The organism is Kitasatospora sp. NPDC101447 (genome assembly GCF_044767225.1).
Lineage (GTDB): Bacteria > Actinomycetota > Actinomycetes > Streptomycetales > Streptomycetaceae > Kitasatospora.
On record NZ_JBIWNL010000006.1, the window covers coordinates 291980 to 349259 of the forward strand.

Here is a 57280-nt window from a genome sequence, read left to right on the forward strand (position 1 = left end):
GGTCGGGTATCCGCTCCACGACGAGGAAGCGGTCGTCCTCCGCGCCGATGCGCCGGACCAGCCCCGCCAACTCGTCCGCACCCGGCCGGGAGCGTCGCTTCCCGTCGTTCGTCTGCACCGTGATCGCCAGCATGGGGTCACCCTGCCACACCCCACTGACAACCACGCCGCCCGATCCCGCAGCTCAGCCCCGGTACGGGCGCAGCCGGCCGGCCGGGTACGGCGGGCGGGCGCAGCCGGGGCCCCGGTCCACGGGCGGCACCGGTTCGCCCACGGTCGCCTCGACCAGCCACAGCCCGGACCGGCCGCCACCTCGAAGGGCCGCTGCCCGTCCGGGCTCCCCCTCATCGGCCGGCTCACGGGAGGGCACCGGTACAGGAGCACCTCCCGAGCCGACTGCGCCCCCGGCGGGCGGACGTCGAACCGTCCGCCGCTAGGAGCCCCGAACGGTGCCGACGCTGCCGGTGAGCGTGGGCTCGCCGGTGTCGGGGGCGACGGTGAAGACCCGTGAGCCGGTGTCCGTGGTGACGGTGATCTGGTCGGGCGCTGTCCAGGCGGCCGACTCGAACGCCCCCTCACCCGGGAACTGCTCGCGCATGGCGAGGAGGTGCCAGCTGCGGGCCGACCAACCGGTGCCGGTCTCCAAGCGGATCTGCCAGCTCAGGGACTCCGTCTCCGCTCCCCGAAGGCCGTGGTGGATCACGACCAGCACGCGGTCCGCCCGCCCCGGCGAACCCAGCCGGGTCTGCTCGGCGGGCTCCTGACCCATCGTCCGGAGAACGAGCACGCCCAGCGCGCAGAGCAGCCCGAGGCTCCCGACCACCGCCGTCGCCCGTCCGACGAAGTCCCACCGCCGACGCACGCAGACCGCCGCCACGAGCAGCGCCGCGGCCGCGCCCAGCAGCAGGACCGGCCGGTTCAGGGCGTCGGCCACGGCCATCCGCCCGCCGCTGCGGGACTCCCAGCGCCCCACCGCACACGCGAGCAGCGGCAGCAGGGCACTGCCGGCCAGGACGCCGCCGATCCTCGTTCGGTACCTCATCGATCCCCCCGCTTCCGGCGGCCCCCACCGCCCGTTCCCGTCACCCTAGGCGGAGCGGTCCTCCCGGCGCAGTCGGAAGACGACGTTGCGGCGCAGCGGCCCGTCCGGAGCGGCGGGGTCGTCGAAGTCCTCGGCCGGGTCGTGGGTCATGCCGAGGCGGCGCATCACCGACTGGGAGCGGTGGTTGGCGGCCGTGGTGATGGCCAGGACCTCGGGGAGGCCGAGGGTGTCGAAGGCGTGGCCGAGGACGGCGCGGGCCGCCTCCGTGGCGTAGCCGTGTCCCCAGGCGGAGCGGGCCAGCCGCCAGCCGATCTCGACGCCGTCGACCGGGTCCGTCTCCTCGATGTCGTCCAGGCCCGCGAAGCCGACGAACTCGCCGCTCTCCCGCACCTCGACGGCCAGCCAGCCGTACCCCCGCCGCTCGATCGCGGCCTCGAAGCGTGCCACCGAGGCGTCGCTCTGCTCACGGGTGAGCAGGCCGCCCAGGTGCTCGCGGACCTCCGGGTCGGCGTTCATCGCGGCCCACGGGGCGAGGTCGGACTCCCGCCAGCGACGGATCAGCAGACGTTCGGTGCGCAGACCGTCCGGCGGCCCGTCCAGCGGTTGGACCGGCGGCGTGGTCTGTGGCTCGTCCGACGGTTGGGCGGGCGGTTGGTTCAGCGGTTGGTTCAGCGGTTGGTTCAGCGGCTCGTTCATGCGGCCAACCCAACGGCAACCCCGGCCGCTCGGGCAAGCGGATAAGGCCCCCGTGGCGGGCCCGCCGTTTCCCGGCACGGCCTCCCGGGCGCCCGCTCCCCGGCGGCCATTCCCGGGCGGGAATTGTCCGGTGGCGGGGCCGCTCCGAGGATGGGTCCACCGACACCGAGCGACCCCACCGAGGAGTCCGTCATGACCACCGGCACGCCCACCACCGGCACGCCCACCACCAACTCCCAGCAACTCGCCGACCGCTACGCCGCGTTGTGGACCGAGTCCGACGCGGCCGCCCGGCGTGGGGCGATCGAGCGGCTGTGGGCCGAGGACGGCACGCACCTGCTGCACCCGCCGGCCGAGGCCCGTGAGGCGGCCGCGCGGGTCGGTTTCGCCGAGCCCGTGCTCGAAGCGCGCGGCTACGAGGAGTTGGAGTTCCGCGTCGCCCGCGCCCACGAGGAGTTCGTGGCGCCCGGCGAGTTCACCTTCCGTGCCCGGCCGGACGCCGTGCGGCTGCGGGACGTCGTCCGCTTCACCTGGGAGATGGTGCCCGTGGGCGGCGGCGAACCGGTCGGCGGCGGAACGGGGTTCGTCGTCCTGGACGCCGACGGCCGGATTCTCGCCGACTACCAGTTCCCGGGGTTCTGAGCCGCGGCCGCCCGCAACGCCTCGGCGGTCGCCGCGTCGGCCGGCAGGAAGGCCTCCAGTTTCAGTTCGGCGAGGGTGACGTCCACGGCGGTGGCGAAGGTGGTGACCGTCGTCATCAGGTGCAGCTCGCCGAGGGAGGTGCGCAGCTCCAGCGGGACGGCGAAGCCCAGGTGCTGTTCCCCCACCTCCACGTCGGACACGTACGAGCTCAACTCCTCGTGCAGGTCGGAGAGGTGCCGGGTGCGCTCGACGATGTGGCGGGCCCAGGCGGCGAAGTTGAGGATGCGCGGGGCGAGGCCGTCCGGGTGCAGGGCGAGCCGGTAGGCGTTGGTGCCGGGGCCGACGAGCCGCGGGTCGGCGCCCTCGGTGATCACGTCCAGGGCGACGTTGGCGGCGACCACGTCGCCCCGGTGGTTCACCACCACCGCCGGGTACGGGAGGTGGCCGGCCAGGATGTGGCCGATCGCCTCCCGCACCGGTGCCAGGGCCGGCCCGTCCAGTGGCGTCTCGGGGTAGGCGGGCGCGTAACCGGCCGCCAGCAGCAGCTCGTTGCGTTCCCGTAGGGGCAGGTCCAGTGACTCGGCGAGCCGCACGACCATGCCCCGGCCCGGCGCGGAGCGGCCGGACTCGATGAAGCTGAGGTGCCGCTGGGTCGTGCCCGCTCGGGTGGCGAGGTCGAGTTGGCTCAGGCGGCGGCTGGTACGGCGCTCACGCAGCGCTCGGGAGAAGTCCACGCCACCAGCCAACCCCGGGCGGGCGCGGTCCGCCATTCCCCCGGGGGAATTGAGCCCGGCCGCCCGCGCCGCCACCATCGACGTCATGGACAACATCGGCGTCTTCCTCCCCACCGGCCAGGACCAGTGGGCCGCGCACGACCCCCGCGACCTGATCGGATTCGCCCGCCGCAGCGAGCAGTTGGGTTTCTCCTCGCTGTTCGTCAACGACTCCCTGCTGAGCCCGCGGATCGAGCCGCTCACCATGCTGGCGGCGATCGCCCCGGTGACGGAGCGGATCCGGCTCGGCACCGGTGCCCTGCTGCCGGTGCTGCGCCGCCCGGTGCTGGCCGCGCAGACCCTGGCCTCGGTGGACCAGCTCTCCGGCGGCCGGCTGACGGTCACGGTCGGGGCCGGTTTCCCGGGGCGCTTCGGCCGTCCGCTGCACGAGCTCTCCCAGGTGCCGTGGGAGCGCCGTTTCGCCCGGCTGGACGAGACGGTCGCCCTCTGGCGGGCGCTCTGGTCCGGGGCGAAGGAGTTCCACGGCGAGTTCCACTCCTTCGCCGAACTCCCGCCCGCGACACGGCCGTTCCACGAGCAGGGCCCGCCGGTCTGGCTCGGCGGCGGGACCCCGGCGGCGCTGGCCCGCATCGGGCGCCACTACGACGGCTGGCTGCCCTACCCGCCGGACCCGGCCGACTACGCCACCGGGCTCGACGCCGTCCGGTCGGCGGCCCGCGAGGCCGGACGCCCACCGGAGGCCGTCACCCCCGCCCTGTTCGTCAACGTCCGGATCGACCGCAGCGCGGAGGACGCCCGCCGGGTCATGGACGCCTACACGCGCGCCAACTACGGCCTGCCGCTGGCCGGGACGGAGCAGATCCAGGCCTTCGCCGTCGGCACCCCGGACGAGGTCGCCGCCAAGCTCGCCCGGTACGCCTCCGCCGGCGCCCGGCACCTGGTGGCCCGCCTCGGGGCACTCGAACTGTCGGACCAGCGGGAGCAGTTGGAGCGGCTGGCCGCTCTCACACTCCCGTCGTCGCCTTGATCCGCCCGTCCTCGATCGCGGTGGTCAGCTCCCGGTGATCCTCCTGCGTCCGGTCCGCGTACCGCACCGCGAACTCGGCCACCGCGTCCGCGAAGGTGTCCGCGCGGCCGAGGTAGCCGGCGATGGCGAGGCGGTCGCCGGTGCGGGCGTGGGCGCGGGCGAGGGTGCGGCCGCAGAGGTCGGCGTAGGCGCGCAGGCCGGAGGGCCGCATCTCGGCCACCTCCACCGAGCCCTTCATGTCGCGCAGTTGGCGGCCGTAGAAGTGCCGCCCGGCGGGGCCGGTGGTCCAGCCGAGGAAGATGTCGCTGGACGCCTGCATCAGGTGCTGGCCGGTGACCACCCGGCGGCCGCCGTGGTGGGCGGCGACCTCGGCGTCCACCCGGGCGGGCGGCAGGTGGTCCTCCAGGACCGACCGGCCGGCCTCCTTGATCTGCAGGAACAGCGGGTCGCGGCCGTCCCGGCCCTCCAGCAGGAGGATGAAGCAGCGGGTGCCGACGCTGCCGACGCCGACCACCTTGGTGGCCGCGTCCACGAAACGGTAGCGGTCCAGCAGCACCCGGCGGTCCTCGGCGAGGGTGGCCCGGTAGTCGCTGTACACCTTCCCGACGCCCTGCAGTTCGTTCTCCTTCAGCGGCTCGATCAGGGGCGGCGCACTGATGATCCGCCGCTGCCCGTCCCGTTCCTCGGTGAGCTTTCCGAAGGCCTGCAGGCTGGTGCGGCGCCGGGCGTGGGCGAGACCGGCCTCGAAGCGCTTGCGCTGTCCGTGCTTGCGGAGCAGCGGCAGCAGGTCGGCGGTGTCCACCCGGGCGTACCAGACGTCGAGTTCGCCCATTCCCGCCAGCCGGTGCATCGCGGTCGCGTAGCCCGTGACGGCGATGCGGGCGCCGAGGCGCACGCGCTCCTCGTCCAGCCCGATGGAGCGGGCGGCGACGGCGATGCTGGCCGCGAGGCGTTTGAGGTCCCACTCGAAGGGGCCCGGGTAGGTCTCGTCGAAGTCGTTCACGTCGAAGAGCAGGGCGCGTTCCGGCGAGGCGTACACGCCGAAGTTCAGCAGGTGGGCGTCGCCGCACAGCTGGACGGTGAGGCCGGTGTCGGGCACGGCGGCGAGGTCGGCGGCCATCACGGCGGCGGCGCCGCGCAGGAAGGCGAACGCGCTGTCGGCCATCCGCCCGTAGCGGATCGGCAGCAGCCGGGTGACCCGGTCGGAGGCCTGCCGTTCCAGCACGCCGAGCGGGTCGGGCCGGTCGGCGGCGGCGATCCACCGGCCGTGCTCGGAGCGGGAGACGCGTTCGCGGGCGGCCCGGCCGCGGCGGCGACGTTCGTCGGGGGTGGTCATGCGGCGGCTCCGTCCGTCGGCGGGTCCTCCCCGCGGTGCCGGAAGGACGCGGGTGCCCTCTTCGCGACGCTAGGACACGACTGCCGGAGGGCGCAGCGCACGCCCTCCGGCAGTCGGCCGTCCGGGTGAGACCGCTGGTTCGCCCGGGGGGCGGCTCACTGCACCGTGAAGTCCGCCATCATCGCCATGTCCTCGTGCTCCAGGTTGTGGCAGTGCAGCATGTACGCCCCCGCGTAGTCGGTGAAGCGCACCAGCACCTCCACCGCCTCGGCCGGACGCAGGTCCACGGTGTCCTTCCAGCCCGCGTCGTACGGGCCGGGGTCCGCGCCGTTGCGGCCGATCACCTGGAAGTGGTCGAGGTGGACGTGCACCGGGTGGTGCAGGTCGGTCGAGAAGCGCCAGCGCTCGACGGCCCCGAGGGCGGGCGTGGCGATGGTCTGGCCGGGCTGGTAGGGCTCGCCGTTGATGGTCCATCCGTCGCCGCGGCTGCGGCGGAAGGTGAAGTCGCGGGTGGTGACGGCGGCGGAGGGGTCCAGGGCCTCGACGTCGGCGAGCCTGTCAGGCACCGTCGCGTCGTCGTTCACCTGCTTGGCGGACACGTCGAACCGCATCACCTCGGCCGTCCGGCCGCTGCCGAACCGGTTGACCAGGCGCACCCGGGTGCCGGGCGCGTAGCGGGAGAAGTCGACCACGACGTCGAAGCGTTCGGCGGGGGCGATCTCGATGCCGTCGTGGGCCACCGGGGCGGCGAGCAGGCCGCCGTCGGAGCCGATCTGGACCAGGGCGTCGCCACCGGAGGGCTGCGGGTCGAGTTCGAGCCGGTAGGGGCGGGCGTTGGAGGCGTTGAGCAGGCGCAGCCGGTAGCGGACGCGGTCGACGTCCAGCCGCGGCCAGGGCGCGCCGTTCACCAGGATGACGTCGCCGAGCACGCCGTTGGCGTAGGCGGCGGTGACGCCCGGCTCGCCGAGCGAGGGGTCGACGGAGGGGTACCGGAAGGACCCGTCGGCGGCGAAGGACCGGTCGGCGATCATCAGCGGCAGGTCGCGCTCGCCGCGGGGCAGCGGCAGGGCGCCCTCCTCGTCGTCCTGGACGAGGTGGAAGCCGGCCAGGCCGCGCCAGACGCCGGGGCCGGTGAAGCCCATCCGGTGGTCGTGGTACCAGAGGGTGGCGGCGCGCTGCTTGCCCGGATAGGTGTAGGTGCGCTCGCCGACGATGCTGCGGCCCGCCGCGTGGCGCATCCCCGGCATGCCCTGCATCCCGGGCATCCCGCCGCCCTGGGCGGTGTCGGCGGGCGACCCGACGGGCAGCAGCAGGTCCACCGGGTAGCCGTCGCTGTCCGCCGGGGTGTGGCCGCCGTGCAGGTGGGTGACGGACGGGGCAGGCAGCTCGTTGCGGTGCTTGACCGCCGCGGCCCGTCCGGAGCGGGTGACCAGGGTCGGCCCGGGGAAGCTGCCCCCGTACGTCCAGGCCTCGGTCCGCACACCGGGGACGATCTCCAGCTTGGCGACCTGCTGGGTGATCTCGAAGTAGTCGGTGGTCCCGTCGGTGCGCACCGGCTTCAGCACGGGCGGCACCGGCAGCGGGACCCGGAACGCCTCGGGCAGGTCGAGTTCGCTGGCCAGCAGCCGCCCGGGGCGGCCCGCGGTGAAGAGCAGGGCGGCCGAGGGGACGGCGACGGCGGCCAGGGCGCCGGCGCCGAGGACGGAGGCGCCGATGCCGAGGAACCGGCGACGGTTCACTTGGACACCTCCACCGGCCCGCCGGGGCGCGGCAGTCGTCCGCTGCCGTCCAGGCCCGGCGCGGGCAGTCCGACCCGGGCGGGCAGCGGCAGCCGCCAGGCGCCGACGAGGCCGAACAGGATGCCGCTGACCAGCAGCACGCCGAGCGTGATGTGCACCCCGAGGGCCCGGGCGTAGCCGGCGGTGATCTGGCCGATGACCGCGACGGTGAGCAGGAGCGTGGTCCACAGCGGCCAGAGCGGGCCCCGGCCGGGCCACCGCACCGCGACGGCGACCGCCAGCTGGAGCACCACCACGGTGGCCAGCGTCATCGCGTTGCCCTCGTGGTCCTTCAGGGAGTCGTACGTGCCGTTGAGGAAGCTGCCGGCCAGCATGACCTGGAGCAGGGCCAGCAGGGCCAGCGTGGTGGCGGTGGTACGCAACAGGATCAGCGGCCAGCGGGACGCGGGCGTGGCAGGGGGACTGCTCATGTCGGGCTACTCTCTGCTTCGGCGGTCGGGCGGGGCGGGCGAGAGCGTAGCTGATCCGACATCACGATCAGCTCCAATAAAGCCATTTGGGCCACCCTGTTACCCCATTGCGCCTGCTCGGCGTGTGTTTGTCACCCGGACGAGCGATGCCCTTGAGCGGTCCTCAAGGGCACCCGTCATGAGCTCCGTTCCAGTACGTCTCATGGGGCTGCCGCCGGGGCGGATCATGAGGCGGCTTCATGTGGCGGATCATGCGGCGGCCTCATGGGGGGGTGAGCCATGAGGCCGCCTCATGGGGGTAGGCCATGAGCCGGCTTCATGGGGGTAGGTCATGAGGCCGTCTCATGGGCCGCGGCATCCGCTAGACCACCTCGGGGGCGATCCCGAGGTAGGCCGCGCGCAGCTCGGCGAGCACCGGGTGGAAGGGGTCGAGGACGGTGCCGTCGACGGCGGCCAGCGGCCGGACGCCGACGCCAGCGTTCACCGCGAACGCGGCGCCGAAGCGGCCCAGCTCGGCGGCGGACAGCGGCTCGCGGGACTGCGGGCCCCGGTACGCCCCGGACAGCAGGGCCTCGGTGGTGCCGGGCAGGCTCGGGCCCTGCGGCCAGACCAGCTTGTCCTCGTCCAGGAAGCCGACGTTCCAGGTAGCCCCCTCGGCCACCCGGCCCTCCGGGTCGACCAGCAGCGCGTCGTCGTAGCCCGCGAGTTGGGCCTGACGTCGCTGGTGGACCAGGCCGAACAGGCCGACGTGCTTCACCTCCGGCAGCTCCCGCCGGTGCACCACGGTGCGCACCCGCAGCGGGGCGGGCTCGGCCGCGGCGGCCGGGCGGGTGGTGACCAGCAGGGCGGGCGCGGCCGGGGCGGCGGGGCGTTCCAGGCCGAGCGCCGGGTCGTACACGGTGACCCGGACGATCACCGGTGCGCCGTCGGCGGGCAGCACCGCACGGACCCGCTGCCGTACCGCCGCCCGGTCCAGCGCCACGGCGAACAGCGTCCGGCAGTCCCGGACCAGGCGGTCCAGGTGCAGCGTCAGGCCGCGGACCCGGCCCGACTCGGCCCGCATCGTGGTGAAGTGCCCGTAGTTGAGCAGCCCCAGCGCGGCCAGCCGCGCCGGGTCCGCGGGGGCGCCGTCGATCTCGATCTCAGCCATCCCCCGAGTCTGCCAGCTGCGGTGACGGCACCGCGGCCTGCTCGGCGGCCTGCTGCGGGGCCCCGGCCGCGCCCGGCGGCGGGGCCTGCGCCGGTTCCCGAACCGCGCCTGAGGCCGCACCCCGAGGCGGGTCCTGGTTCCGCGCCTGCGGAGCGGGCACCGGCGCGGACACCGGGCGGTACGGGGAGGACAGCGGACGACGCGCGGCCCGCTCGAACTCCTCGATCCGGTACGCCAACCCCTCCGGCTCCCCCACGTCGCACCACCGCCACGCCTCCGCCCACCACTGCGGGCCGCGCACCATCGGGAAGCCCGCCAGCGCCAGGTGCAGGGCCAGCGTCGAGCGCGCGTAGTCGTGCACCCAGCCGTCGGCGCCCCGGTAGTCGGCCGTCTCGTCCAGCCGCAGCCAGCGGCCCTCGCGGCCGGCGGTCAGTATCGGCACCCAGCCGCGCAGCCGGTCGGCGACCAGCAGGAGCAGCCGCCCGTCCTGCTCACGCACCCGGTAGGCGGGGAGTTGGGGCATCCGCGCGAGGGAGAGCGAACGCTTCCAGCCGACCACCCACAGCCCCCGGCGCAGGTAGTAGCGGACGGCCGGCTGCCAGCTCCAGTGCGCCTCCAGCCGGAAGCCGGGCAGGCCCTCGGCGGTGGCCGCCGCGTACACCTCGTCCAGCGCGGCGGCGGCCAGCCCGCTCCCGCGCGCGGCCGGGCTCACGTAGAGGGAGGAGACGGCGAGTTGGCCCGGGCCCTTGGTCCAGTTGTCCACGGCGACGGTGCCCACGACGGCGCCGCCGTCGCCCCGGATCCAGTACCGGCGGCGGTACAGCTCCCCGCCGGGCCACTCCCGGCCGCTCTCGCCCAGCCGCTCGCGCCACCCGCGCTCCGCGGGCGGCGCCAGCCCGTCCGGGTCCACCAGCTCGCCCAGCTCGCCCTCCACCAGGGACGCCAAGTCCCACAGCGCGAACCGCCGTTCGTCCCCCTCGGCGACCGCCCGCAGCCGCGGCCCCGCCGCCAGCCTGTCCTGCGCCCGCTCCACCGCCGCATCCCACGACCTCACCACGCCGCCACCCTAGCGGGGCCCGCGGACATTCCGTAATTCAGTGGACACCGAACGTCAGATCGGGTACGAATGCGCCTGTCCGATCAGCCCGGTTCCCCCCGGCTTGTCCCGGGAGGGGCCGTTCGGGAAGGAGATCCCCATGCGTGGCATCTTCGTACGCACCGTCATCGGGGCCGCACGCGCCCTAACCGACGGACTGGCGCGCCTTCGGAGCCTGGTCCGCCGAGCCGGTCGCGGCGCCGGAACGGGGCCGGGTCAGCACCACGGCCGCGATCACCAGGGCACCGCCGGCCAGGGCGTTCCAACCGACCGGCTCCGCGAGGAACAGCGCGCCGATCGCGGTGGACCACAGCGGCATCACGTAGGTGACGGCCGAGGCCACCGTGGTGCCCGCGGTCCGGACGACGCCGAGGTTGAGCAGGTACGCGAAGCCGGTGCCGACCATGCCGAACACCAGCAGGGCGACGGCCGGGCCCGCCCCGGGCCAGTGCGGGGCGCCCGCGGCGAGCGGTGCGATGACGGCCAACTCGGCCGCGGCGCAGCCGATCTGGAGCACGGACAGGGTGGTGACGGACTCCGGCCGACCGGACAGGAAGCGCCGCAGGTAGACGAAGCCCGCGCCGTAGCAGCAGGCGGCGGCCAGGCAGGCGAGGCCCCCCACGGCCTCGCCGGAGCCGATGCCGTGCCAGACGCCGAGCACGGTGAGCACGCCGAGGAATCCCAGGCCGAGGCCGGTCAGCCGCCGCGCACCCGGACGGCGCTCCTCGGGCACGGTGAGGACCGCGAAGAGCAGGGTGAACAGCGGAGTGGTTGCGTTCATCACCCCGGCGAGCACCGAGCTGACCCTGGTCTCCCCGAACGGGAACAGGATGAACGGCACGGTGTTGAGCAGCACCGCGACCACCGCCGAGTGCCCCCACAACGCACGGTCGCGCGGGATCCGCTCACCGCGCAGCACCAGGACGGCGCCCAGCGTGGCCGCACCCAGCAGGCACCGCCACAGCGCCACCCAGACCGGGGGCACCCCCGCGTCGACCGCCACCTTGATCAGGGCGAAGCTCGCACCCCAGATCGCCGACAGTGCCACAAAGCCCGGCAACCAGCGTCGCACCGCAACCACCCCCGCATTCCTCCGGTGTTCCCTTCCTCTGGACAGAGGGTGGCCGGGCGACCGACCATGAGTCCAACAAGTGGCAGTCCTACATGGATGAGGAAGTCTCATGGCCCCAGGTCACACGCCCCGGGACGACCGATGACGACCGAGATCAACCTGGCCCAGCTCAGGGCCCTGGTCGCGGTCGCCGACACCGGCGGCTTCGGCGCCGCCGCCGACGAACTCGGCATCAGCCAGTCCGCCGTCTCCCACGCGGTCGGCGCCCTGGAACGGACCCTCGGCGCACCCGTCGTGATGCGCGGCACCCCGTGCCGGCCGACGCCGCTGGGCGAGCAGGTCCTGCCGCACGCCCGAACGGCCGTCGCCGCCGTCGCCGCCGTACGCACGGTCGCCACCCAACTCACCGGCGGCCTGGCCGGCACCGTCCGACTCGCCGCGCCGACCACCGTGTGCCAGGCACTGCTGCCCGGACTGCTGCGGGACTGGAAGGCCGCGTACCCGGAGGTCACCGTCCGGGTCTTCGAGGGCGAGGACGCCGAGCTGCCCGCCTGGCTGGAGGCCGGCACGGTGGACGCCGCCGTCCTGGTGGACGCCGGGCCGCTGCTGCCCGGGGCGGTCGCGCTCGGCGCGGACTCGATGCACGCGCTGCTGCGCCGCGACCACCCGCTCGCCGGTCAGGAGACGGTCCACGTCGCCGAGTTGGAGGACGACGACTTCCTGCTCTCCGAGGGCGGCTGCGAGCGCCACATCCGCGAGGCCTACCGGCGGGCCGGCGCCCGCTTCGCGCCCCACCACCGGATCCGTGACCTCAACACGCTGATCGGCATGGTGCACGCGGGCGTAGGGATCTCGGTGATGCCCGCGCTGGCGCTGACCATGCTCCCGGCCGACTGCGTCCTGGTGCCGATCCGGCCCGCCGTCCACCGGACGCTGACGCTCACCGGACCGGCGGGCCGACCGTGGTCCCCGGTGGTCAGCGGGCTGCTCGCCGGAGTGGGGGCGATGACCAAGGGCCGGGCCCTGGCCGGGGCACCGGCCTGAGTGGAGTTTTTCGGCTCCGAGGACGGGGCCGGTGGAACTTCCCGTCGATCCGGGCGGCAGTGGCTGGTCGGCGCGGGCATGCGGCCGGAGTGTGGACGGCATTCCGGCCGCATCCCCGAGGGAGGACCCGTTGTCCGCACACCCGCTGCCCCCGCCGTCCGCGCCGTCCGTGCCGTCCGTGCCGTCCGCCAGCCGTCGCCCGGTGGCCGGGCAGTCCGCAGCCGAGCAGTCCCCGGCCGTGCGCCCGCACCGCTGGTGGGCGCTCTGCGCGCTGCTCACCGCCGAGGCGATGAACCTGCTGGACGCGACGATCGTGCAGGTCGCCGCGCCGCGCATGCGTGCCGACCTCGGCGGGCCGGCCGCCGCCGTGCCCTGGCTCACCACCGCGTACACGCTCCCGTTCGCCGTCCTGCTGCTCACCGGCGGACGGCTCGGCGACCGGGCCGGGCGCCGGCGGGTGTTCCGGATCGGCGTCGCGGGCTTCCTGCTCGCCTCGCTGGCCTGCGCGTGCGCGCCCACGCTCGGCGCGCTGCTCGCCTTCCGAGCCGTCCAGGGCGCAGCCGCGGCCGTGATCGTGCCGCAGACCATCGGCCTGATCAAGGCCATGTTCCGCGGCCCGGAGACGGCCCGGGCACTCGGCACGATCGGGCCGGTCATGGGGCTCTCTGCGGTCGCCGGCCCGGTGCTCGGCGGTGTGCTCACCCACGCCGACCTCCTCGGCTCCTCCTGGCGTGCGGTCTTCCTGGTCAACCTCCCGCTCGCGGTCGCCGTCCTCGCCCTCGCCCCGCTGCTCACCGAGGACCGCGCCCCTCGCCGTCCCGGCCTCGACCCGGCCGGCAGCGCGCTGGCGGCACTCGCCACCGGGCTGGTCGTGCTGCCGCTGCTGGCCACCGGCACCACACCGCTGCCCTGGACGGCCGTCGGGGCGCTCGCCGCCGTGGCCTTCGCCGTCCACCAGCGGCGAGGGGCGCGGCGCGGCGCCGACACCCTGGTCGAGCCGAGCCTGTTCGCCTCCGTCCGGTTCCCGGCCGCGCTGGCCGCCCTCTCGCTCGCCTTCGCCGCCACCACCGGGCTCAGCCTCGTCGTCGTCCTCCAGCTCCAACTCGCCAGCGGCGCCGATCCCTTGGCCGCCGGCCTGACCCTGCTGCCGATGTCGGCCGGGCTGGCGGCCGGCTCCCTGTGGGCGGGCGCCTCACTGGTCCGGCGGTACGGCGCACGGGTGATGCCCGCCGGCCTGGCCGTCATGGCGCTCGGGGTGCTGGCCGCCGTCGGCACCTACCGCACCGGCGAACGGCCGGAGGCGCTGCCGTACGCGCTCGCCGTGGTCGGGTTCGGGCAGGGACTGTTCACGCCCGCCTTCTTCACCACCGCGCTGAAGCCGCTGCGGCCGCAGGAGACTGGCTCGGCGGCCGGACTGCTCAACGCCGTGCAGCAGCTCGGGTCCACGCTCGGCGTCGCCGTGCTCGGGCGGATCTACCTCGCGGCCCCGGACGCGACCGGGGCGCAGCGCGCCTGCTGGGTGACGGTGGGTGTGCTGGCGGCCGTCGGCGTCGCGGGACGGCTGATGAGCGGCTCCCGTGGCGCCCGCACCGCCACCCGCGCGGCAGAATCGGACGGTGTGTCCGACCACCGGGAACCCACGCATGCTCGATGACCTCGACCGCGCGCTCGTCCACGCCCTGCGCGTCGACGGGCGCGCCCCGTTCAACCGGATCGCCGCCGTCCTCGACGTCTCCCCGCAGACCGTCGCCCGCCGCTACCGGCGGCTGCGGGCCGAGGCCGGGCTGCGGGTGGTCGGGCTCGCCGACCCGCACCGGGCCGGACGGGCCCAGTGGCTGCTGCGCCTCACCGCCGGCCCGCACACCGCCCGGAACCTCGCCGGGGCACTGGTCCGCCGCCCCGACACGGCCTGGGTGAAGCTCACCTCCGGCGGCACCGAGATCACCGCCATCGTGGACACCGGCCCCGGCTCCGACGGACACGGCCTGCTGCTGCGCGACATCCCCCGCACCGCCGCCGTCACCGACGTCTCCGCCCACTGCCTGCTGCACACCTACCGGGGCGGCCCGTCCGCGTGGCCGGTCAGCACCGAGGCGCTCGACGAGGAGCAGCAGGCCCGTCTCCGCCCGACCGCGGTTCCGCTGCCGTCCGGTGGCCTGGACGAGGCCGACCACGCCCTGCTCGGCGCACTCCACCGGGACGGCCGCACACCCCTCGGCGACCTCGCGGCGGCCACCGGCCGTACACCGACCACCGTCGCCCGCCGGCTCGCCGAACTGCGGGCGGACGGCACGGTCTTCCTCGACGTGGAACTCGATCCCCGGCTGCTGGGCGCGAACATGCAGGCGCTGCTCTGGCTGAGCATCGCCCCCGCCCACCTCGACCGGGTCGGCCGCGCCCTCGCCGCCCACCGCGAGCTCGCCTTCGTCGCCGCCACCACCGGCCCCAGCAACCTCGTCGCCCTCGCCCTGTGCACCGACCCGGCCGACCTCCACCGGTACGTGACAGAGCAGTTGGGCGCCGTCAAGGAGATCACCGCGCTGGAGTCGTCCCCCGTCCTGCGCACCCTCAAGGCCGCGGGGCCGATCCCGGCACCACCGGGCTCCGGGCGGTCCTGACCCAGCCGCCCGGAAGGTCCAGGACACCCAGGAGATCCAGGAGGTCGCGGGGCCGGCGGAGACGGCGGAGGCCCGGGGGGGGGGGGGGGGGGGGGGCCGGCCCCCCCCCCCCCCCCCCCCCCCCCCCCCCCCCCCCCCCCCCCCGGCCCGACACCACCGCGTCCTGGTGGCCGAAGGCGCGCAGGGCGCACGGAGCCGACCGACCGTTCGAGAGCCCGTCCAGACCGGGCTCGAAGGCCGTCGACGCACCGACATCCGGAATGACCTGCTCCTCCTCGGCGGCACCCGGACTCCCCCGCCACGGGTCTTGACCAACCTCCGAGACAGGTCTATACCAGTGGGAGCCCGCGGCAACCACCCAGCGCCCCAGGGCCGTTCGGCCTGCCGCCGCGCCACCCCCACCTCCGGCGCGACCGGGCACTTCCCCCACCGCCGTTTCCTGGAAGGCTTCCGATGGAACGCGCTCTTCCCCCACGCCCCACCGATCCGCACCACCTCGCCAGCCCGCACCACCCCACCGACCCACACCACCCGACCCGCCCCGAACACCCGGTCGGCCCGGCCGCTCCCGGACACCGGCGCCGCTCCGGCCGGGCCGCACTCGCCGCGGCCGCCGTGCTCGGCCTGGTCGCCGGGGGCCTCGCCGCCCTGGCCGGCACCGGCTCCGCCTCCGCGGACACCACCGCCACCACCGCGGCCGGACTGGGCAGCAACTGGTACGCCTCGGCCCCGTACCTGATGCCCGAGGACAACAGCCCGCCGGACGCCGCCGCCGTCATGGACGCCACCGGCCAGAAGGCCTTCCAGCTGGCGTTCATCCTGGCCCAGGGCAACAGTTGCTCCCCCGCCTGGGGCGGCACCTCCTCGATCGACACCGACACCACCATGCCGAACGTCATCCAGACCGTCCGGGGCAAGGGCGGGGACGTGTCGGTGTCCGTCGGCGGGTACGGCGGTACAAAGCTGGGCCAGGTCTGCGGCACGCCGGAGGCGACCGCCGCCGGGTACCAGAAGGTGATCACCAAGTACCAGCTCAAGGCGATCGACTTCGACCTGGAGGAGCCGGAGTACGAGAACACCGCGGCCATCCACAACGAGATCGGCGCGGCGAGGATCCTCCAGCAGAACAACCCGGGCCTGTACGTCTCGATCACCACCGCCGGCACCAACGCGGGCACCGGCTGGTTCGGCACCCAGATGCTCAACGAGGCCAAGTCCCAGGGCTTCACGCCGAACAACTACTCCATCATGCCGTTCGACGGCGGCTTCAACGGCGCGGCGGCGCAGACCGACGCGCTGGTGAAGTTCAACCAGATCCTGCAGACCACCTTCGGCTGGAGCGAGGCCACCGCGTACGCCCACGAGGGCGTGTCGATGATGAACGGCCGCACCGACGCCGCCGAGTACTTCCGCCAGGCCGACTTCCAGACCGTGCTGGACTTCGCCACCGCGCACGGCCTGGCCCGGTACACCTACTGGTCGGTCAACCGGGACCGGCAGTGCCAGGGCCCGGTGGACCCCGGGCTGTCCGGCTCCTGCTCCAGCGTGGCGCAGAACGACTGGGACTTCACCAAGTACACGGTGAAGTTCGCCGGCGCGACCCCGCCCACCACGCCACCCACCACACCGCCGACCACACCGCCGACCGGCCCGGGCACCTGCACCGCCCCGGCCTGGAGCGCGAGCACCACCTACACCGGCGGCGCCAAGGTCTCCTACAACGGGCACAACTACCACGCCAAGTGGTGGACGCTGAACGAGGTGCCGACCGCCAGCGGCCAGTGGGGCGTCTGGGCCGACGACGGCCCCTGCTGACCCAAGCAGCGGAACCCCACACGCAAGGGAGCCCCGGGGTGGTGCACAACCCCGGGGCTCCTCACATCACTCCGACGCCCGAGCCGGTCCGACGCCCGAGCCGGTCCGACGCCCGCGCCACCTCGCCGCCGACGCCGCCGCGACGCCCGCGTCAGTCCGACGACGCGAACCGCTCCCGCAGCTCCGCCAGCACCTCCGCCGCCTCCGGCAGCCCGGCCGCCTCGCAGCGCGCGATGCCGGCGGTCAACCGGGCCACCGCCGCCGCGGTGCGGCCGAGGTCGCTGCCCTCGATCAGCGCGGCCAACCGGACGGATTCCGCCCGCGGCGCCTCGGCCCGCTCGCCGCCCTGCTCGTACACCGCGACGGCCCGCTCGGCCTCCGCCAGCGCCTCCTCGTACCGCTCGGCGACGGCCAGGCAGCGCGCCCGCTCGTAGTGCGAACCACCGCGCAGGTACCAGGCGTTGTACTCCTGGCCGCGCTCCTCGGCGGTGGCGCCGACCGCGTCCGCCTCGGTCAGCAGGGCCAGCGCGCGGTCCAGCCCGTCGGCGCCCTGCGTCCGCATCGTGATGCGGGCCAACTCACGCAGCGTCGCGGCCAGTTGGTCGACCTGCGGAGCCTTGTCGTGGGCCTCGCGGGCCCGCGCGAGAGCTGCTTCGGCGGCGTCCCGGCGGTCCGCCTGGGCCAGCGCCAGGGTGGCCTCGCAGGCGACCATGGTGTGGGTCTCCTGGTCCTCCCAGTCGGCCACCAGGTCGGCCAGCCGGAGGTACTCCTCGGCGGCGTCCCGGTACTCCTCCAGCTCGGCCAGGCCCCTGGCGAGGTCCAGCCGGGTCTGGGCGAGCATCCTGACGTCCAGCCGGGCCGCCGACGCGTCCAGCAGCACCGACTCCAGGACGGCGACCGCGTCCGTCGCCCGACCGGTGTCGCGCAGCACGTCGGCCAGCTGCAGCCGTACCTGGGCGGCCTCCTCGGCAGCCTCCGGGCCCTTGCGGTCGTAGCGCGCGGCGGCCTCCGACAGCGCACGGACCGCGCCACCGAGGTCCCCCACCTGCATGCAGGAGTGGCCGAGCATCATGTACGTCGGCGCGTACGGGTAGGAGTCGTCACCCCAGCGGGCGGCCTCGGCCAGCGCCCGGTGGAACACCTCCACGGCCTGGGCCGGCTCGCGGCTCTGCAGCAGCACCTGACCCAGCAGGCCGAGCACCCGCGGGGTGTGCCACGGCAGGTCGGACCGGTCCAACTGGGCCAGGACCTCGCGCAGTTCGGTGGCCGCCTCGGCGAGCCGGCCCTGCCGGGCGGCGGCATCGGCGGTGTACTGCCGGGAGGTGGCGGCCCGCCGGGCCGAGCCCAGCTCGACGGCGGTCCGGTGGTAGCCGCCGACCGCCGCCTCGAAGCGCGCGACGGTCTCGGCGGAGGATTCGGGCAGCGACTCGACCAGGTCGTGGTGGGCGGCGTAGGCGCGGGTCTGCAGCACGATCAGGTAGTCGTCGTCGGTCAGCTCGCCCGTCGCCCGCAGCTCCTCGGCCCGGACCAGCGCCGCGTCGAGCGCCGCCCAGTCGGCCGTCCTGCCCGTGCCTCCGCCGGATTCTGCGCCGTCACCCTCACCAACGCCATCACCCTCACCGACGCCATCACCCGTGTCCCCGCCCGCGCCGCCCGCACGGCCCGCACCGGCCCCACCGACCCCGCCACCCCCGCCACCCCCGCCGCCGGACGGCTCGTCGAGCTCGATGATCAGCGAACGGGTGCGGACCATCAGCGCCGCGCCGAGCATCCCCGCCTGCTCGAACAGCTCGGCTGCGGCCAGCAGTCCGACCCTGCCCTCGGCGTGCTCGTCGCGCTCCAGCGCCTCGTGGGCGCGCTGCTCGGCGAGCTCGGCGCGCAGCCGCTCGGGGCTGCCCACCTCCGTGCCCTCGGGGTGGACGAAGTCCGCGGCGGCGGCGCGCTCGGCGATCCGCTTCCAGAGCCGGTCGGAGTCGGGGTGCCCGAGCACCTCCAGCTCCCGGGCCCGGACCACCAGGGCGGTGAAGTCCTCCGGTTCCGCCTCGACGGTCCGGCGCGGCGCGGGCGCGACGGCCGGGGCGGCGGCGGACAGCTCGGGCGCGGCGGCGGCGCGCACGCCCAGCGCCAGCGGCTCGGCCAGCAGCGGCTCGACGGCCAGCCGGGCCCGGCGCGCGGCGCCGACCGCACCGGTGCCGTTGCGCGCGTCGAAGCGGGCGGCCAGCGCGTCCGCCTCGGTGCGCAGGTGGCCGAGCAGGGTGTCCACCGTCCACGCGGTGCCGGCCGGGCCGCTGACCGCGAGGTCGCCGTGGCCGGCCCGGGCGAGGGCGGCGATCAGGACCTCCACACCGGTCAGGAAGTCCAGCCGGGAGGCGGCCTCGCCGGTGACCGCGAACAGGTCGCGGTTCTCGGCGAGCAGTTCCAGGCCGCGCGGCTCGTTGCCGGACAGCGCGCAGAACTCGATGTGCCGGGCCACGGAGCCCAGCATCGAGGACTTGCCGCGCGCGAAGCGGTACCCGGTGAGGTGCGCGGAGCGGGCCTCGTCCGGTCGGCCCCGGCGCAGCAGCGGCAGCAGGGCGACGGACTGGCTGAGGTAGGGCTCCAGCTCGCAGGTGCTGCGGCCGCTCAGCACCGGCTCCAGCACCTCCAGTGCCCGCGCGTCGTCGCCGAGGTCGAGGAAGTGCCGGGCGCGGGCGCGGGTCTCGCAGGCCGGGCAGTCGCTCATCTCGGAGCGCGGGCGGGCCGCCCACAGCTCGTAGGCCTCCTGGACGCCGACGCCGATGACGTCGGCCAGGTGGTAGCGCTCGGCGTAGTAGGGCTGGAGGCCGAAGCCGGCCGCGCGGTAGCGGTCGCGCAGTTCGGTGAGCCAGCGCTCGACGGCCGCCAGCGGCACGTCCGGGTTGTCCCGCAGCGCGCCGGCCACCCACTTGAAGCGCCAGAACACCTGGTGGCGGGCCCACTCGCCGAAGCCGTCCGGATCCGTGTCCCACAGCTTGAGGACGCGGGCGAAGACGACCGGGGTCTTGTTGCGCTCGCCGTCGTACTCGTAGGCCTCCATCAGTTCCAGCAGGGCCATCGAGCGGACCTTGGTGTCGTCGAACTGCTCGGCGGCGTCGACGAGTTCCTCGGCGGTGACGGTCCGGGTGCGACCGTACGGGCGGGCGTCGTTCTCGTGCAGCGCGGCCATCACCGCATCGGGGGTGTCCAGCATCACGCGTCCTTCTCGTCGTCGCGGCCCCGGCCACCGGCCGCGCCCGGCCCACCGGCCTCGTGGCCGAGCATGGCGTGGTCGAGCAGGCTGATGAACGAACGGTTGAGCAGGGCGGACTCGCTGGCCTTGAGCGGGCGGCGGGTCATCAGCACGGCCTGCCCGTACAGCGCCTCGACGGCGGTGACGGCCAGCTCGCGGTTGGTCACCGTCGCGGCGCGGCGCACCAGCGGGTTGAGGTGATTGAGCACCAGTTGGGCGCGGGGCACCTCGGCGCGCAGCGAGCCGAGGATGTCCGCCCACAATCCGTCGGCCTCGTCGGCCAGTTGGGCGCGGGTGCGCTCGTGCCGGGCCTCCCGGTTGTCGAGCAGCAGGGCGGGCGCGTTGGTCGGGTGGAAGCTGCGCAGGGCGACGTCGCAGTCGAACCGGCCGACCACCTCGCGGGCGATCGCCAGGAAGGCGTTGGCGGCGAGTTCGGCGGCCGGGTCGACGGTGTCCAGGTGCGCGGTGACGGTGCCGGGGTCGAGGTCGGAGACCGAGACGCCGGGGCGGATCTCCGGCAGCCGGTGCACCAGGTCGCGGTCGTAGGTGTAGCCGCCGTTGACCACGCCGAGGCCGGCCGCGCCGGCGATCGGGGCGACCTGGCGGAACTCCTCGACCGTACGGGTCACCAGCACCACCGGGTGGCTGCGGGCGAACTCGTCCAGGGTGACGTTGCCGTCGGTGGTCTCGAACGGCAGCCAGGGCAGCATCATCCGCAGCAACTCGTCGTCGTAGCGCGCGAGTTCCTTGACCGCCAGGTGGTGCACGGAGAGGAAGCGGTGCAGCAGCGCGGGGTCGCTCGCGGACAGGCCGGTCAGCCAGTCGCGGATCCGGGCGCCGAGCGCGTCGCGGACGGCGGCCAGCGTCTCGTCGGCGTACAGGCCCTCGCGGGAGGCGGTCGGGCGCAGGCCGTCGGTGTCGACGACGCAGCGGACGAAGAAGGCCCAGTCCGGCAGCAGTTCGTCGGCCTGGTCGGAGAGCAGCATGCCCTTGAGGTGCACCCGGTGTCCGTTGCGGCGCGAGGGCGGAGCGGCGTCCGGCAGCACGTACGCGACGCCGCGCAGGCCGACCAGCGGCAGGTCCAGCTCGATGGTGTCGAGCGGGGTGAAGTCGAAGGTGGCGCGGCAGTACTCGCCGAGCGCGTCGCGCTTGGCCAGCGGGGAGGGGTACCGCTCGGCCCACGGCGGGGTGCGGTTCACCCGGTGCTCGGTGCCGCCCGCGTCGATCACGGTGACGTCGTGGCGCAGCAGGCTGCCGAAGTCCCGGGCGAGGGTGAGCACCCGGGCGGGTCGGGTCCACTCGGCGGCGTCGGCGCGCGGCGCCAGGGTGACGGTGGTGCCCGGCTCGGGCTTGGCCTCGGCGGGCAGGGTGCGGATGGTGTAGCTGCCGTCGGAGCTGCCGCGCCACTCGATCACCGGGGCGTCCGGGGCGGCGGCGGAGCGGGTGACCACGGTGATCTCGTCGGCGACCACGAAGCAGGCGAGCAGGCCGATGCCGAACTGGCCGATGAAGTCACCCCGGGCCTTGGCCAGTCCGGCGCCGTCGAGGCGGCCGTCGGCGTCGCGCTTGGAGCTGCGGCCGATGGTGGCGAGGAAGGTGTGGACGTCCTTCTCGGTCAGGCCGACGCCGGTGTCGGTGACGGACAGCTCGTCGTCGGCGCGGACGGTGATCCGGGCCGGCGCCTCGGGGTCGAGGGCGCGGCGGGCGGAGATCGCGTCCACCGCGTTCTGCAGCAGCTCGCGCAGGTAGACCCGCGGGCTGGAGTAGAGGTGGTGGGAGAGCAGGTCCACCAGGCCGCGCAGGTCCACCTGGAAGGTGTGCTGCGCACTCGTCGGGTTGTCGGTTGGGGACACCGGAGGCTCTTTCGATCGCGGGGTGGGTGACGTTTCAGGGGGCGCAGCCGGGAGCAGGGGCGCGGCTGGGAGCAGGGGCACGGTCGGCGGCGTCGGGCGGCCGGCATCGGCAGGCGGTCGGTGACGGCGTATCGGCGTCGGCAGGCGGTCGGCGCCGGCAGGCACTACGGCGTCGTGATGCGGCTCGGCATCAGGACACCGGCGGTGTCGGACACGGTCGGCCCTGGTGCATTGCGCGGCCGTCCTCAGTACGCGGCGCAGCGGTCGCGGTGGGCGCTGAAGGCCTTGACCGGGTTCCCCGAGAGGTAGTGCCAGGGCGACTCGGTGACGGCCCCGTCCAGCGCGTCGAACAGCATCCGGGCGGTCTTGCGCTGGTCGGCGAGCGAGAAGGCCATCGCGAAGCTGTTGAAGGCGCCCTGCCAGCCGCGCACCGGCTGGAAGTCCGGGTGGAGGACGGAGCGGAAGGCGGCCTCCTGCATCTCGGCCAGCACCGTCGGGCTGGTCAGGTAGGCGTGGTCCTCGCCGTCCGGGAGGTCCAGCCAGTGCTCCAGGTGCGCGAGCACCACCAGTTCGCCGAGGTGGCTGCCCTCGGGCGCGGCCAGCATCGCGGAGCGGGCGAACGCGTGCATCTCCTCGTGCGAGCCGCCCCACTTGGCGCACAGCTGCTGCAGCCGCTGCCGGTGCGAGCCGGCGTGTCCGGGGGCGCGGCGCACGGCGGCCTCGAAGCGGCAGGTGGCGATCTCCGGGCCGAGCGAGGCGCCGCGGGCGCTGATCTGCAGGAAGTACCAGGGGGCGAGCCAGGCGGGCTCGCGCTCGGCGACCTCCAGCAGCTGCTCCTCGGCGGTGTCCAGCCGCTGGTGGAACAGCTTCCACTGCTCCTCGGTGACGTTCTTGGCCCGGGCGCCGGTCCTCGCCTCCCAGGCCCAGGTGACCTGCCGGGCGCCGGAGAGCAGCAGCGCCACCGTGTCGTCCGGGGTGTCGGCGAGGACGCGGCCCGTCCACTCCTCGACCCCGGGCACGTCGGCTATCGCCCCGGCGAGGTGGGTCAGCTCGGCGCCGTCCTCGACGGCCGCCAGCGCGGGGCGCAGCGCTGCCCAGTCGCCTGCCGCGGCCTGCGCGAGCACCAGGCGCACGGACTCGTCTCCGAAGGTCGGGTCGAGCCGCGGCTCGGTGGCGCGGGCGGCCGCCTTCGCCCCGGCGGAGCGCCAGCCGAACCCGAACCCGCGCCGCCCGGTCCGGTCCTGCGCGCCCTCCTCGCCGGAGCGGCGTCGGAACAGCGGCATGTGGTGGCCCCCTCGAACGTCATCGGCATCTTTCGCACGGCCGGCCGCACGGCGGCCACCCGAGATGAGTACATATCACGCGCGACTGACATCCGTTTCCCCAGCCCAGCGCGCTGCGGGCTCCGTGACGGGTCGGGAGGTGAAACGGGGGCGGAGCGGGAGCGGCACGGGGGGCTTCCCGGAGGCGACGACGAAGGTGACGACCGAGGCGGCACCGAGGCGGCACCGAGGCGGCACCGAGGCGGGACGAAGGCAGCACCGAGGCGGGACGCACGGGCCTCGGGGGTGACATGTTGCCGCCTGACAGTGATCTGCCACGGCCCGCCGCCGCCGCACGAGCCGACGATCCGTCAGTCTTGGACCGTGCACGCCATCCGCTTCCACCTGCGCGCTCCCGGCGGCCCCCAGGGCGCGGACCGGCCGACCCCCGAGGCCGTACGGGACGGGCTGGAGCACGGGCTGCTCGGTCCCGTCCGGATCGAGCACGCCCGGATCCTGGCCGGGCCTGGCACCGTGGACGCGGTGGTCTTCACCCTCGCCGACCACCCGCTCACCGCCGAGGCCGCCCTGGCCGTCGCCTGCGCGGAGCTGACCGGCGCGGCAGGCCCGCTGCGCGGCTGGCGGGTGGCGCACTGCGCGCTGGACAGCTGGGTCGCGCTCGGCCTGCACGAACCCAGCCACCACTGACGGACGGGCACCGCCCCCGGCCGACCGACGGGACGACCGACGAGGCGACCGACCGGCGGAACGACCGACCAGCCGGCCGACCAGGTCCGCGCGTCCGGTTCAGCGCACCCGGCCCCGTGCCCGCCCCGCCGCACCGCCCGGCCCCGCCGCCCGTCAGGCGCCGTCGCCCGTCAGGCCGCCGCCCTCGTCAGGCCAGACCGGGCCCGGCGTCCGGCGTCCGCCCCGACTGCGCCTGCTCGATCCGCTTGACCAGCATCACCGCGAACCGCCGCGTCGCGGCCACGTCCACCGGACCGCCCTCGGTGGTCACACTGGCCACCACGGTGCCCGAGCGCACCACGATGCCGACGCCCTCGCCCTGGGCCAGCGGCCCCTGGAAGGCCTGACTCTCGCTGCCCAGCGCCGGGGTGTCGATCTTCTTGAACGGCCCGGCGGCGTACGAGGCGTACGTCTCCTTCAGCCGGTTCCTGGCAGCGTCCCGGCCGGGCAGGGTCTCCACGATGAAGCGGGTGACCACGTCGCCCGAGGAGAAGCGGACCGAGGCGCTCAGCGGCTTGCCCGTGCAGGGCTTGGCGGCGGTGCAGGTGACGGTGTGGTCGGCGGTGTCGACCTGGCGCTTCTCCTCCTCCCACCCGGCCATCACGCCGGCGTCCGGCAGCACCTGACCGACCAGCTTGTCGTCCAGCAGCGCCGCCTCCAGGTCCGCGGAGGGCGCGGCCGCGGCGGCCGGCACGGACGGGGCCGCCGGTGCGGTCGCCGGTGCCGGGGCCGCCCCGGATGCGGCCGCGGTCGGTGCCGCAGAAGGTGCGCCCGGGTCCGCGGGCGCGGATGCCGCTGCCGTGCCGGCGGCCGTGCTCGCCGCCGCGCCCGGCGCTCCCGACGCCGTCCCGGCGGCGCCCTTCGACCCCCCGGACGAGCATCCGGCCAGCACCGCTGCCAGCACCCCGGCCGCCACCGCGGCGGCCATCCGCCGACCACCCATCCCCATTGCCCGCTCCCTCCGGCTGTCCGTGACCCCTCAACATAGCCGCAGCGCCGCCCCCGCCCGTCGCCGCCCCCGCACCGGGCGCCACCCGCCCGCCGCTCGGCCGCGCCGCCCCGTCCAGTACCGTCCACCCGGGGCGACGACCATCGACGGGGGGCGGCATGACGGACGCGGACGGCCGACGACCGGACCTCGCCCCGCTGGTCCGGGCCGCCCAGCAGGGCGACGCGTTCGCCCTGGACGAGGTGGTGGGCCTGCTCATGCCGTACGTCGGCCGGGTCTGCGCGCCGATCGCCCTGCAGGACGCTCCCGACGCCGCCCAGGAAGCGATGATCGCGATCGTCCGGAACCTGCACCGGCTCACGTCCCCCGAGGCGCTGTTCGGCTGGGCCCGGGTCATCGCCGCCCGCGAGGCGGTCCGGTTCGCGAGCCGCGCCCCGTCCGCTCCGGGGCGCCGTGCGCCGACGGCGCCCGGCACCACGGCGGACGAGCAACCCGACGCGCGGGACGGCGAGTTGGCCGCCGACATCCGCGACATCCTGGAACGCCTGCCGCCCGACCACCGGGCCGTACTGACGCTCCGTCATGTCGAGGGCCTGGACGAACAGTCGGTGGCCGGGATCCTCGACCTCCCGCTCGGCACCGTCCGTTCACGACTCTTCCGCGCCCGCCGGGGCTTCCGCACCGCCTGGACCACCGAGGACGGCTAGCCCCACGAGAATTCCGCCGGCCGCGGGGATTGTCCGGCCGATTTCTGCCCTCTCCATTCCCGAGGGGGACCATCCGTCCCCTCCCGGGAACACCACCCGGCACCCGGAACGAGGGACCGAGATGGCCGAGACGACCAAGAAGACAGAGCCGACCGACCGTACCGCCCGCACCGACCAGACCACCCGCACCACCCGCACCACCGGCACCGAACCCCGCCCGCTCCCCGCACTCCCCGGCGTGCGCCACCACTTCGTCGAGGGCGCGGACGGCGTCCGACTGCACCTCGCCGAGGCCGGGCCCGGGGACGGCACGCCCCTCCTGCTCCTCCACGGCTTTCCGCAGCACTGGTACGCCTGGCGGCACCTCCTGCCGCTGCTCGACGGGGAGTTCCGCCTCCTCTGTGCCGACCTCCCCGGCTTCGGCTGGTCGTCGGCCCCGCGCCGGACGGGTTACACCACCGACGACCGCGCCCGTCTCGTCCTCTCCCTGCTCGACCGGCTCGGCCTGGAGCGCGTCGGCCTGGTCGGCCACGACTGGGGCGCCTGGACCGGCTTCGAGCTGGCACTGCTCGCACCCGAGCGGTTCACCGGCCTCCTCGCACTCAACATGACCCACCCGTGGCCGCGGCAGCGCGCCCTGCTCGGGACGGCCTGGCGGTTCTGGTACACCGCGCTGCTGGAGTACCCGGGCATCGGCCGCCGGGTCGTCCGCCGCCACCCGGGCCTGCTCGGCCACCTCCTCCGGCGCGGCGTGACCCCCGGAACCCCGTGGAGCGAGGCGGAGTCGGCCGAGTACGTGGCCGCCGGCAGCACGCCCGACGCTGCCTACGCCGCCGAACGGCTGCACTGGGGCTTCGTCGTCCGGGACATCCCGCGCCTGGCCCTCGGCCGGTACCGGCACCGCCGGCTGACCGTTCCCACCCGGCTCCTCGGCGGCGCGCTGGACCCGGTGATCCGCCCCGCGCTGCTCTCCGCCGCCGGCGCTCCCGCGGACGACCTGACGGCCGAAGTCCTCCCCGGCTGCGGGCACTTCCTGCCGCACGAGCGACCCGAGGAGGTGGCCGGCGCCGTCCGCCGGCTATTCGCCGCCGGAGTCCGCCCGTGACCCTACCCGCCGCTCCAGCCGGTCCAGCAGGACCTCGCCGCGCCGGTCCACCAGCGAACCGAAGAACCGCTGCACCGGCCCCGCACCGGGCACTCGCAGGGCTGCGAGCAGGGCGAAGCGCGTCCCGTCGCCGTCCGGCACGGCGGCCATCCCGCCGAGCAGCACCTTGCTCTGCATCAGGCACCAGCCGCTGCGCAGCACGATGTCGAAACGCTCCCGGTGCCCGAGCACGCTCACGGCGAGCCCGACCAGCCGGTCCCCGCCGCCGGTCCCGGTCCCGGTCCCGGGGCCGGGACCGACCTCGAAGGAGCGCAACCCGCTGATCAGTCCGGGCAGTTCACCGGACAGGTCACCGGCGACCGACCACACCTCGTCGAACCCGGCGGAAAGCCGCCGCTCGGCGAACAGCGGACGCGCGGTCCCGGCCGCCGCCAGCACCCGTAGCCGCCGCACCGGATCCAACTCGACCGTCGGCCATCCGTCCGTCATCCCCGTCCCTCCCGCCGTCCGGAGCCCACCGGGCCCGGCGCCGACCGCCCGCAGCGCCCCGAGCACCGAGCACCGTACCGCCCCGGAAACGCCGGCGGGGCGGTGACCAGCCGGTCACCGCCCCGCCGCACGTACCGTCCGGAGGATCAGACCGCCGGAGCCGGGTAGGTCGGGTACTCGACGCCCGAGATGTACTGCACGACCCGGACGACCTGGCACGAGTAGCCGAACTCGTTGTCGTACCACAGGTACAGGATCGCGTTGTCGCCCTCGACCTTGGTCGCGCCGGCGTCCACGATCGAGGCGTGGCGCGAGCCGATGAAGTCGCTGGAGACCGCGTCGGGCGAGTCGATGAAGTCGATCTGGCGCTTCAGCGGCGAGGTCAGCGAGACGTTGCGCAGGTACTCCAGGACGTCCTCGCGGTTGGTCTCCCGCTTCAGCTGGAGGTTGAGGATCGCGATGGAGACGTCCGGCACCGGCACGCGGATCGAGCTGCCGGTGATCTTCGCCTTGAGGTCCGGCAGGGCCTTGGCGACGGCCGAGGCGGCACCGGTCTCGGTGATCACCATGTTCAGCGGCGCCGAGCGGCCGCGACGGTCGGCCTTGTGGTAGTTGTCCAGCAGGTTCTGGTCGTTGGTGAACGAGTGGACGGTCTCCACGTGGCCGCGGACCACGCCGTACTCGTCCTCCATCGCCTTCAGCGGCGGGACGATGGCGTTGGTGGTGCAGGAGGCGCAGGAGATGATCTGCTCGTCCGGCTTGATCATGTCGTGGTTGACGCCGTGCACGATGTTCGGGACGTCGCCCTTGCCCGGGGCGGTCAGCACGACCTTGGCGATGCCGGGGCGCAGGTGCTTCGACAGGCCCTCGCGGTCACGCCACTTGCCGGTGTTGTCGATCAGGATCGCGTCCTTGATCCCGTACTCCGTGTAGTCGACCTTGGTCGGGTCGTCGGAGTAGATCACCGTGATCTCGTTGCCGTTGACGACGATCTTGTTGTTCGCCTCGTCGACGGTGATGGTGCCCTGGAACTGACCGTGGATGGAGTCACGGCGCAGCAGCGAGGCGCGCTTGACCAGGTCGTCGCCGCCGCCGTTGCGCACGACGATGGCCTTCAGCCGCAGCCCGTTGCCCGAGGCCTTCTCGATCAGCAGCCGCGCGACCAGGCGGCCGATGCGGCCGAACCCGTACAGCACGACGTCCTGGGCGGACCGGCGCTCCAGCTTGTTCTCACCGGTGGCACCCGCAACGGCCTGGGCGGTGAACTCCTCCACCGACAGACCGTGGTCGTCCGCCTTGTACGTGGCGGCGAGCATGCCGATGTCGATCTGCGAGGGGCCGAGGTCCAGGGCGGTCAGCGCGCTCAGGAACGGCATCGTCTCGGTGACCGAGAGCTCCTCGCCCGCTATCTGCCGGGCGAAGCGGTGCGTCTTGAGGATGCTGATCACCGACTTGTTCACCAGGGAACGGCTGTGGCACAGGACGGTGACGTCCCGCTCCCGGTGCAGCCGCCCGATGATCGGGATCATCGACTCCGCGATCTCCTCGCGGTTCTTCCAGTCCGTGAACACGTCGTCGTTGACAGTCACAAGTCCATCTTTCGAGCTGAGGGTGTTGCCCACATGGTAGCTTCGCCCGCCCGCGCCCCCGCGGCCGGTCCCGCCTCCCGCCGGTTCGCCCGAGGCTCCGACCTGCGCTTTCCCCCGCCGCCCCGCCCCAGAAGGTGATCACCGCCACCCTCGGGCCCCGCCCGCGCGCACCGCTTGCCGGGCCGCCGGGCCCCGCGGTCGTCCGTACGCGGCCCGGTGATCGTCCGTACACGGCCCGGTGATCGTCGGGCCAGTACAGTGATCGGACTGCCCGACCGGACAGAGGCACGAGGGGGCCCGCGTGGCGACGCTGGGGATGCACCGCGACTTCCTGATGGAGTTCGCGGGCTTGGAGAAGTCGGTGCAGCGGAGGGTCTACGAGACCTTCGAGAAGTTCACCGGCGCGACGCACGCCGGCACGCACCTGGAGAAGCTCACCAACCAGCGGGACCCGAGGATCCGGACCATCCGGATCACCGACTTCTGGCGCGGCGTGGTCCTCAAGGCCGACCGGGGCGACGGCTACCTGCTGCTGAAGGTCCTCCCCCACGACAAGGCCAACGACTGGGCGTGCAAGCACCGCGCCTCGGTCAACGCCGCCACCCAGGGCGTCGAGATCCGCAACGACGTCGCCCTGGAACGCGCCACCGCCTCCCTGCGGACCCGGGCCTCCGACGAGCCCCGGCGGCTCTTCGCCGACCGCTCCGACAAGGTCCTGCGCAGTCTGGGCATCGACGAGGAGATCCTGCCGATCATCCGGCTGCTGCCCGACGAGACCCACCTGGAGGCGCTCCACCGGGTCCTGCCGGAGCAGCAGTTCGACGTCCTGGTCGGCCTCGCCAGCGGCATGGAGCCGGCCGACGTCGACCGCGAGATCGTCCAGGCGTACGCGCGGGCGGCGGCTCCGGTGAGCACCGCGCAGCCCGGGGACGGGCTGGTCTCGGCGATGGCGCACGCCCGCGGCCGGGTCGCCCTGGTGTCCTGCCCCGAGGAGCTGCTGGAGATCCTGGAGCGCCCGTTCGACGCGTGGCGGATCTTCCTGCACCCGGCCCAGTACCGGATCGCCTACCGGGACTCGTACAACGGGCCCGCCCGGGTCAGCGGCGGCCCCGGGACCGGCAAGACCGTGGTGGCCCTGCACCGGACCTACCACCTGGCGCGCCGGCTGCCGCCGGACGCCCCCGACGGGTCGGTGCTGCTCACCACCTACACCAAGGACCTCGCGGCGGAGTTGGAACGCTGCCTGGCCCTGCTCGTCACGGACGAGCGGATCAGGGCGAAGGTCCGGGTGGTCACCGTCGACGCGCTGGCCAACGAGGTCCTGCGCCGCTCCCGCGGCGGCGCCCCGCTGAAGATCGTCTTCAACCAGCGCGCCGTCCTGGCCCGTTGGGGACGGGTCGCCCGGCGGCTCGGGGTCGACTTCACCGACGTCTTCCTGGACCAGGAGTGGCGACAGGTCGTCCTGGCCCAGGCGATCGACGGCCCCGAGCAGTACCTGAGGGCGTCGCGGGCCGGCCGGGGCACACCGCTCGGGCCTCTGAAGAAGGCCCAACTGTGGCGTGCCGTGGCCGCGTTCGAGGAGGAGCTGCGGGAGGCCCGGGAGTGGACGTTCCTGCAGGTCTGCGCGCAGGCCGCGCGGGCGCTCGACGAAGGGGGCGACCGCCCGTTCCGGCACCTGGTGGTCGACGAGGCGCAGGACCTGCACCCCGCGCAGTGGCGGTTCCTGCGCGCACTCGTCGCGCCCGGACCGGACGACCTGTTCCTCGCCGGCGACCCGCACCAGCGGATCTACGGCAACGGGAACAAGGTCTCACTGCGCGCCGTGGGGATCCAGGTGGTCGGGCGCTCCGCCCGGCTGCGGGTCAACTACCGCACCACGCAGGAGATCCTCGGCTGGTCGGCCTCCCTGCTCACCGGCGAACGCCCGGACGACATGGACGGCGGGGAGGAGTCCCTGGTGGGCTACCACTCGACCCTGCACGGCGCGCACCCCGAGACGCACGGGCACGTCGACCGGACGGAGGAGATCCGGGCGCTCGTCGAGCGGATCGGCGAGTGGACCGCCTCGGGCGTGGACCCGGATGACATCGGCGTCGCCGTCCGGACCGTCCAGCTCGGCCGTGACATCGCCCGGGCCCTGGAGCACGCCGGGACGCCCGCCTGCATGCTCGGCAGCACGCCGGCCCCGGGCGTGCGGATCGGGACCATGCACCGGATGAAGGGACTGGAGTTCCGCTGCGTCGCCGTCGCGGGCGTGAGCGACGGTGTGGTGCCCATGCGCTCCGCGCTCACCCCGGAGGAGACGGACCCGCAGCAGTACCGGGAGGACCTGAACGGCGAACTGAACCTGCTCTTCGTGGCGTGCACGCGCGCCCGGGAGGCCCTCGCGGTCTCCTGGCACGGGACGCCGAGCGAGTTCCTCGCGCCGGTCGTCGCACAGCTGCCGCCGCAGGGCCGGCGGGACGACGCACTCGCTCGGTGACGTGCCCGCCGGTGACCGGCCGGCGCCACTCCGCCATTCCGTGACCGGCCGGCACCGCCCTCCGCCCTCCCGTGACCGGCCGGCACCGCCCCCCCGGGGACAAAGTTGCCCGGGGCCCGGCGGGGTGGGCTAATGGGAGGCGTCCGGTGTTTGAGCATTTCGCGAGAGACCCGGGAGCAGGCATGACCGGTGGTCCCGAACCCATCAGTGCCGAGGGCCTGCGTGCGGTGCAGGAGGAATTGGCGCAACTGCGGGCGGATCGGGGGGAGGTGGCCGCGACGCTGCGCGGGGTGGAGCCGGTCGGGGACCGGGCGGACGCCGCGGACGAACTGCAGCGGGCGTCGGAGGTGACACGGCTTGACCGGCGGATCGCCGAGCTGGAGGGACGGCTGCGGGAGGCGGCCGTCGCCGGGGCGCCGTCGACGGAGGTGGTGGGGGTGGGGTCCACCGTGACCGTGCGGTTCGGGGACGGCGCGGAGGAGACCGTCGAGGTCTCGGAGATCGCCGAGGAACGGGAGCAGACCCTGGTGACCTTCGACAGCCCGCTCGGGAAGGCGCTGCTCGGACGTCGCGCCGGGGAGACGGTGCACTACGAGACGCCGAGCGGCGCGGCCAGTGCGGTCGTGCTGTCGGTGGGGCGCGGCGCGGACTGAGCCGGGACCGCGGCGTCGCCGCCGCCCCCGGAAATCCCGCGCCGGAATGCCGGGGCCCATTCCGGATCGCCCGGCCGGCGATATCCGTGAATCCGCACGGAATTCCGCGACGTTCCTCGGCTTTCCTCGACGTTCCTCGACGTTCCTCGACGTTCCTCGAAAGTCCTCGACGTTCCTCGAAAGTCCTCGAAAGTCCTCGAAAGTCCTCGACAAGCCTTGATAAATTCCGCCTATCACGCCACAGGAATCACCTCTTTGACGCCCGTCGGCCGCGGCCGACACACTGGGATCGAGAAATCCAGGAAGCCCCGAAAAGGCGAAAAGGCGAACGGCGGAACATGAGGACCATCGACGACCCGGTCGACGAACTCCCCGCCGGTCCGTCCGGACGGATGCCCGCCCGTGGTGTCCCGACGGCGCCCGCCCGCTGGCTCCCGGCGGCGGCCGCCGTGGCCGTCGCCGCCTGGGGCGCGAACCAGTTCACCGCCCTGGCCACCGTGTACCGGGAGCGCACCGACTGGTCGGCGCTGTCACTGGCCGCGATGTTCTCGGTCTACCTGGTCGGGCTGGTCCCCGGCCTGCTGCTGGGCCGCGCCGCCGCCGACCGGTACGGCCGTCGGCGGGTGGTGCGCGGCGCACTCGTGCTGTCCGCCGCCGCGAGCGCCGTCCTGGCCACGGCGGACGAACCGGCCGTGTACGCCGCCCGGTCGGCCACCGGCTTCGCCGCCGGGCTGGTCTTCGTCGCCGGGACGGCCTGGCTCCGGGAGCTCTCCGGGCCGTCCGTCCCCCCGGCCGTCCCGGCCCGCCGTGCGATGTACGCCACCGGGGCCGGGTTCTCGGCGGGCGCACTGGCCGCCGGGGTGCTCGCCGAGTGGCTGCCCGGCCCGATGGTGCTGCCCGCGCTCGCCCACGCCCTCGGCTGCCTGCTGGTGCTGCGCGCGACCCGTCGGCTGCCGGAGACCGCGCCGGGCCGCCACCCGGGGCCGCCGACGGAGGCCGCCGCCGGACACGGCGACCCTGGCGACCCCGGCGACGAGCACCGCAGGGCCGTCCGGCACCCCCGCTTCCGCTACGTCGTCCTCCCCGCCAGCCCGGCCGTGCTCGGTTCCGCCACCGTGGCGTACGTCGTGCTGCCCCCGCTGGTCGCCGACCGCGTCCCCGGTTACGCGCCGCTGTTCGGCGGCCTGGTGGCGGCACTGACGCTCGCCGCGGGCGTCCTCGCCCAGCCCCTCGCAGCCCGGCTGGACGACCGCGGCAGTGCCCGGGCCACCCTCACCGCGATGGCCACCGTCATCGCCGGGCTGCTGATCGGTGCCCTCGCCGCCGGGCGCGACTCGGTGGGGCTGGTGGTGGCGGCCGCCGTCGTCCTGGGCACCGGGTACGGGCTGACGCTCGGTGCGGGGCTGCACGAGGTGGAGCGGCTGACGCCGGGGACCGCCGAGCGGCCCGACCGCACCGGACGGCCGGAGCCCGCCGCCCCGGCCGGCCCGCCCGCCGGTCCGTTCGCCGCTCCGAGCGCCGCCTCGCTCTACCAGAGCACCACGTCCAGCGGCTTCCTCACCCCGCTGCTGGTCGCCGGAACGGCCGGCCACGCCTCCTACCCGGCCCTGCTGACCGGCATGGCCGCGGTGGGCCTGCTCTGCCTGGCCGTGACGGCCGCGCACAGCCGCCGTCACCTGCCCGAACCGGACCGCGCTGCGCACCCCGGCCGCCGGAGGAGCGAGGATTCATCCGTAGCGTCCGCCACGACGGCGTCCGCGACCCGGCCCACGACGTGCCCCGTGAGATGACCCATGAGGTCACCTACGACGTGATCCGCGCCCGGTCCGCGACACCGTCCACGGCGCAGCCCGCACCGACCGATCCGAGGAGCCGACGACCATGGGCCGAGTGACCGTACAGCGCAGGGTGCTGCGCCTGCGCCAGGGCACGCCCACGCACCGCCCCGACACCCTGGCCGCCGAGGAGCCGATGGAGATCCGGGTCGGCGGGCGCCCGCTGACGGTGACCATGCGCACCCCGGGCAGCGACTTCGACCTGGCGGCCGGCTTCCTGGTCAGCGAGGGTGTGCTGCACGCCGCCCACCAGGTGGCCGGGATCCGCTACTGCGCCGGCGCCACGGCGGACGGCGGCAACACCTACAACGTCGTGGACGTCGTCCTCGCCCCCGGCGTGCCCGCCCCCGACGCCTCGCTGGAGCGCAACTTCTACACCACATCCTCCTGCGGGCTGTGCGGCAAGGCCAGCCTGGACGCGGTGCGCACCACCGCGCCCTGGAGCGTCGCCGAGGACGGGCTGCGCGTCACCCCCGCGCTGCTCTCCGCCCTGCCCGACCGGCTGCGCGCCGCCCAGAAGGTCTTCGACAGCACCGGCGGCCTGCACGCGGCCGGCCTGTTCGACGCCGACGGGCGGCTGCTGTGCCTGCGCGAGGACGTCGGCCGGCACAACGCCGTGGACAAGGTGGTCGGCCACGCCCTGCGCGAGGGCCTGCTGCCGGCCCGCGGCACGGTGCTGATGGTCAGCGGCCGGGCCTCCTTCGAGCTGGTCCAGAAGGCCGTGATGGCGGGCATCCCGATGCTGGCGGCGGTCTCCGCGCCGTCCTCGCTGGCCGTGGACCTCGCCGAGGAGACCGGCCTGACCCTGGTCGGCTTCCTGCGCGGCGACTCGATGAACGTCTACACCCGCACCGACCGGCTGGACACGGGGCCGGACGGCTCCGCCCGGGAGGCCGACTAGATGCTCTTCCGCCAGCTCGAATACCTCGTCGCCCTCGCCCGGGAGCGCCACTTCGCCCGCGCCGCCCAGGCCTGCCACGTCTCCCAGCCCGCGCTCTCCGAGGCCGTCCGCAAGCTGGAGGACGAGCTGAAGGTGCTGCTGGTCCGGCGCGGCCGCGCCTACGAGGGGCTGACCCCCGAGGGCGAGCGGATCGTGCTCTGGGCGCAGCGGATCCTGGCCGACCGGGACGCCCTGCGGGACGAGGTGGACGCGCTGCGCACCGGGCTGAGCGGGCGGCTGCGGATCGGCTCGGTGCCGACCGCCTCGGGCGCCGTCCCCCTGCTCACCGCACCGTTCTGTGCCGCCCATCCGCTGGCCGCCGTGCAGCTGTCGACCGATCTGCGTGCGGAGGAACTCCTGCGCCAGGTGCGGAACTTCGAGATCGACGCGGGCATCACCTACCTGCCCGGGCCGGACGCGGACGAGCTGCGCGCGCTCCCGCTGTACGAGGAGCGGTACGTCCTGCTGACCGGTCCGGCCGACGAGCTGGCCCGCCACCCGAGGGCGACGTGGGCGGAGGCCGCCGGGCTGCCGCTGTGCCTGTTGCACACGGGCATGCACGGCCGGCGGGTGCTGGACGAGGTGTTCGCGGAGCTCGGGCTGGCGCCGACCCCGCGGGTCGAGACGGACTCGGTGGCCTCGCTCTTCGCGCACGTGCGGACCGGTCAGTGGGCGAGCATCGTGCCGTACGCCTGGCTGCACGTGTTCGGTGTGCCGCACGGCATGCGGGCCGTCCCGCTGGTGGAGCCGGTGCACAGCGCGCCGATCGGCCTGGTGATCGCCGCCCGGGAGCCCGGTTCGGTGATGGCCCGCGCGCTGCTGGAGGTCGCCCGCCGCACCGGGATCGCCACCGTCCTCGGCAGCCTGCCGGCGGCGTGGCGCCCGCCCGGCAGCGCGGGTGGTGACACGGACGGTGGCCCAGGCCGTGACCGGGATGGTGGCAGGGGTGGTGACACGGGCGGCCCCGGTCCTGCTCCGCTCGCCGGCCCCGACCACCCGGCGTAGCCTCGACCCGAGCGACGGGTGTCCGCCGAGCTCCGAGCCGGGCCCCGGCGCCGGGGTTGTCCGCCGAGCCGCGGGCCCGGGCGAGTGCCGGGTGTCCGCCGAGCCGCGGGCCCCGACCCGAGCGACGGAAGGCCAGTGCCGTGACCACCTCCGACGACGCCGTGACGTCCACCGGCGAGCCCGAGCGGGAACCCGACGTCGGCCCCTCCCCTGCCGGGCCGCCTTCGTTCGCGCCGTACCACCACCCCGCCGCGGGCTGGGGCGCGGCCAAGAGCGTGACGCGCTTCCTGGCGCGCGAGGGCGCCTACCTGGACGGGCCGCGGGCGGTCAAGCGGATGAACCACGAGGACGGCGGCTTCGACTGCCCCGGCTGCGCCTGGCCCGACGACACCAAGGGCCTGCACCTGGACATCTGCGAGAACGGCATCAAGCACGTCACCTGGGAGATGACCCGCAAGCGCGTCGGCCGCGACTTCTTCGCCTCCCACTCGGTGACCGAGCTGTCCGGGTGGAGCGACTTCGCGCTGGAGGACCAGGGCCGGCTCACCGAGCCGATGGTCTACGACGCCGCCACCGACCACTACGTGCCGATCGGCTGGAAGGACGCCTTCGAGCTCGTCGGCCGGACGCTGCGCGGGCTGGACGACCCGAACCGGGCCGCGTTCTACACCTCCGGCCGGCTCGGCAACGAGGCGACCTTCCTCTACCAGCTGATGGCCCGCGAACTGGGCACCAACAACCTGCCCGACTGCTCCAACATGTGCCACGAGGCCAGCGGACGGGCCCTGCAGGCCTCGCTCGGCACCGGGAAGGGCACGGTCGACCTCAAGGACTGGGAGGTCACCGACGCGCTGTTCATCCTGGGCGTCAACGCCGCCTCCAACGCGCCCCGGATGCTCACCTCGCTGGCCGAGGCGTACGCGCGCGGCGCGCAGATCGTGCACGTCAACCCGCTGGTCGAGGCGGCGGCGACCCGCACGATCATCCCGCACGACTTCACGGACATGGCGCTGAACAAGGCCACCCGCACCAGCACGCTGAACCTCCAGCCGCGCATCGGCGGCGACATGGCGCTGCTGCGCGGCATCGCGAAGGCCGTCCTGGAACAGTCCGCGACCGACGACAAGGCGCTGGACCGGCTGTTCATCGACCGCCACACCAGCGGCTTCGAGGCCTACCGGCAGGTCTGCGAGTCCACGCCGTGGGAGGAGATCGAGCGGCAGAGCGGGCTGGACCGGGCCGGGATCCTCAAGGCCGCACGGATCTACCGCGACGCCGACCGCTCGATCTTCAGCTGGTGCCTGGGCGTCACCCAGCACGAGCACGGCGTGGACACCGTCCGGGAGATCGTCAACCTCCTGCTGCTGCGCGGCAACCTCGGCCGCGAGGGCGCCGGCCCCTCCCCCGTGCGCGGGCACAGCAACGTCCAGGGCAACCGCACCTGCGGCATCGACCACCGGCCGGCCGGGGAGTTCCTGGACCGGCTCGCCGAGGTGTGCGGGATCGAACCGCCGCGCGCGCACGGGCTGGACACCGTCGGCACCATCGAGGCGATGCGGCGCGGCGCGGTCACGGTGTTCGTCGGCATGGGCGGGAACTTCGCGCTCGCCGCGCCGGACACCCCCTGCACCCACGAGGCCCTGGGCAGGTGCGAACTGACCGTCCAGGTGAGCACCAAGCTGAACCGCAGCCACCTGGTGCACGGCCGGGCGGCGCTGATCCTGCCCTGTCTGGGCCGCACCGAGAAGGACCACCAGCGCGGCGGGGTGCAGTCCAGCTCGGTCGAGGACTCCATGAGCATGGTTCATCTCTCGGTGGGCATGAAGAAGCCCGCCTCATCGCACCTGCTGTCCGAGCCCGCGATCATCGCCGGAATGGCCCGCGCCGCCCTGCCGGACAGCCCCACCCCGTGGGAGTGGTACATCGAGGACTACGACCGGATCCGCGACACCATGGCGCAGGTCCTGGACGGCTTCGAGGACTTCAACCGCCGGGTGCGGCTGCCGCTGGGCTTCCGGATCAAGCAGCCGGCCCGCGAACTCGTCTTCCTGACCCCGTCCGGCAAGGCCGAGTTCTCCGCCGCCCCGCTGCCCGACGTCGTGCCCGCGCCCGGCACGCTGGCGCTCGGCACGATGCGCTCGCACGACCAGTGGAACACCACCATCTACTCGGACGACGACCGCTACCGGGGCGTCAGGAACCTGCGCACCCTGGTCTTCCTCAACAGGGACGACATGCGCGAGCGCGGCATCGCCGAGTTCGACCGGGTGGACGTCACCAGCACCGCCCGGGACGGCAGCACCCGTTCGGTGACCGGCTACCTGGCCGTCCCGTACGACATCCCGCGCGGCTGCGCGGCCGGGTACATGCCGGAGATGAACGTGCTCTGCGCGCTCGGCGACCACAGCACGCAGAGCGACCAGCCGATCATGAAGCACCTCAGGGTGACGGTCACGAAGTCCTGAGCGCGCTCAGTCGGTCGGCTGGGGCGTCCAGCGGTGCAGGCCCTTGCGGTCGTAGTAGCGCGTCATCCCGAAGCCGAACAGCAGGGCCAGGGCCACGCCGATCGCGATCATGACCCAGCCGCGGGTCAGGCCCGCGTCGCCCCGGGCGTCGAAGAACAGGATCGCCCGGATGCCGTCGCTCAGCTGGCGCATCGGCTCGAAGACGCCCAGGAAGCGGTAGAAGCCCGGCACCGCCTGCAGCGGGACGGTCGCGCCGGAGGAGGGCAGGGCCAGCGCGATGAAGACGAACATCGACACCAGCTGCCCGATCCCGCCGAACGCGGCGTTGATCGCCTGCACCCCGAGGCCGACCGCGAGACTGGCGCAGTAGGCGAAGAGCCAGAGCATCGGCTGGTGCGGGGCGTCCATGCCGAGGATGCCGACCGTGCAGAGCAGCACCAGCGACGTGGTGATCAGCATGATCCCGGCCGTCATGACCATCTTGAGCAGCAGCGTCTGGGTGCGGTCGATCGGGACGGTCGGGCGGCGGGTGTGCCAGGGGCCGATCTCGCTGTCGCTGTAGCCGAGCGCGCCGTCGACCCCGCTGTGGATGATGTTGCCGCCGATGAACCCGGTCAGGACGGCCAGCAGGGTGTAGTAGAAGGCGCTCAGGCCGAGTCCGCTGTGGCCGCCGATCGGGTGGCCGACCTGGGTGGCGACGGCGATCGGGTCGGCGAGCAGCAGGCGCGCGGTGGACCCGGTGTCCGGGCCCGGGGCGGGTGCGGGCGGGACGGCGGCGAGCAGGTCCCGGCCGGCCGCCTGGGAGGCCTGGTGGACGGCGTTCTGGGAGATCTGCGCGGCGATCGAGGAGCCGAGGCTGCCCATGCCGGGGTTGGTCAGCACGGTCACCGTCGGCCGCTGGGTGGCGCCGCCGGTGACCAGCGCGGTGACGGTGGCGGTGAAGTCCTCGGGGATGACCAGCGCGCCGTAGACCTTGCCCGAGGCGAGCTGCTCGCGCAGCGCGGCCTCGTCCACCTGCCGCCACTCGACGGTGCTGTCGGGCGTGCCCGCGACGATCGCCGCGGCCATCCGGGTGCCGAGGTTCTGCGGCTGTCCGGGCGGCGGCGCGCCCCGGTCCGCGTTCACCAGGGCGATGGGCAGGCGGTGCAGGTGCCCGGTCGGGTTCACGATGCCGCCCATGTAGAGCAGCGAGAGGACGACGGCCAGCAGGCCGCACAGGACGGTGGGGAAGAGCCACAGCTTCGGGTGCCGGGCGAGTGCCAGCGCCCGGGCCTGCCGGGGGGCCTCCTCGGAGCCTGCGGTCGCCATGCCTGCCACCCCTCGGTTCCGGGCACGGCCTGGTGCCGCTGCCGGTACGGCGGGAAGTCGTTCCGTGGCGACCGGACGGCCAAACCCGGGGCCACCCGGGTGGGCGCACCCGGAGGCAGAAGGTAAAGGTTCTACCAAGTACGCAAGTATCGGCCTCCGCCGGGGCTAAGCTCTGACGAGTTGGGGTGAACCGGTGGTCGCGTCGCGCGGACCGGTGAACTCCTTGCCGCGTCGATGACTCGCACCACGGGGTGCGCCGGCCGGGAGGAGGCGAGAGACATGGAATGCAGTAGTCCGGGCCACAGTTGCCCCTGCCCCCGCTTGCCCTCGTTCACCTCCGGCACGCGGTAACGACCTTCCCTGCTCGTCGCTCCGGCGACGCATCGACTCAGCACGCGGCTTCGCCATGCCCGGATGCGCCATGAGGTGCACTCATGGGACGGCTCATGAGACCTCCTCATGGCCCGGCTCATGAGGCGCGCTCATGGCCGCGGCCCATGAGACCTGCTCATGGGTTCGTCCATGAGGTGCACTCATGGGCGAGCTCATGAGCCTGCCTCATGAGACTGCTTCACGGGCCCGCTCATGAGCTTCCCTCATGGGCCTGCCTGCCCATGAGGCTTCCTCATGGGCCCGCACCGCCGCACGCCGATGCGCCGCGCCCGCCTGCAGGGAATCACCGCCGCGCGCCTCCGGCCCGCCCCGCCCACGCGGGGCCCACAGGAGGAACTCATGACCACGACCACCCGCACCACGACCGGTCCCGCCACCCACGACTCCGGCACCCCGGTGCCCGCACCGCGTCCGGCCGTCCTGGACGACGCCCACGTCGGCGACATCAAGGGCGCGTTCGGCACCATCCGCCTCGATGACGCCGCCCCCCGCCAGGGGCTCTCCGCCCGGCTGAAGACCCTGCTAGCGATCGTCGGCCCCGGGCTGATCGTGATGGTCGGCGACAACGACGCCGGCGCGTTCTCGACGTACGGCCAGGCGGGGCAGAACTACGGCACCCAGCTGCTGTGGACGCTGCTGATGCTGGTCCCGGTGCTGTACGTGAACCAGGAGATGGTGCTGCGCCTGGGCGCCGTCACCGGCGTCGGGCACGCCCGGCTGATCCTGGAACGGTTCGGGAGGTTCTGGGGCGCGTTCAGCGTGATCGACCTGTTCCTGCTGAACGCGCTGACGCTGGTGACGGAGTTCATCGGCGTCACCCTCGCCGCCGGCTACCTGGGCCTGCCGAAGGCGGCCGCCGTGGTGCTGGCCGCGGCGGTCATCATCGCGTCCGCGTTCACCGGGTCGTTCCGGCGCTTCGAGCGGGTCGCGGTGACACTGTGCGTGGGCTCGCTGCTGCTGGTGCCGATCTACTTCCTGGTCCACCCGAGGACCTCGCAGATGGCGCACGACTTCGTGACGCCCGCCGTGCCCGGCGGCGCGGGGCAGTTGGCCGCCGTGATGCTGGTGATCATCTCGATCGTCGGCACCACCGTCGCCCCCTGGCAGCTGTTCTTCCAGCAGTCGTACGTCATCGACAAGCGGATCACCCCGCGCTTCATGAGGTACGAGAAGGCCGACCTGTGGATCGGCATCGTGATCGTGATCGTCGGCGCGGCCGCCATGATGGGCATCACCGCCGCCGCCTTCGCCGGCACCGACGGCTTCGGGCAGTTCTCCGACGCGGCCGCCGTCGCCAGGGGCATCGAGGCGAAGGCCGGCCACCTCGCCGGCGTGCTGTTCGCGATCGCGCTGCTGGACGCCTCCGTCATCGGCGCGTTCGCCGTCTCCCTGTCCACCGCGTACGCGATCGGCGACGTGTTCGGCATCAAGCACTCGCTGCACCGCGGGGTGAAGGGAGCCAAGGGCTTCTACGGGATCTACGCGGGCCTGGTGGTCACGGCGGCCGCGATCACCCTGCTGTCCACCGACCACACCCAGGGCCTGATGACGCAGTTCGTGCAGGTGCTGGCCGGGGTGCTGCTGCCCTCCGCGACCGTCTTCCTGCTCCTGCTCTGCAACGACCGCGCGGTGCTCGGGCCGTGGGTCAACGGGCCCAGGACCAACGCCTTCACCTCGGCCGTGGTCGGCGTCCTGGTGACGCTCTCGATGATCCTCACCGCGGCCGTCGTCTGGCCCGGCATCAGCTCCGGGGCGATCCTGTGGATCATGACGGGCTGCGGCGTCGCGGGCGTCCTGGTCGCCGGGTACTCCTTCACCGCCGGTCGCACCGCCACCAAGGAGGACCCCGTCGACCGCACCGACCGGGAGAACTGGCGGATGCCCCCGCTGGAGACCCTCGACAAGCCGGTCATGTCCACCGCCCGCAAGGTCGGCATGGGCGCCCTGCGCGCCTACCTGCTGGTGGCGATGGCGATGGTCATCGTCAAGATCATCCAGACCGCGCTCAGCCACTGAGCCGCCGGTCCGGGCCGCCGGGCGCGCCCACGCACACGCGCGCCCCCTGAGCCCGCCCCGCCCGTACCCGCTTGCCCCGTGTCCGCGTGTCCCCTTGTCCTCTGCCCCCTGCCCCCTGCCCCGTCACGGAGGTGACCTGCCATGACCATCGTCGCCGTTCTCCGGCCCACCCGGCCCACCCGGCCGTCCACCGACCGGGGCCGCCGACGCGCCGGGCTCACCGCCCTCGGAGCCCTCGCCGCTCTCACCGCCGTCCGCCGACGGCTGGCGGCGAGCCCGCTGGACAGCACCGTCCTGCACGCCGTCGGGGCGCCGTCCACCGCCCCGACGAGCGGCCGCACGGGCGGGCTGCGGGCCCGCTGGCAGACCACCACCGCCCCGGACGGAACCACCCGCCTGGAAGCCACCTGGCACCCCGCCCGCTGACCGCCCACGCCACCCCGCCCCGGCCCCACCCCGACCCCAACCCACCGAGGGAGCATTCACCATGGCCGTGCGCCACCCCAGGCTCGACGCCGTCTTCTCCGATCACCCCGCCCCCGTTCCCACCCCCGTCACCACCCTCGTCCCCGCCCCCGTCGCGGCCCCCGCCGCCCCCACCCCCACCGGCCTGGTGGTGGACACCGAGCAGCGGACCGTCACCGTCGACGGCAACCGGCTCACGCTGCCCCACCTGGAGTTCGAACTGCTCGCCCACCTGGTCGGCAATCCCCGGCGGGTGCACTCCCGCAGCCAGCTGATGGAGACGGTCTGGGGCCGCCCGGACACCGGCACCAGCCGGACCGTCGCCACCCACATCGCCCGGATCCGCCGCAAGCTCGGCCCCGGGCACCGACAGGCGATCGCCACCGTCCGCGAGATCGGCTACACGTACGACCCCCGGCGGGCCCACGTCGGCTGAAACGGCCGGCTCGCCCGCCGGCCAGCCCGCCCGCCGGCCTGCCCGCCCGCCGGCCCGCCCGCTCCCGGCACCACCGAAGGAGGACCCCGCCATGGCCCGAACCGTTCAGCTCGCCCGGATCGTCCCGCTCCCCCGGAGCGCCCACTCCTCCCGGTCCGGCCGGGCGACCGCGCTGGGCGGGGTCCTCCTCCTGCTCTCCCTCCAGGGCCTCGCCGTCGGCCTCGCGCCCGGCCCGCTGCGGCTGTTCCTGTCCGGGGCGCTCATCGGCTCCTCGGTCGCCGGGCTGCTGCTCACCCTGCTGCTGGCCACCAGCCGGCAGCGGGCGGGCGCGACCCGAACGGCGACCGATCCGACCGATCCGACCGACCCGACCGCCCCGACCGACCCGAGGCACCGGCGGGGCGCGTGGCCCGCACGGGCCACGAGGCGCCCGCCGGGCGAGGACGACACGCAGTGGTTCAACGCCCGCTCCCTGGAGGGCTTCCCGATGGAGCAGGTCCGCCCGCTCCTGCTCGCCCCCGGTGCCCCGGGCCTGAACCGGCTCTACACCGCCTGGATGTTCGCCACCCACGGCCACGACCCGCAGTGGATCGCCCACCACCTGGACCTGCCGGCCCGGACCGCCAGGCTGCTGGTCAGCGCGGCCCGGGACCGGCCCTCACCCCGGACGTAGGGGTCCATTTGCACACGGACGTCCGAACGGAGCAGACTGCCGGGGTTTGCGCCGGAGGTACCGCCATGCCCTTGTCGAAGCCCGCCGCGGGCCCGCCCCCGGGCCCACCCCCCGGCACACCCTCGGGACCGGGCCCGTTCCCGGACACGCCCACGGACACGCCCACGCCTCAGCCCACACCCGCGCCCCCCGCCCGGTCCCGGATCCTGCCCCGCCGTCCGCGGTCCTCCTCCCGCGCGGCCCGCCGCCCCGGCCGGGGGCTGTGGGTGGACGTGGTGGTCGCGGCCGCCGTCCTGGTCCTGCTCTACCTCGGGCTGAGGCTCGGCCGGGACACCACCGTCCGGTTCGCCACCGCCCGGGACGCCGTCGTCGACACCGACCCCGCCCGGCTGCCGTACGACGCGGCCCGCACCCTGCTGCGGATGTTCGCCGCGCTCGCCGTCTCGATCGTCTTCACCTTCGGCTACGCCTACGCCGCCGCCCGCAGCCGACGTCTGGAACGCGTGCTGATCCCGGCGCTGGACATCCTCCAGTCGGTCCCGGTGCTCGCCTTCCTGACCGTCGCGGTGACCGGCTTCCTCGCCCTCTTCCCCGGCTCGATGCTGGGCCTCGAATGCGCGGCCGTGTTCGCCATCTTCACGTCGCAGGCGTGGAACATGACCTTCGCCTTCTACCACTCCCTCGTCTCCCTCCCCCGTGAACTCGACGAGCTGTCACGCTCGTTCGGGTTCAGCCGGTGGATGCGGTTCTGGAAGGTCGAGCTGCCCTCCGGCATGATCGGCCTGGTCTGGAACGGCATGCTGAGCTTCGGCGGCGGCTGGTTCTTCCTGGTCGCCGCCGAGGCGATCAGCGTCGACAACCAGCGGTACGCGCTGCCCGGGGTCGGCTCGTACGCGGGCGCGGCCGTCGCCGCAGGGGACCTCGGCCGGGTCGGCTGGGCGATCGCCACCATGGTCGTCCTGGTGGTCGGCGTGAACTTCCTCTTCTGGCGGCCGCTCACCGCCTGGGCCGAACGTTTCCGCAACGAGCAGTCCGAGGCCACCGAGGCCCAGCGCTCCGTGGTCCTCGACCTGCTGCGCCGCTCGCACCTGCCCGCACTGCTCGGCCGGGCGCTGCGGCCCGTCGGACGGGCGCTGAACCGGGCCGGGCGGCTGTTCGGCACCGGCGGCCACCCGTCGGCCGGCCACGCCACACACCCCGGCCACGCCACACACTCCGCATACCCCGGCAATCCCGCCCGCCCCGGCCACCACGCCCGCCGACAGCGGACCGGGGACGTGGTCTTCGCCCTCGTCGCGGGTGGCATCGTGCTCTGGGGCCTCGTCGACCTCGGCCGCTACCTCGCCGACCGCACCGGCCTCGGCGTGTTCGGCGAACCGCTGCTGCTCGGACTGGCCACCCTCGCCCGGGTCGTGGTCCTGGTCGCGGTGGCCACCGTCGTCTGGGTGCCGATCGGCGTGAAGATCGGCTTCTCGCCCCGGCTGACCAGGATCGCCCAGCCCTTGGTTCAGGTGCTGGCGAGCTTCCCCGCCAACTTCCTCTTCCCGCTGGCGGTCTGGCTGCTGCTGCGCACCGGGGTGTCGATCGACCTCGGCGGCATCCTGCTGATGGCCCTCGGCGCCCAGTGGTACGTCCTCTTCAACGCCATCGCCGGAGCCATGGCCATCCCCACCGACCTGCGCGAGGCCATGGACGACCTCGGCGTGCGCGGTTGGCAGCGCTGGCGGCGGCTGATCATCCCCGGCGTCTTCCCGGCGTACGTCACCGGCGGCATCACCGCCTCCGGCGGCGCCTGGAACGCCTCCATCGTCTCCGAGGTGGTCACCTTCGGCGGCACCACGCTCACCGCCACCGGCCTCGGGGCGTACATCGCCCGGGCCACCGAGCGCGGCGACCACCCGCACCTGCTCGCCGGCGTGGCCGTGATGAGCCTGTACGTCGTCGCCCTCAACCGCCTGTTCTGGCGCCGGCTGTACCGGCTGGCCGAACGCCGCTACTCGCTCTAGTCCGGAGTCCCCGCCGATGCGCTTCCCCTTCTCCCGTGCCGCCGCGCCCACGGCTCCCCCGGCCGTTCCCGCCCCGTCCCGTCCCGCCCTGGCCGTTCCCACCCCGTCCCTTCCCGCCGCGGCCGCCGAGGAGGACGAGGTCCTGCTGGAGACCGTCGGTCTGACCAAGTCCTACGCCGGGGCCGACGGCGAACTGCCGGTGCTCTCCGGCATCGACCTCACCGTCCGGGCGGGCGAGATCGTCGCGCTGCTCGGCCGCTCCGGCTCCGGCAAGTCCACCCTGCTGCGCTGCCTGGCCGGCCTCCTGCCGCCCGGCTCCGGCACCGTGCGCTACCGCGGCACCCCGCTCACCGGCGCCAACCCCGGCACCGCGCTGGTCTTCCAGACCTTCGCCCTCCTGCCCTGGCTGACCGTCCGGCAGAACGTCGAGCTCGGCCTGGAGGCCCGCGGGGTGGCGCCCCGCGAGCGCGCCCGGGCCGCCGCCCAGGCCATCGACCTGATCGGCCTGACCGGCTTCGAGTCCGCGCACCCCCGGGAGCTGTCCGGCGGCATGCGCCAACGGGTGGGCTTCGCCCGGGCCCTGGTCGTCGAGCCCGACGTGCTGCTGATGGACGAGCCGTTCTCCGCACTCGACGTGCTCACCGCCGAGCACCTGCGCGGCGAGCTGCTGGAACTGTGGGACTCCGGCCAGTTCCCCACCCGGGCCGTCGTGCTGGTCACCCACAACATCGAGGAGGCGGTGCTGATGGCGGACCGCATCGTCGTCCTCGGCTCCCGCCCGTACGGCACCATCCGGGAGACCGTCGAGGTCGGCCCGGAACGGCCGCGCGACCGCGACTCCGCCGCCTTCGCCGAACTGGTCGACCGGGTCTACCGGATCATGACGGGCCGCCCCAAGGACCCCCGCCACGGCGGCCGTTCCGACGACCACGGGACGGGCAGCCGTACGGCGGACCACGGCACCGACCGCCGCACGGCGCACGACGGGACGGACCACCGCACGACGGACGACGAGACGGAACGCCGTACGGTCGCCAACACCCCACTGCCCGCCAGCGGCGTCGACGGGCTCTCCGGCCTCGCCGCGATGATCGCCCACCGCGGCGGGCGCTGCGACCTCGTCGACCTCGCCGACGAACTCGGCCTCGACATCGACGACCTGCTCCCCCAGGTGGACGCCCTCGACCTGCTCGGGCTGGCCGCGATCCACGGCGACGACCTGGCGCTCACCCCGGACGGCGCCGCGTTCGCCGACGCCGACCCCCGGGACGCCCGCGCCGTCTTCGCCGCCGCAGCCCTCGACGTCCCGCTGATCAAGCTGATCGTCAACAGCCTCGGCGACCGGCCGGGGGCCACCGTCCGCACCGGCTTCCTCCGCGACCTGCTCGCCCGCCACCACACCCGCGAGCAGACCGACCGGCAACTGGAGACCGCCACCGACTGGGGGCGCTACGCCGGCCTCTTCGCCTACGACGCCGGGCGGCAGGAGTACCGGCTGGAACCGCCCGCTACGGCCCGCTGAGGAACCGGTCAGCCGGCCTGGCCGGCAGCCGGGCGCCGGCGCACCGCCCGTACGGCGCGGGCGAAGGGCTGCGGCGCGGTCGCCCCGGCCGGGGCCGCGCCGTCGTCGCCACCGTCGCCGCCATCGCGGCGGGAGGGCAGCTCGTGGGCGATCAGTGCGGCCTCGGTGAGCAGGCCGCGCACCTCGGTGGCCCGGTAGAAGATCCGCGTCCCCTCCCGTCGTGCCACCACCAGCCCCGCCGCCCGCAGCTTCGCCAGGTGCTGGGAGGTCGCCGCCACGTGCGCCCCCAGCAGCTCGGCCAACTCGCTCACCGGCAGTTCCCGCCGGCTCAACGCCCACAGCAACCGGTACCGCGACGGATCCGCCACCGCCTTCAACACCGCGACGGCCCGCTCCGCCGCCTCGGCGTCCCAGGCCTCCTGTTCCGCACCACCCATACACCGATCGTACCGACGCCGTCCCGCCCCACCCACGGCCGACCTCCGTCCCGCCCCGGCCCGGCGCGGGCCACCCCGGCCCGACGGCGGGGCCGGCTCAGCGCACGTCGACGGTGAAGTGCCGCTCACCCTGGTCGGACTCGCCCGGACGGCCCGCGTGATTGGGATCGTGCAGGGTGATGGTGGCGTGGCCCGGGTTGGGGCCGGCGCGGAAGACGAAGTAGTAGCGGCCGCCGGAGCCCGCCGAGCCGGTGGCGCCGACGAGGTCCCGAAGGCCGACGTTCTTGACGTACTCGTCGCCCACGGTCTGCACGGCGGCGGGGTCGGGCGCCGGGTCGGCGACGGTCCAGACCTGGCCGGTCACCCGGTGGGCGCTGACCTCGACGGAGAACAACTCGCCCGGCTTGACCGCCAGTTCACCGGAGGCCACGGTGAACACCGTGCCGTGGTCGAGCTTGCCGGCGCTCATCCGGTGGACCACCACCGCGCCCGCCACGCCCGCGACGGCCAACAGGGCAACCGCCGCGATCAGGATCCGACGCCAGGTCACGAGGTCGCCTCCCGGTGGGTGACCCGCAGGGCCAGGACGGTGGCCACAGCGTCCAGCCAGCGGGCGACCAGCAGGTCCCCGGTCGGATCGCCGACGACCATCGAGGCGGCCTCCAGCCAGCCGCGCGCCACCGCCGCCGCGGGGCCGGGCAGCGGCTCGGGCAGCGCGGCGGCGTAGCGGGTGCCGCCGGAGCGGACCACCTCGCCGAGGAAGACCAGGGCGCGCGGCAGGACGCCGAGCCGGTCGACGGTGATCGCGGCGGCCACCGCGCCGTCGCCGAACAGCGTGGCGCGGTGCGGGCCGGCGGCCGGCAGGCCGAAGCGCAGCAGCACCTCGACGTCCAGCTCGGCGAGATGAGCGTCGCTCATGGGGGGAGGGGTGGTACTCACCTACGGCCTCACTTGGGCATCTGGACGTGGTCGGCGATCGGCATGTTCCCGCCCTGCGCCGCACCCTCCATGTGGTTGTTGATGAAGTCGCTCTCGCTCACCCAGACGGTGTAGCCCCAGGGGTTGTAGATCTCCAGCTGGTCGCCACGGTGCCCGATGATCATCATCTGGTGGCCGTCCGGCCGGAACCAGGTGTCCTCCTTGACCCCGATCGGCACCGGCTTGCCCTGGTCCACCGCGGACTCGACCTGGGCCAGCACGTCCTTGCGCTGCTCCGGGCCCTCCAGGTCGACGGTGTGGTAGCCCGCGCCGGTGTGCTTGCCGATCTCGTCGTTGGCAGCGTCCTTGGACTCCCCGTCGCTCATCCCGTCCTGCCACTCGTCCCACCAGTTCTTGGTGTCGTAGACGCGGTCGGTCTCCTTGAGCCAGCGGTCGTACGCGGCCTTGCCGTTGTCGTACTGCGGATCGCCCGGGTGCCCGCCGGTGGTGAGCTGGAGGGAGAAGAGCGGGTCGACCATCGCCCGGGCGGTGACGGTCGAACCGGCCACGCAGGTCGGCTTGTCGCCCTGGTTCCACGCCACGCCCATGTAGGAGGTGTCCCGCTGGTTCGTGGAGGAGGAGTCGATCTGCACCGGGGACAGGCGCTGGGCCAGCCAGGAGGGGTCGCCGCCGTGCTCGTGGATCTGGTCGTCGAACGCCTTGATCTCGTCGTAGCTGTGCCCGGCGGCCAGCGCCTTCATCAGGTAGGCGCGCTCCTCGGGCGACTTGCTGCCGGCCAGCAGCTGGTCGAAGCGGGCCCGATCGGCGTCGCTCATCTTGTCCATGAACTGGCCGGCCCGGTTCACGTCGTTCGCCGTGAGGATGTTGCCGAACTGGTCGCTGCCGGCGACGGACGCGTCCGCGATGACCAGCTTGTCGGCGGCGCCGAGCCCCTTGTTCTTGAACTTGCCCGCCAGCGCCTTGCCCGCGAGCGCGTTCAGCTCGCGGGCGGCCGCGCGGCCGGCGTCCTCGGCCTTCACCGCCGCGTCGAAGATCGACTTGATGCCGTCCTTCGCCTTGCCGTGCGCGGTGTGCATCTTGTCGTCGTCCCAGTTGAACGGGTCCGGCGCGCCCGAGACGGTGATGTCGTGCAGCAGGCTCAGCGCCTCGCTCAGCGGCGCGTGGCCCTGCCCGTGCAGGGTCTGCGCCTCGCTGAGCGCGGAGGCCAGCGCGTTGAGCTGGTCCCGGCCCTTGCCCAGCATGTCTCGGCAGCGCGTCAGGTCGTCGGCGGAGGCCTTGACCACCTCGGCCGCCTTCTCGCCGACCTGCCCGGTCCAGGCGTCCGGCAGGTGCTCGGCGCTGACCCTCGCCACCTTCATCTGGATCTGATCCAGCTGGCTGTTCGCCGTGTTGTACGCGGTGGCGAACTCGCCGAGCTTGCCCGGATCGCCCTTGGGCGCGGCCAGTTGCAGGGCGTCGTGGACGGCGTACTTGAGGTCACCGGCGCCCCACATGCCGTGGGACTCGTCGATGGTCTTCTTCAGCCGCTCGGCCTGCTGGCGCTGACTGCCCAGGTCGGCGAACGGGTTGAGCGGGTCGACGCTGTGATCGGGCACCGGTCAGCCCCCCTGCTGCTGGTACTGCTGCTCGACACCGTGATCGGTGTTGGTGTAGTTCGCCGCGGTGGTGTGCACCTTGCCGCCGAGGTCCTTCAGCGCATCCACGTTCACGCCCAGCTCGTCCTGCCAGGCCTGCCAGAACGCCTTGGCCGCGTCGCCCGCGCCGTACTCCCCGAAGGTCCCCTCGCCGGACATGCCCAGCCTGCCCAGCGCGTCCTTCACCGAGCCGACGTCCGTGCTCGCCGTTATCAGCTGGTCGCCCGCGTCCCCGAGCTTGTCCGGGTGGGCACTGAACCCCGCCCCGGCACCGTCGCTGCCCATGACATCTCCCCCGATACCCCGTCATACAGTCCGAAGATCGCCGGACAGCATACCGGCAGTTCCGCCGCCCTCCCTCCCCCGAGCACCGGCTTCCACGGGCAGTCGCACAACCCGCCCGATCTCCCCGGAACGGTCACACGATCAAGAGGATCCCTTGATGCACCGACCGGTTCGCCCGGCCACACGGTCCTTCGGTCGGGCTGCCACGCCGTCAGACCGCCGGGTCACCTGGTCTCCGGGTCTCCGGGCCGGCCCGGTCGTCCCGTCGGGCGGCCCGGCCGGCGTTCCGCGCGGGCGTTCCAGGCTGGTGTCGATGCGCAGGTCAGATGGGGTGGAACCGTTCCAGCGTCCCGGGTTCACGGGGAGGGCTGGCGGGTGGGACGGACGGCGGACCAGGGTGGTGGTCGGCGGCCGGAGGCGATGGCCCCGCCGCCCGGTCCTCTCCTTTCCTTCACCCACCACTGTTACGGGGGAACCTCCATGCCCGTTCGCCGTGCCCTGTTCGTTCCGGCAGCCCTCGCCCTGGGCGCCGCGCTCACCCTGACCGCCTGCCAGTCCGGCGGCGGCACGGGCGATGCGCAGCAGAGCGCCAAGCCCACCCAGGCCGCCACGGCCGGTGCAGCCGGTGCAGCCGGTGCAGCCGGTGCAGCCGGTGCAGCCGGTGCAGCCGGCGCAGCAGGCGGCACCACCGGTGCTCCCGCCGCCCCGGCCGCCAACCCCACCGGCGCGCCCGGCGCGCCCGCCGCGAACGGCACCAAGGCCCGCCCTACGATCCCCGCCGCCAGTTCCTCCCGCGGTGGCGGCGGGGAGGCGGCCGGCGGTGAGGCGTACGCGTACTCGCACCCCTGCGACGCCGCCAAGCTGTCGGTCCGCGTGACCACCCGGGCCGAGGCGCCCGGCCAGCGGGTGATCGAGGTGCGCAACCAGGGCACGACGGCCTGCGGCCTGAGCTACTACCCGCAACTGAGCCTCGGGGACTCGCACGCCGCCGACCACGGCCAGGACGTCAGGCCGCTGGTGCCCGGCGGGCTGGGCGGTGCGCCGGCGTACCCGGTGGCGGCCGGTCAGACGGCGTACGCGGTGCTCGACCTCAACCCCGGCGGTGCGGCGGGCGGCGCGGCTTCCGGCATCGACGAGCTGAACGTGCTGGCCGACGGCGACCACATGGCCAACTCCGACACCCACAACTTCCCGCTCGGGAGCGGCGCCAAGGTGGGCAAGCCGAAGCTGGGCCTGTACCGGGGCAGCGTCGCGGAGGCCGCCGCGTCGGCGGCCGGCGCGGACCGGCAGTCCTGACCAGGGCCGTTGTGCTCCCCCTCCTCCGGGCGCTCGCCCGCCGAACCGGTACCGTGAGCTGCGGATTCGACGGGATCCGCAGCCGGTTCGGGGTGAGGGGTACGCAGCGCATGAGCGTGGAGACCGACGAGTTCGCGGCGATGCTTCGGGAGCTGAAGGAGCGCTCCGGCCGCAGCTACGGCGTGCTGGCGACCCGGCTGCACGTCAGCACCTCCACGCTGCACCGCTACTGCAACGGTGCCGCCGTTCCGGCCGAGTACGCACCGGTGGAGCGCCTCGCCCGGGTGTGCGGGGCGGGCGACGAGGAGCTCGTCGAGCTGCACCGCCGCTGGATCCTGGCCGACGCGGCCCGCCGCCGGGAGACGGGCCCGAAGCCGGACGGCGCGAGGACCGAAGGCGCGAAGGCGGACGAGGCGAAGGCGGAAGGCGTCGGGACGGAACCGCTGCGCGGACCGGAGTCGGCCTCGGCGCCGAAGGCCGCACGGGAGCCCGCACCAGTCCCCGGACCGGAGCCCGCACCGGTCCCCGCTATGGCTCCCGCGCCGGGCGGGGAGGTGGAGCCCGTACACCCCGTGACCCCTGCCGCCGAACCCCGCCGCCGAACCCGCACCCGCGTGCTGCTGAGCGCGGCGGCCGTCGCCGCCGTGGCCGTGGTGGTCTCCACCTTCGTCCTGCGCGGCCCCGGAGGCACGCCGGACGCGGCGGGCTCCCCGACGACGACCGCCACCGCCGCCACGACCGCGCCGGCCGCCTCGTCCGCCGACACCGCGGCCCCCGTGGCGGCCGCCGCACCCACGTCCCCCGCGGGCACCCCCACCGGCGCGCCCTCCCCGACGGACTCCTCCACGGACGCCCCCACTCCCACGGGCACCCCCGAGGACGTCCAGGCCCCCTTCCACGTCAACGTCCTCACCGACAACTGGGGCAGTCCCTGCGACCAGTGGTTCCTCTCCCCGCGCACGCCCGGCCAGGTGACCCGCCCGCCGGACACCGCCGCGCGCACCGGCAGCTGGGCGGCCGCGCAGCACGCCGTCCCGGCCGGGCACCTGCGGCTGCAGCTGACCGCCCAGGGCACGAGCGCCACGCCGGTGGTCCTGCACGCCGTGTACGTGCACATCGTCAGCACCCAGCCCGCCCCGAAGTGGAACGCCTACACCCCCGGTGCCGGCTGCGGCGGGGGTCTCACCCCGGCGTCGTTCGCGGTGGACCTCGACTCGGCCGCACCGCACGCGGTCCCCGCCCCCGGCTCGGAGGGCGCGAAGAAGCTCCCCGTCACGGACTTCCCCTACCGGGTCTCGGACACCGACCCGCAGGTGATCGACGTGGACGCCACCACCCGTTCCCAGGACGTCTCGTGGTACCTGGACCTGGTGTGGAGCAGCGGGGACCGCCAGGGCACCCTCACCGTGAACGACAACGGACGCCCGTTCCGCACCGCGGGCCTGCACGGCGCGCCGAGCTACTTCCACAACGGCACCGCCTGGGCACCGAGCCCCGCCGAGGACTGAGCGCCTCGGCGGGGGCCGGTCGCGGGGCCCGGTCGGCCGGGCCCCGAAGGCCGAAGGCCGAGGGCCGAGGGCCGAGGGTCGAATCAGACCGGCCAGGTCAGTCGAGGTTCTTCTCCAACGCGGCGAGGTAGTTGCGCATCATGTGGTCACGGATGCCCTCCCCGGTCGGCGCGAAGGCCGCCTCGCCCAGCCCCTTGGCCCTCCCCGCGAGTGCGGCGACCAGTCCGGTGTCCTCCTGGATGCGGCCCGCCGCGTCGAACCGGCGCAGCTCCGGGACGTGGGTGAACGCGGGCTCCGGCGGCAGCTGGGGGACGATGTCGTTGTTGTTGACGAACCGGTGGGTCCGGCCCCGGAGGCCCTTGTCGTAGGCGTCCGCCAGGGCCCGGTCGCAGGTGCGCGGCTGCCCGAAGGTGACCACGCCGTCCGCGCGCAGCCGAGGCTCCTCCAGGTAGAGGCGGGCCGCGACCAGCATCGCGAGCGCGCCGCCGAGGCTGTGCCCGGTGAACCAGAGGTTCTGCCCGTGCGTGCGGAGTTCCCCGATGCTCTTGGCGACGTCGGGGAAGACCGATTCGAGGGCTTCGGCGAAGCCGTGGTGGACGTAGCCGGTCCGCGCGGGGCCGGGCCAGGGCGGGGTGGTGGAGTCGGTGAGCCAGTCGCGCAGTTCGCGCGGTTCGGTGCCGCGGAACGCGACGACGATCATCCGGTCGCTGCTCATGGTGTACGCCTGGGTGTCCTGCAGCGGGAACGGCGGGGTGAACGCGGTCCAGTGGTGCCGCACGTCGTCGAAGCCCCAGGCGCGGGCCTGCTCGTCGACGACGGTGTCGTCCTGGTAGGCGAGTTCGGCCGCCTTGGCCAGGCAGTAGGCGTGCGGCAGGCTGTAGCCGGCCGCGCTGTGGTCGAAGGTGGTGGGTACGGCCACGGTGGGCGCTCCGTTCGATGAGGGCGGGCGGGCGGCCTGAGCCGGGCCCGCGAGGGGGGACTGCCTCTCTTCGTAACCGCCGCCGCCCCGGCTGCCCCCGCGACGCCACGCCCCACTCACTCGAACAGGCCCGCGGCGGCGGCGGTCCGGCGGCCTCGGGCGACGTCCCCGTGCGACGTATACCGTCCGACTGACGGCCGTTAGCATGACGGGTGAGGCGCCGGAAGTCGGTGTCCGGTGGGCGGATTCCGCCACGGAGCTGAGGAGTTGACGATGGGTCGCGCATTCCCTCTGGTTCGGACGACCACCCCCGTTCCGGAGGCGGAACGACGCGCCGTCCTCGCCGCTCCGGGCTTCGGCAAGCACTTCACCGACCACATGGCCACCGCCACCTGGACGCCGGGCGAGGGCTGGCACGAGCGCCGGGTCGGCCCGCTGGCGCCGTTCTCGCTGCACCCGAGCGCGTCCGTGCTGCACTACGCGCAGGAGATCTTCGAGGGGCTGAAGGCCTACCGTCACGCCGACGGCGGCGTCTGGCTGTTCCGGCCCGAGTTCAACGCGCGCCGCTTCGCCCGGTCCGCCGAGCGGCTCGCGCTGCCCGTGCTGCCGGAGGAGGACTTCCTCGCGAGCGTCGAGGAGCTGGTCCGCGCGGACGAGGCGTGGGTGCCGGCCCCCGACGGCGAGGCGAGCCTCTACCTGCGGCCGTACATGTTCGCCTCGGAGGCCTTCCTCGGCGTCCGGCCCGCCGAGGAGGTCACCTACTCGGTCATCGCGAGCCCGGCCGGGCCGTACTTCGCCGGCGGGGTCACCGGCATCACGCTCTGGGTCAGCACCCGGTACACCCGCGCCGGGCGGGGCGGCACGGGCGCGGCCAAGTGCGGTGGCAACTACGCCTCCAGCCTGGCCGCGCAGATCGAGGCGAAGCAGCACGGCTGCGATCAGGTGCTGTTCCTGGACGACACCGGCGGCGAGGGCGGCCTGGAGGAGTCCGGCACGATGAACCTGTGCCTGGTCACCTCGGCCGGGGAGCTCGTCACCCCCGAGCTCGGCACCATCCTCGACGGCGTCACCCGGGACTCGATCCTGACCCTCGCCGCCGAGTTCGGCCTGACCCCGGTCGAGCGCACGGTCGGTTTCGCGGAGCTGCGCGCCGGCGCCGCCGACGGCACCGTCACCGAGGTGTTCGCGGCCGGCACCGCGGCGGTGATCACCCCGATCGTCGCCTTCAAGGGCGAGGGCTACGAGTTCACCGTCGGCGGCGGCGCGCCCGGCAAGCACACCCTCGACATCCGCGCGCACGTGCTGGACATCCAGTACGGGCGGGCCGAGGACCGGCACAGCTGGCTGCGGCGGGTGCTCTGACCGGCCGGCGGCCCGCCACGCCCGCCCCCTTCTCTACGTCAACGCGGTTGGCATAACCTGCGGGCATGACCGATCGCGTGGTCCCCGAACCGCAGCGGAGGCGTCGGCGCCCCACCAAGCAGGGCGTCGTCCTCTCCGCCGAGCTGATCGTCGACACCGCGCTGCGCCTGATCGGACAGCACGGCGCCGACGCGCTCACCGTACGACGGCTCGGGGCCGCGCTCGGCGCCGACCCGAGCGCGGTCTACCGCTACTTCCACAGCACCGACGACCTGCTGATCGCCATCGCCGACGAGCTCATCGGCCGTGCCCAGCACGGCTGGCAGTCCACCGGCGACTGGCGGGCCGACCTGCGCGCCATCGGCCTGCGCATCCACTCCGCGTACCAGGCCCATCCGCAGGCCGCCCTGCTCGCCGCCCACCGCACCACCGGGCGCACCCACGAGACCGCCGCCGTCGAGACCATCCTCGGCATCCTGCGCACCGCCGGCTTCCCCGACCCGGAAGCCGTCCGGATCTACCACGCCTTCGTCGACCAGAGCCTCGGCTTCGCCGCCCTGGACGCGGCTGCCCTCGCCCTCCCGGCCCCCGCGGCGGCCGCGGACCTCGGGGTCTGGCAGGCGTCCTACGCCCGCCTCGACGCCACCACCCACCCCCACATCGCCGCCACCGCCGGCCTGCTCACCCGCGACATGCGCCGCAGTGGCTACCCGTACGCGCTGGACCTCCTCCTCGACGCCGCCGAGGCCCGCCTGCGGACGGCGGAGCCCGGCCAGGCGGAGCCCGGCCAGGACAGCTGAGAACTGCGGGCCGACGACCGGCACCGGCCCACAGCGTTCGGCGGGCACGGCTCCGCCGGTGGCGGGCGCCGTGCGCCCACCACCGGCGGCCGTCACCCGGTTCAGTCCGCCGCGTGCACCAACTCCCCGCCCACGTACGTCCGCAGCACCCGGGCGTGCGCGATCTCCTCGGTCGGCCCGGTGAGGATGTCCCGGTCCAGCACGACCAGGTCCGCGAGCCACCCGGCCGCCAGCACGCCCGCGTCGTCGTGCCCGTTCACGTGGGCGGACCCGGCCGTGTACGCGGCGATCGCGGAGCCCGGGTCGAGCCGCTGTTCGGGCAGGAAGACCCGTCCGTCGGTAGCGTCCGGCTCCATCCGGTTGACCGCCACGTGCAGGCCGGCCAGCGGGTCCGGGCTGCTCACCGGCCAGTCGCTGCCCGCCGCCAGGGTGGCGCCCGCGCGCTGCAGGGCGCCGAACGGGTACTGCCAGCCGGCGCGTTCCGGGCCGAGGAAGGGGATGGTCAGCTCGTCCATCTGCGGCTCGTGGGCGGCCCACAGCGGCTGGATGTTGGCGATCGCGCCCAGCTGCGCGAAGCGGGCGAGGTCGTCCGGGTGCACCACCTGGAGGTGGGCGAGGTGGTGCCGGGCGCCGCGCCGGCCGTTGGCGGCGCGGGCGGCCTCGACGGCGTCCAGCGCCTCGCGGACGGCCCGGTCGCCGAGCGCGTGGAAGTGCACCTGGAAGTCGAGCGCGTCCAGTTCGGTGACGTACCCGCGCAGCGCGACCGGATCGACGAAGCTGAGGCCGGAGTTGGCGGTGGCGCAGCCGCAGCCGTCCAGGTACGGGGCGGTCATCGCGGCGGTGAAGTTCTCCGCGATGCCGTCCTGCATGATCTTCACCGATCCGGCCCGGAACCGTCCGTGGCTCAACTCCTCGCGCCGCCGTACGAGTTCGGGGATCTGCTCGGCGCCGCGGTCGCGTCGCCACCAGAGCGCGCCGGTCACCCGGGCGGTCAGGGCGCCGGAGCGCGCCGCGGCCAGGTAGGCGTCGGACGGGTCCGGCTGGCCGTTGAACTCGCCGAGCAGTGCGTCCTGCCAGCCGGTGATGCCGAGCGAGTGCAGCAGCTGCTGGGCGCGCAGGAGCCCGTCCAGCCGGTCGGCGGCGGTGGAGGGCGGCAGCAGCCGGGCGACCAGCGTGGTGGCGCCCTCCTGGAGCGTGCCGCCCGGGGTGCCGTCGGCCTCGCGTTCGATCCGCCCGTCGGCCGGGTCGGGGGTGTCGCGGGTGAGGCCGGCGAGCTCCAGTGCCCGGGTGTTGGCCCAGGCGCCGTGGTGGTCCCGGTTGGTGAGGTACACCGGGCGGTCGGGGACGACGGAGTCGAGCAGGTGCCGGGTCGGCAGTCCGCCGTCGAAGCTCTCCATCGACCACCCGCTGCCGGTGATCCACTCCTGCCCGGGGTTCGCCTCCGCGTACGCCCGGATCCGCTCCAGGTAGTC

The 57280-nt window shown here is 74.2% G+C and carries 49 protein-coding genes (2 of these 49 cut by a window edge); 25 read left to right on the top strand and 24 right to left on the bottom strand.

The features are described 5' to 3' along the window. The 3 genes from ACIRST_RS12160 to ACIRST_RS12170 form a co-directional block, all read right to left on the bottom strand. Positions 1 to 133 carry the 5' portion of a DUF6891 domain-containing protein gene (locus tag ACIRST_RS12160; RefSeq protein WP_402802058.1) on the bottom strand. The gene continues 788 nt to the left of window position 1, outside the view, so 133 of the gene's 921 nt are visible here — the first part of the coding sequence; it begins with the start codon at positions 131 to 133; its stop codon lies off the left edge, out of view. Between the two features lie 300 nt (positions 134 to 433). After that, positions 434 to 1042: a hypothetical protein gene (locus ACIRST_RS12165; protein ID WP_402802061.1), complete on the bottom strand. Its 609-nt coding sequence runs from the start codon at positions 1040 to 1042 to the stop codon at positions 434 to 436. Positions 1043 to 1087: 45 nt separating this feature from the next. Further along, positions 1088 to 1738, bottom strand: a complete 651-nt coding sequence (locus tag ACIRST_RS12170; RefSeq protein WP_402802064.1) for a GNAT family N-acetyltransferase — start codon at positions 1736 to 1738, stop codon at positions 1088 to 1090. Between the two features lie 192 nt (positions 1739 to 1930). Between ACIRST_RS12170 and ACIRST_RS12175 the strand changes: the two genes are divergently transcribed. Beyond that, complete coding sequence (locus ACIRST_RS12175; protein ID WP_402802067.1) at positions 1931 to 2380, top strand: hypothetical protein; 450 nt, start codon at positions 1931 to 1933, stop codon at positions 2378 to 2380. On the opposite strand, the gene ACIRST_RS12180 is transcribed toward ACIRST_RS12175, so the two are convergent. Next, positions 2359 to 3114 (bottom strand): helix-turn-helix domain-containing protein, encoded by a 756-nt coding sequence (locus ACIRST_RS12180; protein ID WP_402802070.1) that lies wholly within the window; start codon positions 3112 to 3114, stop codon positions 2359 to 2361. The genes ACIRST_RS12175 and ACIRST_RS12180 overlap by 22 nt on opposite strands. An 85-nt stretch (positions 3115 to 3199) precedes the next feature. On the opposite strand from ACIRST_RS12180, the gene ACIRST_RS12185 reads away from it, so the two are divergent. Further along, on the top strand, positions 3200 to 4141 hold the full coding sequence (locus tag ACIRST_RS12185) for an LLM class flavin-dependent oxidoreductase (protein WP_402802072.1): 942 nt from the start codon (positions 3200 to 3202) through the stop codon (positions 4139 to 4141). On the opposite strand, the gene ACIRST_RS12190 is transcribed toward ACIRST_RS12185, so the two are convergent. From ACIRST_RS12190 to ACIRST_RS12215, 6 genes are all read right to left on the bottom strand, one after another. Continuing rightward, complete coding sequence (locus ACIRST_RS12190) at positions 4119 to 5477, bottom strand: DUF2252 domain-containing protein (RefSeq protein WP_402802075.1); 1359 nt, start codon at positions 5475 to 5477, stop codon at positions 4119 to 4121. The two genes, ACIRST_RS12185 and ACIRST_RS12190, sit on opposite strands and share 23 nt — an antisense overlap. A gap of 155 nt (positions 5478 to 5632) precedes the next feature. Next, the gene (locus tag ACIRST_RS12195) at positions 5633 to 7216 is read right to left on the bottom strand and encodes a multicopper oxidase family protein (RefSeq protein WP_402802078.1); all 1584 of its coding nucleotides are present in this window, start codon (positions 7214 to 7216) and stop codon (positions 5633 to 5635) included. Beyond that, entirely contained in the window at positions 7213 to 7686 is a 474-nt protein-coding gene (locus ACIRST_RS12200) for a hypothetical protein (protein WP_402802081.1), read from the bottom strand. The genes ACIRST_RS12195 and ACIRST_RS12200 overlap by 4 nt, the downstream gene beginning before the upstream one ends. A 361-nt stretch (positions 7687 to 8047) precedes the next feature. Next, complete coding sequence (locus ACIRST_RS12205) at positions 8048 to 8836, bottom strand: aminotransferase class IV (protein ID WP_402802082.1); 789 nt, start codon at positions 8834 to 8836, stop codon at positions 8048 to 8050. Beyond that, complete coding sequence (locus ACIRST_RS12210) at positions 8829 to 9893, bottom strand: GNAT family N-acetyltransferase (protein WP_402802083.1); 1065 nt, start codon at positions 9891 to 9893, stop codon at positions 8829 to 8831. Before ACIRST_RS12210 ends, ACIRST_RS12205 begins: the two co-directional genes overlap by 8 nt. Positions 9894 to 10077: 184 nt before the next feature. After that, complete coding sequence (locus ACIRST_RS12215; RefSeq protein WP_402802085.1) at positions 10078 to 11004, bottom strand: DMT family transporter; 927 nt, start codon at positions 11002 to 11004, stop codon at positions 10078 to 10080. A gap of 141 nt (positions 11005 to 11145) precedes the next feature. Between ACIRST_RS12215 and ACIRST_RS12220 the strand changes: the two genes are divergently transcribed. The 4 genes from ACIRST_RS12220 to ACIRST_RS12235 all read left to right on the top strand — a co-directional run bounded on the left by ACIRST_RS12220 (position 11146) and on the right by ACIRST_RS12235 (position 16481). Next, complete coding sequence (locus tag ACIRST_RS12220) at positions 11146 to 12048, top strand: LysR family transcriptional regulator (protein ID WP_396547320.1); 903 nt, start codon at positions 11146 to 11148, stop codon at positions 12046 to 12048. A gap of 130 nt (positions 12049 to 12178) precedes the next feature. Further along, complete coding sequence (locus ACIRST_RS12225; RefSeq protein ID WP_402802086.1) at positions 12179 to 13702, top strand: MFS transporter; 1524 nt, start codon at positions 12179 to 12181, stop codon at positions 13700 to 13702. Beyond that, positions 13692 to 14666, top strand: a complete 975-nt coding sequence (locus tag ACIRST_RS12230) for an Lrp/AsnC family transcriptional regulator (RefSeq protein ID WP_402802087.1) — start codon at positions 13692 to 13694, stop codon at positions 14664 to 14666. Before ACIRST_RS12225 ends, ACIRST_RS12230 begins: the two co-directional genes overlap by 11 nt. Before the next feature lie 453 nt (positions 14667 to 15119). Continuing rightward, complete coding sequence (locus ACIRST_RS12235) at positions 15120 to 16481, top strand: chitinase (RefSeq protein WP_402802089.1); 1362 nt, start codon at positions 15120 to 15122, stop codon at positions 16479 to 16481. A 151-nt stretch (positions 16482 to 16632) separates the two neighbouring features. Here the strand turns inward: ACIRST_RS12235 and ACIRST_RS12240 are convergent, their stop codons facing one another. The 3 genes from ACIRST_RS12240 to ACIRST_RS12250 form a co-directional block, all read right to left on the bottom strand. After that, complete coding sequence (locus ACIRST_RS12240) at positions 16633 to 19689, bottom strand: hypothetical protein (protein WP_402802091.1); 3057 nt, start codon at positions 19687 to 19689, stop codon at positions 16633 to 16635. Beyond that, a complete protein-coding gene (locus ACIRST_RS12245) occupies positions 19689 to 21581 on the bottom strand; it encodes an HSP90 family protein (protein ID WP_402802094.1) in 1893 nt (630 codons plus the stop codon). Before ACIRST_RS12245 ends, ACIRST_RS12240 begins: the two co-directional genes overlap by 1 nt. A 245-nt stretch (positions 21582 to 21826) precedes the next feature. After that, on the bottom strand, positions 21827 to 22864 hold the full coding sequence (locus ACIRST_RS12250; RefSeq protein WP_350519197.1) for a hypothetical protein: 1038 nt from the start codon (positions 22862 to 22864) through the stop codon (positions 21827 to 21829). Positions 22865 to 23227: 363 nt separating this feature from the next. Between ACIRST_RS12250 and ACIRST_RS12255 the strand changes: the two genes are divergently transcribed. After that, a complete protein-coding gene (locus tag ACIRST_RS12255; RefSeq protein WP_402802096.1) occupies positions 23228 to 23551 on the top strand; it encodes a hypothetical protein in 324 nt (107 codons plus the stop codon). A gap of 187 nt (positions 23552 to 23738) precedes the next feature. On the opposite strand, the gene ACIRST_RS12260 is transcribed toward ACIRST_RS12255, so the two are convergent. Further along, the gene (locus ACIRST_RS12260) at positions 23739 to 24539 is read right to left on the bottom strand and encodes a hypothetical protein (protein ID WP_350519199.1); all 801 of its coding nucleotides are present in this window, start codon (positions 24537 to 24539) and stop codon (positions 23739 to 23741) included. A gap of 158 nt (positions 24540 to 24697) precedes the next feature. Here ACIRST_RS12260 and ACIRST_RS12265 point away from each other — a divergent pair, with 158 nt between their 5' ends. After that, positions 24698 to 25246: a sigma-70 family RNA polymerase sigma factor gene (locus tag ACIRST_RS12265; protein WP_350519200.1), complete on the top strand. Its 549-nt coding sequence runs from the start codon at positions 24698 to 24700 to the stop codon at positions 25244 to 25246. 121 nt (positions 25247 to 25367) lie between these two features. After that, on the top strand, positions 25368 to 26351 hold the full coding sequence (locus ACIRST_RS12270; RefSeq protein WP_402802101.1) for an alpha/beta fold hydrolase: 984 nt from the start codon (positions 25368 to 25370) through the stop codon (positions 26349 to 26351). On the opposite strand, the gene ACIRST_RS12275 is transcribed toward ACIRST_RS12270, so the two are convergent. Beyond that, entirely contained in the window at positions 26325 to 26840 is a 516-nt protein-coding gene (locus ACIRST_RS12275) for a hypothetical protein (protein WP_402802103.1), read from the bottom strand. The genes ACIRST_RS12270 and ACIRST_RS12275 overlap by 27 nt on opposite strands. Positions 26841 to 26986: 146 nt before the next feature. Further along, positions 26987 to 28429 (bottom strand): glyceraldehyde-3-phosphate dehydrogenase, encoded by a 1443-nt coding sequence (locus ACIRST_RS12280; RefSeq protein WP_350519203.1) that lies wholly within the window; start codon positions 28427 to 28429, stop codon positions 26987 to 26989. A 301-nt stretch (positions 28430 to 28730) separates the two neighbouring features. Here ACIRST_RS12280 and ACIRST_RS12285 point away from each other — a divergent pair, with 301 nt between their 5' ends. The 6 genes from ACIRST_RS12285 (at position 28731) to ACIRST_RS12310 (ending at position 37809) form a co-directional block, all read left to right on the top strand. Then, complete coding sequence (locus ACIRST_RS12285) at positions 28731 to 30911, top strand: UvrD-helicase domain-containing protein (RefSeq protein ID WP_402802106.1); 2181 nt, start codon at positions 28731 to 28733, stop codon at positions 30909 to 30911. 182 nt (positions 30912 to 31093) lie between these two features. After that, positions 31094 to 31564 (top strand): GreA/GreB family elongation factor, encoded by a 471-nt coding sequence (locus ACIRST_RS12290; RefSeq protein ID WP_396547299.1) that lies wholly within the window; start codon positions 31094 to 31096, stop codon positions 31562 to 31564. A gap of 338 nt (positions 31565 to 31902) precedes the next feature. After that, the gene (locus ACIRST_RS12295; RefSeq protein WP_402802108.1) at positions 31903 to 33354 is read left to right on the top strand and encodes an MFS transporter; all 1452 of its coding nucleotides are present in this window, start codon (positions 31903 to 31905) and stop codon (positions 33352 to 33354) included. A 91-nt stretch (positions 33355 to 33445) separates the two neighbouring features. Continuing rightward, a complete protein-coding gene (fdhD, locus tag ACIRST_RS12300) occupies positions 33446 to 34300 on the top strand; it encodes a formate dehydrogenase accessory sulfurtransferase FdhD (protein ID WP_402802110.1) in 855 nt (284 codons plus the stop codon). After that, positions 34301 to 35344, top strand: coding sequence for a LysR family transcriptional regulator (locus ACIRST_RS12305; RefSeq protein WP_402802111.1), 1044 nt, complete (start codon positions 34301 to 34303; stop codon positions 35342 to 35344). 140 nt (positions 35345 to 35484) lie between these two features. Further along, entirely contained in the window at positions 35485 to 37809 is a 2325-nt protein-coding gene (locus tag ACIRST_RS12310) for an FdhF/YdeP family oxidoreductase (RefSeq protein WP_402802113.1), read from the top strand. A 6-nt stretch (positions 37810 to 37815) separates the two neighbouring features. Here the strand turns inward: ACIRST_RS12310 and ACIRST_RS12315 are convergent, their stop codons facing one another. Next, the gene (locus ACIRST_RS12315; protein WP_350519209.1) at positions 37816 to 39117 is read right to left on the bottom strand and encodes a DUF3533 domain-containing protein; all 1302 of its coding nucleotides are present in this window, start codon (positions 39115 to 39117) and stop codon (positions 37816 to 37818) included. A 732-nt stretch (positions 39118 to 39849) separates the two neighbouring features. On the opposite strand from ACIRST_RS12315, the gene ACIRST_RS12320 reads away from it, so the two are divergent. From ACIRST_RS12320 to ACIRST_RS12345, 6 genes are all read left to right on the top strand, one after another. Continuing rightward, on the top strand, positions 39850 to 41526 hold the full coding sequence (locus ACIRST_RS12320) for an NRAMP family divalent metal transporter (RefSeq protein WP_402802114.1): 1677 nt from the start codon (positions 39850 to 39852) through the stop codon (positions 41524 to 41526). Positions 41527 to 41667: 141 nt separating this feature from the next. After that, entirely contained in the window at positions 41668 to 41952 is a 285-nt protein-coding gene (locus ACIRST_RS12325; protein WP_402802116.1) for a hypothetical protein, read from the top strand. Between the two features lie 61 nt (positions 41953 to 42013). Beyond that, positions 42014 to 42427, top strand: coding sequence for a winged helix-turn-helix domain-containing protein (locus tag ACIRST_RS12330; RefSeq protein WP_402802117.1), 414 nt, complete (start codon positions 42014 to 42016; stop codon positions 42425 to 42427). A 91-nt stretch (positions 42428 to 42518) separates the two neighbouring features. Then, positions 42519 to 43100 carry a hypothetical protein gene (locus ACIRST_RS12335; RefSeq protein ID WP_402802118.1) on the top strand — a complete coding sequence of 194 codons (582 nt, stop codon included), beginning with the start codon at positions 42519 to 42521 and terminating at the stop codon, positions 43098 to 43100. 266 nt (positions 43101 to 43366) lie between these two features. Further along, positions 43367 to 45106 carry an ABC transporter permease gene (locus ACIRST_RS12340; RefSeq protein WP_402802119.1) on the top strand — a complete coding sequence of 580 codons (1740 nt, stop codon included), beginning with the start codon at positions 43367 to 43369 and terminating at the stop codon, positions 45104 to 45106. A 16-nt stretch (positions 45107 to 45122) separates the two neighbouring features. Continuing rightward, on the top strand, positions 45123 to 46628 hold the full coding sequence (locus tag ACIRST_RS12345; protein WP_402802120.1) for a nitrate/sulfonate/bicarbonate ABC transporter ATP-binding protein: 1506 nt from the start codon (positions 45123 to 45125) through the stop codon (positions 46626 to 46628). Positions 46629 to 46636: 8 nt separating this feature from the next. On the opposite strand, the gene ACIRST_RS12350 is transcribed toward ACIRST_RS12345, so the two are convergent. The 5 genes from ACIRST_RS12350 to ACIRST_RS12370 all read right to left on the bottom strand — a co-directional run bounded on the left by ACIRST_RS12350 (position 46637) and on the right by ACIRST_RS12370 (position 49923). Next, positions 46637 to 47065, bottom strand: coding sequence for a metalloregulator ArsR/SmtB family transcription factor (locus tag ACIRST_RS12350; RefSeq protein ID WP_350519216.1), 429 nt, complete (start codon positions 47063 to 47065; stop codon positions 46637 to 46639). Between the two features lie 97 nt (positions 47066 to 47162). Next, entirely contained in the window at positions 47163 to 47615 is a 453-nt protein-coding gene (locus ACIRST_RS12355) for a protease inhibitor I42 family protein (RefSeq protein WP_396552767.1), read from the bottom strand. Then, on the bottom strand, positions 47612 to 47983 hold the full coding sequence (locus tag ACIRST_RS12360) for a hypothetical protein (protein WP_350519218.1): 372 nt from the start codon (positions 47981 to 47983) through the stop codon (positions 47612 to 47614). Before ACIRST_RS12360 ends, ACIRST_RS12355 begins: the two co-directional genes overlap by 4 nt. A gap of 29 nt (positions 47984 to 48012) precedes the next feature. Next, the gene (locus tag ACIRST_RS12365; RefSeq protein ID WP_402802124.1) at positions 48013 to 49599 is read right to left on the bottom strand and encodes a hypothetical protein; all 1587 of its coding nucleotides are present in this window, start codon (positions 49597 to 49599) and stop codon (positions 48013 to 48015) included. A 3-nt stretch (positions 49600 to 49602) separates the two neighbouring features. Continuing rightward, positions 49603 to 49923, bottom strand: coding sequence for a type VII secretion target (locus ACIRST_RS12370; RefSeq protein ID WP_350519220.1), 321 nt, complete (start codon positions 49921 to 49923; stop codon positions 49603 to 49605). Between the two features lie 480 nt (positions 49924 to 50403). Here ACIRST_RS12370 and ACIRST_RS12375 point away from each other — a divergent pair, with 480 nt between their 5' ends. Beyond that, positions 50404 to 51219: a DUF4232 domain-containing protein gene (locus tag ACIRST_RS12375; RefSeq protein ID WP_402802127.1), complete on the top strand. Its 816-nt coding sequence runs from the start codon at positions 50404 to 50406 to the stop codon at positions 51217 to 51219. A 110-nt stretch (positions 51220 to 51329) separates the two neighbouring features. Then, entirely contained in the window at positions 51330 to 52727 is a 1398-nt protein-coding gene (locus tag ACIRST_RS12380) for a helix-turn-helix domain-containing protein (RefSeq protein ID WP_402802129.1), read from the top strand. Positions 52728 to 52824: 97 nt separating this feature from the next. Here ACIRST_RS12380 and ACIRST_RS12385 read toward each other — a convergent pair whose 3' ends face one another. After that, complete coding sequence (locus tag ACIRST_RS12385; RefSeq protein WP_402802131.1) at positions 52825 to 53646, bottom strand: lipase family protein; 822 nt, start codon at positions 53644 to 53646, stop codon at positions 52825 to 52827. A gap of 273 nt (positions 53647 to 53919) precedes the next feature. Here ACIRST_RS12385 and ACIRST_RS12390 point away from each other — a divergent pair, with 273 nt between their 5' ends. Together ACIRST_RS12390 and ACIRST_RS12395 are read left to right on the top strand one after the other, a co-directional pair. Continuing rightward, entirely contained in the window at positions 53920 to 55008 is a 1089-nt protein-coding gene (locus tag ACIRST_RS12390) for a branched-chain amino acid aminotransferase (protein ID WP_402802134.1), read from the top strand. A gap of 65 nt (positions 55009 to 55073) precedes the next feature. Then, positions 55074 to 55808 (top strand): TetR/AcrR family transcriptional regulator, encoded by a 735-nt coding sequence (locus tag ACIRST_RS12395; RefSeq protein ID WP_402802137.1) that lies wholly within the window; start codon positions 55074 to 55076, stop codon positions 55806 to 55808. Positions 55809 to 55909: 101 nt separating this feature from the next. On the opposite strand, the gene ACIRST_RS12400 is transcribed toward ACIRST_RS12395, so the two are convergent. Further along, positions 55910 to 57280: the 3' portion of an amidohydrolase gene (locus ACIRST_RS12400; protein ID WP_402802139.1), read on the bottom strand. 267 nt of this gene lie beyond the right edge of the window; 1371 of the gene's 1638 nt are visible here — the last part of the coding sequence; the start codon falls outside the window, past its right edge — the gene reads right to left on this strand; it ends in the stop codon at positions 55910 to 55912.

Bases quoted from the DNA above. Each gene is read 5' to 3' on its own strand.
- ACIRST_RS12165 (WP_402802061.1), bottom strand. From the start codon at position 1,042: ATGAGGTACCGAACGAGGATCGGCGGCGTCCTGGCCGGCAGTGCCCTG.
- ACIRST_RS12170 (WP_402802064.1), bottom strand. From the start codon at position 1,738: ATGAACGAGCCGCTGAACCAACCGCTGAACCAACCGCTGAACCAACCG.
- ACIRST_RS12175 (WP_402802067.1), top strand. From the start codon at position 1,931: ATGACCACCGGCACGCCCACCACCGGCACGCCCACCACCAACTCCCAG.
- ACIRST_RS12185 (WP_402802072.1), top strand. From the start codon at position 3,200: ATGGACAACATCGGCGTCTTCCTCCCCACCGGCCAGGACCAGTGGGCC.
- ACIRST_RS12190 (WP_402802075.1), bottom strand. From the start codon at position 5,477: ATGACCACCCCCGACGAACGTCGCCGCCGCGGCCGGGCCGCCCGCGAA.
- ACIRST_RS12200 (WP_402802081.1), bottom strand. From the start codon at position 7,686: ATGAGCAGTCCCCCTGCCACGCCCGCGTCCCGCTGGCCGCTGATCCTG.
- ACIRST_RS12205 (WP_402802082.1), bottom strand. From the start codon at position 8,836: ATGGCTGAGATCGAGATCGACGGCGCCCCCGCGGACCCGGCGCGGCTG.
- ACIRST_RS12220 (WP_396547320.1), top strand. From the start codon at position 11,146: ATGACGACCGAGATCAACCTGGCCCAGCTCAGGGCCCTGGTCGCGGTC.
- ACIRST_RS12230 (WP_402802087.1), top strand. From the start codon at position 13,692: ATGCTCGATGACCTCGACCGCGCGCTCGTCCACGCCCTGCGCGTCGAC.
- ACIRST_RS12235 (WP_402802089.1), top strand. From the start codon at position 15,120: ATGGAACGCGCTCTTCCCCCACGCCCCACCGATCCGCACCACCTCGCC.
- ACIRST_RS12240 (WP_402802091.1), bottom strand. From the start codon at position 19,689: ATGCTGGACACCCCCGATGCGGTGATGGCCGCGCTGCACGAGAACGAC.
- ACIRST_RS12250 (WP_350519197.1), bottom strand. From the start codon at position 22,864: ATGCCGCTGTTCCGACGCCGCTCCGGCGAGGAGGGCGCGCAGGACCGG.
- ACIRST_RS12260 (WP_350519199.1), bottom strand. From the start codon at position 24,539: ATGGGGATGGGTGGTCGGCGGATGGCCGCCGCGGTGGCGGCCGGGGTG.
- ACIRST_RS12265 (WP_350519200.1), top strand. From the start codon at position 24,698: ATGACGGACGCGGACGGCCGACGACCGGACCTCGCCCCGCTGGTCCGG.
- ACIRST_RS12270 (WP_402802101.1), top strand. From the start codon at position 25,368: ATGGCCGAGACGACCAAGAAGACAGAGCCGACCGACCGTACCGCCCGC.
- ACIRST_RS12275 (WP_402802103.1), bottom strand. From the start codon at position 26,840: ATGACGGACGGATGGCCGACGGTCGAGTTGGATCCGGTGCGGCGGCTA.
- ACIRST_RS12290 (WP_396547299.1), top strand. From the start codon at position 31,094: ATGACCGGTGGTCCCGAACCCATCAGTGCCGAGGGCCTGCGTGCGGTG.
- ACIRST_RS12295 (WP_402802108.1), top strand. From the start codon at position 31,903: ATGAGGACCATCGACGACCCGGTCGACGAACTCCCCGCCGGTCCGTCC.
- fdhD (WP_402802110.1), top strand. From the start codon at position 33,446: ATGGGCCGAGTGACCGTACAGCGCAGGGTGCTGCGCCTGCGCCAGGGC.
- ACIRST_RS12305 (WP_402802111.1), top strand. From the start codon at position 34,301: ATGCTCTTCCGCCAGCTCGAATACCTCGTCGCCCTCGCCCGGGAGCGC.
- ACIRST_RS12315 (WP_350519209.1), bottom strand. From the start codon at position 39,117: ATGGCGACCGCAGGCTCCGAGGAGGCCCCCCGGCAGGCCCGGGCGCTG.
- ACIRST_RS12320 (WP_402802114.1), top strand. From the start codon at position 39,850: ATGACCACGACCACCCGCACCACGACCGGTCCCGCCACCCACGACTCC.
- ACIRST_RS12325 (WP_402802116.1), top strand. From the start codon at position 41,668: ATGACCATCGTCGCCGTTCTCCGGCCCACCCGGCCCACCCGGCCGTCC.
- ACIRST_RS12330 (WP_402802117.1), top strand. From the start codon at position 42,014: ATGGCCGTGCGCCACCCCAGGCTCGACGCCGTCTTCTCCGATCACCCC.
- ACIRST_RS12335 (WP_402802118.1), top strand. From the start codon at position 42,519: ATGGCCCGAACCGTTCAGCTCGCCCGGATCGTCCCGCTCCCCCGGAGC.
- ACIRST_RS12345 (WP_402802120.1), top strand. From the start codon at position 45,123: ATGCGCTTCCCCTTCTCCCGTGCCGCCGCGCCCACGGCTCCCCCGGCC.
- ACIRST_RS12350 (WP_350519216.1), bottom strand. From the start codon at position 47,065: ATGGGTGGTGCGGAACAGGAGGCCTGGGACGCCGAGGCGGCGGAGCGG.
- ACIRST_RS12360 (WP_350519218.1), bottom strand. From the start codon at position 47,983: ATGAGCGACGCTCATCTCGCCGAGCTGGACGTCGAGGTGCTGCTGCGC.
- ACIRST_RS12370 (WP_350519220.1), bottom strand. From the start codon at position 49,923: ATGGGCAGCGACGGTGCCGGGGCGGGGTTCAGTGCCCACCCGGACAAG.
- ACIRST_RS12375 (WP_402802127.1), top strand. From the start codon at position 50,404: ATGCCCGTTCGCCGTGCCCTGTTCGTTCCGGCAGCCCTCGCCCTGGGC.
- ACIRST_RS12380 (WP_402802129.1), top strand. From the start codon at position 51,330: ATGAGCGTGGAGACCGACGAGTTCGCGGCGATGCTTCGGGAGCTGAAG.
- ACIRST_RS12390 (WP_402802134.1), top strand. From the start codon at position 53,920: ATGGGTCGCGCATTCCCTCTGGTTCGGACGACCACCCCCGTTCCGGAG.
- ACIRST_RS12395 (WP_402802137.1), top strand. From the start codon at position 55,074: ATGACCGATCGCGTGGTCCCCGAACCGCAGCGGAGGCGTCGGCGCCCC.